The organism is Streptomyces sp. NPDC101132, assembly GCF_044759225.1.
GTDB lineage: Bacteria > Actinomycetota > Actinomycetes > Streptomycetales > Streptomycetaceae > Streptomyces.
Window position 1 is genome coordinate 246123 of the sequence record NZ_JBIVYX010000001.1, and the last position, 57671, is coordinate 303793.

Genomic DNA, 57671 nt, shown 5'->3' on the forward strand with positions numbered 1-57671 from the left:
CACTGCCGGGGCTTCGCCCGCCGACTCTGGGGAGCCACTGACCGCCTCGCTCGAGAAGTTGCTCCAGGAGCAAGCCGGCCTCGCCGAGGACGAGGCTGCGGAAAGCCCACTGGATGATCCTGCCCGGGCCTCGCGCACCGAGGCTGCCGGTCCGGAGCAGGAATCCGAGGAGCCAGTCGGGCCGAAGGCAGAGCCTGAACCCGCTGTCGGCCCCGAAGCTGGTACAGCCAGGCCTCGGGCGGGCTCGGCTCGGGGCCGGGCGCCAGCGTCGAAGCGGGTCGCGGACGAGCTGCGCTCGTTGTACGCCGCGGATCGTGTTCTCTGACTCCTGCACTGACAGTGCCTGCTGAGAGTCTTGTCGGAAATGGTGTGCTCGTGCCGTGTGATGTGTCGCGGGTGCATGTGGGGTGTGGGCGGCTGTTGGTGCCGCTGGTGAGGGATCGGAGCTGAGGGTGAGTGTCGAGGCGGAGGCCGTGGGCGGCCCGGACGATGCGCTGTGGGCTGCCTGGCAGCCGGACGATGTTCCCGCCGCTCGTCGGGTTTCCGGTTCCTCCGGGTATGCGCCAGGTTCCCAGGTGCTGGTCCGGGACGAGCTGTGGCTCGTCCGGAACTGCAAGGACGTCGGCAGGGACGGCTGGATGCTGGAGGTCACCGGCGTCTCCTCCTTCGTCCGTGGCACCGACGCCGTCTTCTACAGCCGCCTCGATGCCATCCACGTGCTGGACCCGCGCGAGACCCAGCTGGTCGCGGACGACTCTCCTAACCACCGTCGGGGTCGGCTGTTCCTCGAAGCGGTGATGCGCAAGACGTTCCTGCCGCAGACCGAGCACGGGCTAGCACTGCCCGACGGCTTCCTCATGGACCAGCAGGTGCACCAGCTGCGTCCCGCCGAGCTGGCGCTGTCGATGAAGAATCCGCAGCCGCGCATCCTGATCGCCGATGTGGTGGGTCTGGGCAAGACCCTGGAGATCGGTGTCCTGCTGGCCGAGCTGATCCGGCGCGGGCGGGGTGAGCGGATTCTGGTGGTGACCCCGCAGCACGTGCTGGAGCAGTTCCAGCGGGAGCTGTGGACCCGCTTCGCGATTCCGCTGGTGCGGTTGGATTCCACTGGTATCCAGCGCATCCAGCAGGACATCCCGGCCGGCCGCAACCCGTTCGCGTACTTCAAGCGGGCGATCATCTCCGTGGACACGCTCAAGAGCGACGTGTATGCGCACCACCTTGAGCGTACGGACTGGGACGCCGTCGTCATCGACGAGTCCCACAACCTCGTCAACCGGGGCACCAAGAACAACGCGCTGGCCCGGCTGCTGGCCCGGAAGACCGACGCGCTCATCCTGGCGTCGGCGACCCCTCACAACGGTGACGCCGGCTCTTTCGCCGAACTGATCAAGATGCTGGACGAGGCGGCGATCACGGACCCGTCGAAGTACGAGGTGAAGGACCTCGAACACCTCTACATCCGGCGGACCAAGACCACCACGGAGGTCCGGGACTCCCTCAAGGGTGCCTGGGCGGACCGCGGCCCGTCGCAGCCCCTCCACGTGCCGGCAGGCGAGAAGGAACTCGCGGTCTTCCGCGAGCTGGCCACCCGCTGGATCCCGGCCGACCCGGATCAGCCCTCCGTCAGCCGGCACCAGCTGGTGCCGTACCAGCTGCTGAAGTCCTTCCTGTCCTCGCACCGGGCATTGCTGGAGACCGTCGGGACCCGCCTGAAGACCCTGGACTCACCGCAGGCGGGCGCCCGGGAGACCGCACGGCAGGCGGAGCTGGCGGCGCTGCTGGAGCTGCGGGAGCTGGCCGGGCAGATCCAGGACGAGGACTCCGCGAAGCTCTCGGCCTTGCTGGAGGAGCTGCGGAGGATGGGGGTCGGGCCCGACTCGGACATCCGCGTCGTGGTGTTCTCCGAGCGCATCCCGACCCTGAAGTGGCTCGCCGAGGCCGTCCCAGCCGCACTGGGCTTCCCGCGCGGCACGACGGGCGACGAGAAAAAGCCGTGGCTCGCCTTCGGCGGCACGGTGCAGGTCATGCACGGTGAGGCCAGCAGCGACGAGGAACAGCAGACCATCGTCGAGAAGTTCGGGCTGCGGGACGACCCGGTGCGCATCCTCTTCACCGGTGACGTCGCCTCCGAGGGCGTCAACCTGCACCAGCAGTGCCACCGTCTGATCCACTTCGACCTGCCCTGGTCGCTGATCCGCATCGAGCAGCGCAACGGCCGCATCGACCGCTACGGCCAGGAGCACCAGCCGCAGTTCCGGGCTCTGATCCTCACCAGCGACCTCCCCTGGCGAACGGATCCGCAGACCGGGCAGCCGCGCACCCTGGACGACCGCCTGGTCGGCGAGAAGCTCCTCAGGCGCGAGGAGGAGGCCCACAAGATCGAGGGATCCGCGGAAGCCGTCACCGGGCTGTACCGGGCGAAGGAGGAGGAGAACCGCCTCACCCAGGACCTGATCGCCGGCCGGACCGTCGAGGAGTCCATCAAGCAGTCCCAGCAGGGTGGCGCCGCGTTCCTCGCCGGTTTGCTCGGCCAGGTCGGCGCCGTCCCCGACCACCCCGAGGTCCCCCGCGCGAACGTGCCCCGCCTGTTCTCCTCCACCGCCGACTACTTCGACGAGGCACTGCACCAGATCTGCCGACCCAACCCCGAGGACCAGCTCTCGCTGCGCCGCGACGACGACGGCACGATCGCCTTCGAGCCGCCGCGTGACCTGCTGTACCGGCTGAAGGCCCTGCCCAAGTCCTACCTGGACGAGCAGAAGATCCTGCCCCGGAAAGCCGAGCCGGGCCGCATGCGCATCACCTTCTCCAAGGACCTGGCCGACCGCCGGCTCAAGGCGGCCCGGGAGTCGTCCAAGTCCCAGTGGCCGAACGTCTCCTACGTCAGCGACGTCCACCCGGTCCTGGACTGGCTGACCGACAAGGTGCTCGTGGAGATCGGCCGCCACCAGGCACCCGTACTCGCCGCCGCCGTGGACACCCCGACCTTCCTTGTCCAGGGCATCTGCTCCAACGCGCTCGGCCGGCCCACCCTGGTCGAGTGGATGGCCGTCCACGGCGATCCCTCGGACCTTCAGGTCACGGCCCTGACCCCGCAGGTCCTGGACGGCTACGGGGTCGGCCCCGCCATGCCGGGCCGCGACGTCCCCGACAGCCGCCGCGCCGCCCTCGCCGCCCACATTCCCGCCGCCGTCGACCGGGCCGAGCAGCACCTCACCGAGCTGGGCGCCGTCTACGCCGAGAAGATCGAGGCCACCCTGGCCCCGTACCGCAAGCGCGTCGTTCACTGGCAGCAGGAGGCCCTCTACTCCACCGACGGCACCGGAAAGCAGGGGGTCAACCTCAGCGCGAGCAAGCGCCTGAGGCTGATCAAGTCCCTGCAGACCACCGGCAAGCCGATGCTGCGCCTGCTCGCCGTCCTCGAACCGCTCACCGCCGCTGAAGGAGGCATCCGCTGATGAGCACCGACTTCGACTCCTTCAGTAACCGCGGGGAGTACTTCTCGGCGCACTACTTCGCCGAACAGCTCGGCGCCGACCTGAAGAAGGGTGTCTTCGCTACCTGGGCCACGCGGGAAGGCGACGAGCACGACCGGCGCAAGACGCCGCGCGAGCTGATCCGCTCCCTGCGCGGTAGCTACCTCTCCGACGACGTCCGCGCCTACTTCGCCGAGGCCGCCGCCCGTGATGCCGACAGCGACGTACGCCTGTACACCGACGGCAACCCCGAGTGGCACAAGCGGCTGACCGAGTGGCATCAGGAGGTTTTGCGCGCCCTCGGTTTCGAGGCAGCACCGACCGAGATCACGGTCCACCGCGCCGGACGCGACCATTCGGTGACCGTCGCTTACCACGGCCACGGCATCGTCGCGCTGGACTGCGGCTGGGCGGCCGACAACGACGCAGCGGTGAATACGACCGGACCCGGACGTCTGCTCCACCCGCTGCGCGTCAGCGCGAGCGAGACCTACGAGACCGGCACCGCCCTGGCGGCATGGCTGTTCCAGAGCGAGCTCGGCGAGGCCGGCGGCCCCCACCCCCGGTTCGTCCTGCTGCTCTGCGGCGGCGTACTCGTCCTCGCCGACCGGCAGTCCTGGAACGAGGGCCGCTACCTGGCCGTCAATCTCGACGCGGCCCTCGAACGCAACGACCGCGCCCAGCAGGGCGAACTCTCCACCATCGCCGCCCTGTTCAGCCTGGACATGCTCCGCCCCGGCGAGAACGACCAGAGCCGGGGCATCGACGGCCTGCTGAAGTCCTCCAGCAGCAACGCCGCCGGCGTCTCCGGAGAGCTCCGGCACGGCCTCCAGCGCTCGGTCGAGATCATCGCCAACGAAGTCCTCGCGCGGATGGCCGAGCCTCGCAACGACGTCGCCCCGGAGGACATCGAAAGCCCCAAGATCCCCTTCGCCAGGGAACTCACCCGGGAATCCCTGCGCTACCTGTACCGGATCCTGTTCCTCCTGTACGCGGAGGCGCGGCCCGAACTCGGCATCCTGCCCGCGGACGACGGCAGCTACGAGGCCGGCTACTCCATGACCAGGTTGCGCGAGCTGGTCGAACGTGACGAGGAGCTGGTCGAGGAGGAAGCCCGCAACGGCTTCCACCTGTTCGAGTCCCTCTCCGTCCTCTTCAACAAGGTCAACTTTGGCCACCGCCCGTACGGCACCGAAGACACCGACGACCAGCCCGGCGACGACGAGGAGACCCGCAAGGCCAAGGCCGCCCGCCGCAGCGAGGACCGCGGCCTGCGCTTCGAACCCCTGCGCAGCGAACTCTTCGAGCCGAAGGCGGTCCGCCTCATCGGCCGGAACGTCGTCGACCCCCGCAGCGACGAGGACAACGACCCCCGCTGGCTCGACCTTCGCCTGCGCAACGCGGCCCTGCACGAGGTGCTGCGTCTGCTCACCATGAAGAAGGGCAAGCGCGGCGAACGCGGCGGCTTCATCTCCTACCGCAACCTCGGCATCAACCAGCTCGGCGCCGTCTACGAGGGCCTGATGTCGTACACCGGCATCATCGCCGACGAAGAGCTGTGCGAGGTCGCCAAGGGCGGAGACCCGGAAAAGGGCTCCTGGCTCATCCCCTCCCACAAGCAGGACCAGTACCCGGACAAGACCCTCGTCCACTACACGGAGGACGACGCGCGCAGGGGCCTGCGCGGGGTCAAGAAGTACGAGAAGGGCTCCTTCGTCTACCGCCTCGCCGGCCGCGACCGGGAGACCTCGGCCTCGTACTACACACCGGAGTCCTTGACCCAGGTCACGGTCGAACTCACCCTCAAGCACCGCCTCGACCAGGAGTGCGACGCCGAGGGCAACACCGTCAAAACCCGCGCGTCCGACCTGCTCAAGTACAAGATCTGCGAGCCGGCCCTCGGCTCCGGCGCCTTCCTCAACGAAGCGATCAACCAGGTCGCCGAGGAGTACCTCCGCCGGAGGCAGGACGAGCTCGGCATCACCATCCCGACCGCCGACACCTTGGCAGAGAAGCAGAAGGTCAAGGCATACATCGCCCTACACAACGCGTACGGCGTCGACCTGAACGCCACCGGTGTCGAGCTGGCCGAGGTCTCCCTCTGGCTCAACACCATGCACCCTGGCATGCGCGCACCCTGGTTCGGCCTCCACCTGCGCCGGGGCAACAGCCTGATCGGCGCCCGCCGGGCCGTCTACGCGGCTGATGATGTCACGGGCAAGGAGTGGCTGAAGTCCAAGGGTGCCCTGGGCCCGACGCGGCTGCCCTTCCTCCGGGACGGCGAACCACAGGCTCTCCCCCAGGACTCGGTGCACCAGTTCCTGCTGCCAACCCCCGGGTGGGCGGCGGTCGCTGGCTCGAAGGAAGCCAAGGAGCTGGCCGAGGAGGGCGTCGAGCAGCTGGCCGCTTGGAAAAAGGGCATTCTCCAGCGCCCCAAGCGCGGCAAGGCCAGCCGCGGAAGGGAGCCGGTCTCCCAGTTCACACGTCTCCGGGACGCTGCTCGCCGGGTGGAGTTCCTCTGGTCCCTCGTCGTCAAGCGCATGGAGCTGTCCGAGCAAGCCATCGCCCGCCGCATCGACGTCTGGGGCGCCGACCCGGCCGACCCCGAGTACGCATTCCTCCAGCGCCCCGATCATGCGGCAACCAAGGAACAGGTCCTCCAAGACCTCTTCAATGCCGCGGACACCCCGTACTGGCGTCTGAAGAAGATCATGGATGCCTGGTGCGCCCTGTGGTTCTGGCCGGTGGACAAGGCCGGGCTGCTGAACGGCACGGCGAGCGAGTACGCAGTGCACGCCACGGTCACCGAGGCGGACGGCCTCGCCCTGGTCCTCGACGGCGCGCCTCTACCCAATAAGCCGCTGGCGCCTATCACCGCGCCGGAGTCGGCTGCCGCTCCCGAGCCCACGCCCATGCCACGGTTCGTCGAGGCGACAGCGCTCTTCGCGCTTGGCCCCGAGCAGACGACTTTCGGGGACCTTGAGCTGTCCGCAGATGACGCAGTCGTAGAGGTGCGGGAGGTCGGAACGAAGTCGGGGAAGAAGCCCACCGCCCCCAAGCCGAAGGCACCGGAACGCCGAGTCGCGGTTCCGCTCAAGGACCTTGAGGACTGGTTGGAGTTCCTCGAAGCGATGGTGGGCACGGCCGACGTGCCCGAGGGCACCCTGATCGACCGCTTCACCAGCCTGGACGAGCTCAAGGGCTACGAGGAGACTCTCCCGGGCTTCATGGGTATGGATGCGAGCAACCCGGAGGACCGCTTCCCGTGGCTCCGGGAAGTCCGCGACATTGCTGAGGACCAGGGATTCCTACACTGGGATCTAGAGTTCGCCCTCATCTTCGCACAGGGCGGCGGATTCGATCTCCAGGTGGGAAACCCGCCATGGGTGCGGCCTCAATGGAACGAATCCGCTGTGTTCTCGGAGTACGAGCCATGGTTTGAGCTGGATACCAAGGCTTCCGTTGAAGATAGGGACCGTCGACGCCAGGAGGTCTTGGCATCATCGGCAGCATATCGGTGGCTACTTGGCGAGCTGACGAGCACAAGCACTCAGGCTGCCATGCTCGCCTCGCCTCAGATGTATCCGCTACTGTCCGGCACTCGCCCCGACTTGTATCGGGCTTTCATGTGTCAGGTCTGGGCACATACATCGGCGACTGGAACGTCGGGGCTCGTGCATCCCGACACGCACTTCACAGGGGAAAAAGAGGGCGCTCTTCGACAGGCCGCGTATCGGCGCCTTCGCATTCACGGCGACTTCTTCAATCCAGGGCATCGTTTCTTTCAGAAGCCCGTTGGCGAGTCCAGCCACTTCGGTGTGCACATCTACGGCCGCTCTGGAGAGATCGGTTTCGATCACCTATCATGGCTGGTCTCGACTGATGCCCTGCGGCTCTCGCCACAGCACGATGGTTCAGGTTACGGACCAGGCATCCGGTATCGCGGTGGTGCATACGATGAGCGTCCGCACCTAAATCGCGTCGTCCGAGTAGATGCGCATCAGCTCTCTATCTGGCAGCGACTGCTGGAAGAGGCAGACAGCCCCGCAGAACAGGCTCGTCTGCTCTTCCCGGTCAGCACCGCGGAAGCCTCGGCCATCGAAGCTCTCGCGGACTATCCGGTCCGACTGGGTTCCGACGCGCGAATTTCAGCCGGATACAACGAGACCACCGCCAGAGCGCAACACTTGATTGCGTTCAACCGCATTGATCCCACTACGGGCCAAGAGTACCTGCCGAATCGCTGGCGCCGGGTTATTCTAAAGGGAACCCAACTAGGCGTCGCAACCCCCGTTTTCAAGCGCCACGACGCCAACAGCAACGACCCGTTTGGTGCGAACCTCGTCACGCTTCCAGAAGATTTTGTTCCCGATACCGCATACATCCGGGCAAATGGAAGAGATCTCGCATATCTGCGCGATCAAGAAATGTGGACCGACCATCAGGCTCTCGCACGCCTTCGTGCGAGTGAGAAGGCGATCATGCGTGCGCGACGGCTGATCGCGCATACAGACGGCATTCCTGAGGAACAGGTGCCTCAGGTCAGGATCGACGGCATTCTGCTGCAGCGGGCTCAGCGGCGGTACGTAACTTTTCACCGATTGGCCTGGCGCCGTCAGGTCGCTCCCGACACCGAACGGGCTCTGTATGCAGCTCTCGTACCGCCGGGAACTGCACACGTCCACGCAGTGCACAGTTTGGCCATGCCCGAACCCCAACTCACCGCTCTAGTTGCCGGGTTCTGGGCATCACTCCCACTCGACTACTTCCTCCGAGTAACCGGCCGAGGCGACCTTCAAGTCAAGGGAGCCAAGGCCATGCCCACTCCCTCCCTTGGTCACCCTCTAGCCCCCGCACTCCTCCTCCGCACCCTCCGTCTCAACTGCCTCACCCGCGCCTACGCCGACATCTGGGCCGAGCTGTACGACCCCACCTGGCCGGCGTATGAGCCGTGGGCCTGCGACTGGCCCGGGCTCCAGCCGCTCCACGACGTAACCCCGGAGTGGCGGCCCGAGACACCGCTCCGCACCGAGCGTGCCCGCCGCTCCGCCCTAATCGAGATCGACGCGCTCGTGGCCGTCTGGCTCGGCATGGACGCCGACGCGCTCATCGCCGCGTACCGGGGCCGCTTCCCCGTGCTCCAGAAATACGAGGCGGTGACCTGGTTCGATGCCGAGGGGTGGAAGATCGCCGGGAACGCACGCACGATCGGGCAGCGGCAGACCAAGGAAAGCTGGGGGCAGTTCGAGGCCTACCAGGCAGACCCAAAGAACAAGCCCGTCCCTGAGGGCTACACCGCTCCCTTCCACAAGGCGAAGCGTGAAGACGAGATGCGGGCGGCACATGCCGTGTTCAAGATGCGGCTGGACGAGGCCGTCGCTCGCGGGGAGTGGGATCCGGTGAAGCAGGAGGTACCGAAGCCGTGAGGCCGACTCTGCAGGCGCGCGGGCTCAAGGAGAGCCTGCTGCAGTACCTGTCCACGACGTACGCGCTCACCGACGAGGGCGCGCGTGAGGCGCTGCACCGGTTCCTGGGTGACGAGACCTCCGGGATGTTCCGGGGGCCGTACCTGCGGGTGCGGACGCCGTTCACCGTGGCCGACGACAAGCAGTGGCGCCGGCATCTGGAGTGGCAGCCGGAGGGGTTCAAGCCCTACGCACACCAGGCCGTGGCCTTCGCCCGTCTCACCTCCGCGCGCGGGCACACCCCGCAGCCGACACTGGTCACCACCGGCACCGGGTCCGGCAAAACCGAGTCGTTCCTGTACCCGGTGCTCGATCACTGCCGGCGGGAGCGGGAGGCGGGCCATACGGGCGTCAAGGCGGTCTTCCTGTACCCGATGAACGCCCTCGCCACCGATCAGGCGCAGCGCATCAACGAGCTACTCACCGAGAACGCCGAGCTAGGGAAGCTGTCGGCCGGGCTGTACATCGGTGAGCGGGCCGCAACGCAGTATGAGAAGGTGCGGACTCGGCGGTCGGACATACAGCTGTCGCCGCCGGACATCCTGATCACCAACTACAAGATGCTGGACCTGCTCCTCCAGCGCGCGGACGACGCCCCGCTGTGGCGGGAGTCGGACATCCGGTACGTCGTCGTGGACGAGTTCCACACTTACGACGGTGCGCAGGGTACGGACGTCGGCATGCTGCTGCGTCGGCTCGCGGCGGCCGTCGGGGCTTCCGAGGAGAGTCGTCCGCTCGGGCGGATCTGTCCGGTGGCGACGTCGGCGACGCTCGCGTCCGGGACAGACGAGGATGGTGTGGCGCGGCTGCTTGAGGTGGCCACGCACGTGTTCGGTACGGAGTTCACCGCCGACGCGATCGTCGGGGAGAACCGGCAGTCGGTGGAGGAGTTCGTCCCGCGCCGCGATGTGACCATGCAGCCGATGCCGACGCCGGACGAGCTGCTGGCGCTGCCGGATCCGACGACCGGGGACGCGGCTCTGCTCGACCTGATCGAGAAGGTGACGGATGTCCGGGACCTGGATCCGTTCGTGCTCGGCGGCAATCTCAAGCGGCATCTGTTCACGCATGCCGTGATGGAGGCGCTCGGTGGTGAGGTGAAGACCTCGGCCGAGGTGCTGGACGTGATGTGGCGGGTCGGCGCGGCCGGCTGGTCGGAGGCGGTGGCCCGGCAGCCGGAGAAGGCGGCGGAGGCGCTGGCGCGGTTCGTGGCCCTGCTGTCGTACGCCCGCGATCCGGAGTCCACGCCCGCCTCGCCCCGGCCGTTCGTGCACGTCGAGGTACACCAGTGGGCGCGGTCGGTGTCGCGACTGCTGCGCGGGGTGCTGCCGTGGCCGAAGGCGGAGTTCCGGTGGGATGCCGCTGGGGCGGCTGATGCCGGTGGGGCCGACAACGGGCGGACAGCTCCGGTGACGACGGCGACCTCGGGGCAGAGCGCGAACCTGTTTCTTCCGGCGGTGTACTGCCGTGACTGCGGGCGTTCGGGGTGGGCGGTGTTCTCGCCGGAGAGCGACGACCACGACGTCCTGTTCGACACGTACAAGATCCGCCGGTCCTCGCTGGGCCAGGACAAGGCCCGGGTACGGAACCTGATCGCGGCCACGGACCAGCAGGCCCGCGAGGGCTCCGGTGCGGCGCCGATGTCGGCCGCTGGCGGCAAGGGCAGCCCGGCCGGCTCGCAGGGTGCGGGCGGGACCCTGATGGTGCTGGACGGCACCCGCAAGCGGCTGCGGCTGCCCGACCCACTGAACGACTACGACCAGCAGACCAAGCAGCCTCGGCTGACGGCGCGTGACTCGGCGTTCGTCCTGGTGAACTTCGGCGAGACGGCCAACACGGCGGCCAAGGAGGACTGGTGCCCGGCCTGCGGTGAGCGCAACGCCATCCGCTACCTCGGTACCGGTGCCGCGGCGATGGCGGCGGCCTCGATCACCCAGCTATTCACCGGTGGGGAGCTCGACAGGGAGCTCCGCGAGGACAAGACGCTGATGTTCAACGACTCGGTGCAGGATGCGGCGCACCGGGCCGGTTTCGTCGCCAACCGCTCGTACACCTTCTCGCTGCGTGCCCTGCTGGCCGACCACCTGCGGCACGACGAGCCGACGGCGCTCAACGACCTGATCGCGAACGTGGTTGAGGCCACGACCGACAAGGACACCCTCTCCGCGGTGGTCCCGCCGGACCTGCACGGGTTCAAGGGCGTGGACCGGCTGCTGTCCGGGCAGGGCCGCGGTGGGGACCTGAAGACGTGGCGGCTGATCGGGCAGCGGCTGGCGTTCGAGGCGCTGATGGAGTTCGGGTTCCGGTCCCGCAACGGCCGCACCCTGGAGCTCACCCGGACCGCCGCCGCGCACGTCCGCATCGACGACCCGGCGGCCGTCGTGGCACTGGTACGGGAGGCGCACGAGGAGTGCGTGCGGGACGGGCTGCCGCTGGTGCCGCAGGACGACGCCCGCTACTTGGCGTTCGTACGGATCCTCCTGGAGCGGCTGCGCACGCGCGGGGCCGTGGCGCACCAGTGGCTGGACAAGTACGTCGACGAGGCCGGCACGAGCCGGTACTACGTGTGGGGCAGGCGGCCCAAGGGCATGCGGGCCTTCCCCAAGGGCATCGCGGCCCCGGTGTTCCTGCTCGGGCAGCCGAAGAACGGCAGCGAGTTCGACTTCGCGTCGGGCCGGCTGTCCTGGTACGAGCGGTGGGCCGGGCGCTGCCTGGAGCTGCCGCGCGAGCTGGCGCCCGAGCTGTGGAGCCGCCTGCTGCCCGAGCTCGCCTCGATGGGCCTGTTGTCGGTGCGTACCCCGAATGACACCTCGGCGCGGGTATACGGGCTCAAGCCGGGTGCGATCGAGGCCCGGCTGCTGGACGACGAACAGGTCCGCATCTCGTATGTGCGCTGCCCTGTGTGCTTCTGGGAGCAGACGGTCCACCCGGACCTGCTGGACCAGTGGCATGGCCAGCCCTGCCCGTCGTACCGGTGCCGCGAGGGTCGGCTGGTGGCCGGCGACCGTCCGGAGGGGCTGGGCATCCACCACCGGGACCGGGACTACACGCACGACTACTACCGGCGGCTCTACCTCGGAGCGGGCACCTATCAGGTGGTGACCGCCGAGCACACGGGGATGCTGACGCGTCCCCAGCGGGAGCAGATCGAGGAGGCGTTCAAGCGCGGTGGCGGGTTCAAGGACCCCAATGTGCTGTCCTGCACCCCGACGCTGGAGATGGGTATCGACATCGGCGATCTGTCCGCCGTGGTGCTGGCGGCACTCCCCCGGCGGCCCGCCTCGTACGCCCAGCAGGTCGGCCGGGCCGGCCGCCGTACCGGCAATGCCTTCCTGTTGACGATCCCGGACCGGCGCCGCCGTGACCTTTACTTCCTGGAGCGTCCGAAGGACCTGATCGCGGGCACCATCGTGCCGCCCGGCTGCTATCTGTCGGCGGTGGAGATCCTCAAGCGGCAGTACCTGGCGCACCTGCTCGACCTCGCCGCTGCGGGCCGGCTCGTACGGGCGGACGGGATTGTGTTGCGTGCGATGCCGCACAAGGCGCCGCGCCTGTTCGGCCCGTCCGGCTACCTCACCGACTTGGTGGAGCTGGCCCTCAACCAGGGCGAGGAGCTGGTCGAGGGGTTCCTGCGGCTGTTCCCGACCGGCGTCAGCGAGCAGGCCCAGGACGACCTCAGGAAGTACGCCACCCACGGTCTGCGGAGCAAGGTGGAGCAGGCCGAGCGTGAGTGGCGGCGTGGTGAGGAGGCCCTGCGGGCCCGGCTGGCGGAGATCAGCGAAGCGCATGACGAGCTGAAGGACTCCGACCCTGACCAGGCTCGCCAGAAGGCGGAGCTGGACGCCGAGCGGCGTGGCGTGGGCAAGCGGCTCCTGCACCGGGGTGAGACCACGGCCCAGAGCGCGCTGTGCGACCTGGGCCTGCTCCCGAACTACGCCCTGATCGACTCCACGACCACGCTGTCGGCGACGCTGTACGGAGAAGACGGCGTCGATCCCAAGACCGGCAAGGTCGTCTACACCTCGGAGACCCTGGCCTACGAGCGACCCCGGCGGTTCGCGCTCCAGGAGCTGGCTCCGGGCAACACCTTCTACGTCAACGGCTACCGCCACGAGATCACGGGCCTGGAGCTGTCCACCGGCGGCCTGCAGGAGTGGCGTACCTGGCGGGTGTGCCCGGGCTGCGGCTATGTGCGCACCGAGAAGGCCGCCGACGATCGTTCCTCCTGCCCGCGCTGCAAGACCGGGCAGATCGCCGACGACGGCTCCTGCCTCTTCCAGGTCGTCGAACCTGCCACGGTCACCTCGCGGGACAAGCGGGAGGACGCGCGGATCCGGGACGACAAGGACGACCGCGACCACCGCGCGTACGCCGTCGTCGACGCTGTCGACATCCCGCTCGAGGCGATCGAGCCGGGCTCCTGGCGGCACACCCGCGAGACCTTCGGCGTGGACTACTGCCGCAGCGCGATGATCCGGCGGATCAACGTCGGCCCGGTCCGCTACGACAGCCCGGCCCGGGACGACTTCGCCGGCCAGCAGGTGCGCCTGAACCCGTTCCACGTGTGCACCGCGTGCGGGGCCGCCAGCGCGGACGGCCGTCCCGTCTTCGACCACGACACGGATGCCCTGGAATCGGCCGCGGTCCGAGCCGGACAGCTCAAGCACCACCGTCCGTGGTGTCCGCTGCGCCGCGGCAAGAAGGACGGCATCACCCAGGAACAGGTGCTGCTCGCCCACCAGTTGCAGACCGAGGCGCTGCGGGTGCTGATCCCGGCCGCGACCGCGGACGTGGACGCCAAGGTGCACTCCTTCCGTGCCGCCCTTCGGCTCGGGGTGGACCTGCACTTCGGCGGGGACCCGCAGCACCTCGACACCGCGGTGGCGTCCATGCCGGACAACGACAGCGGGGAGCGGCGCTGGTTCCTGGTGCTGTTCGACGCGCTGCCCGGCGGCACCGGCTACCTGGACCGGCTCACCGACCCGGCCGCCTTCCGCGACGTCCTCGCCCGGGCGTACGAAAGCCTCAAGGCATGCGCGTGTTCCGAGGAGCACCGCCGGGCCTGCCACCGCTGCCTGCACCGCTACACCCCCGAGCAGTTCCAGGACGAGGTCTCACGCCAGGCGGCCCTAAGCATGATCGAGTCGCTGCTGTTCACTCGGGAGGGCGAAGACGGCTGGGAGACGGCCGAGGTGGACCACACCGGGCTGGTCGGTCTGGACGCCCAGGTGGAGTCCGACCTGGAGGCGCGCTTCCTGGCCGCGCTGAGGGACTGGGTGAAGACCACCGATGACGCCGCCCTCGACGAGGACGGCCACGCCAGCGGACACCTGCGGTTCACCGACGGCTCGGATGTCACCCACTGGCGGCTCACGGCCCAGCGGCAGCTCGAAGGGACCCGCACGGACTTCACCTTCACCCGTGTCGGCGGCCCGCAGCAGAGCGTGCACGTCTACCTGGAGGGCTTCCGCTTCCACGCCAGCCGCGAGCACAACCGCATCGCCGACGACGCGGCCCGGCGCACCCTCCTGCGCGCCGACGGAAAGATCGTCTTCCAGATCACCTGGGCCGACATCGACCTGTTCGAACAGCGCCCGGTCCGCACCAAGCCGGTCTGGCCGCCCTACCGGGGCACCGCCCAGGAGGGCGCCAGGGCCGCGTACGAGCAGTACGGCGGCACCCGGGCCCACTTCGGCGAGGCGGTCTTCGCCAACCCAATGGACACCCTGATCGCCTACCTGCGCGCCCCGGACGCCGAACGCTGGGCCCGGCGAGCCCGTGCCCTGGTCACCGGCCTCACAGCGGTGCCCGCGACGACCCCTGTCGCGGCGACCGCCAAACGCAGCGAATTGATCGCGGCGCTGAGCGGCCAACTCGCAGGGTTCGGGGGTGGGCCGCGGCACGACAAGCCGGTGGCACCGGATTCCCCCGGCGTCGCCGGCCCGGTCCACGTGTTCCGCACCGAGGACGAGCACGGCCTCCCCCTCGTGTTCGCAGTCGACGCGGCCGATCCAGAGAACCTGCGGTGGACCGCCCTGGCCGTCCTGGACGACAGCGATGCCGTCCTGGACACCGAGGAACACAAGCTGCGGTGGAGGTCCTGGCTGTACTGGACCAACCTCACCCAGTTCCTGTCCCTGGCCGGCGGCGACGGCGTCCAGCTCGCCGCCAGCCGGGCCGCGGACTTCGCAGTCGAGGTCCTCTCCGTCTGCGGCGGGCTCGGGGAACTCGACTCGCTCTCGGACGCGCGTACCCCGCGGCAGCAGCCGGTCGTGCCTCCCGCCGTCCCGGAGGCAGGCGGCGAGACGCCCGTCGAGGCCGCTCTCCGACACATTATCCGGGACGCGATCTGGGACGAGGACATCCTTGAGCTGCTGCGCGAGGAGCCGGACGAGAACCCCGCACTCCTCAACCTCGCCGAACTCCTCGCGGACCAGGGCAAGCAGGCACCCGTGTTCGGATTCGAACTCGGGACCACCAGCCGCTGGCCCGCCGAGTTCGCCTGGCAGACCCCTGACATCAAGATCGCCGTCGTCACCGCCCATCGGGGAGAGGACGACGCCGAGGCTCAGCGGCGCGACGCCGCGTACGCCGAGGCGGGCTGGACGGTCCGCACCGCCGCCGAATGGCTCGACCACCTCGACACCCTGCTCGAACAGCTCCCCGACACGGAAGGCACCACCCGATGACCGCCCGGCTCAGCTTGTACCGGAAGGCCGAACAGGAGCTGTACAAGCTCGACCGCTCGGTCAAGGCCCAGTTCTACGACTTCAGCCACATCTTCCGGAACAACCCGAACCAGCCCGGCCTGAAGCTGAAGAAGCTCAAGGGCGACTCCCGGATCTGGTCCGCCCGGGTCAACGACTCCTACCGAGCACTGCTCACCCCGACCGGCGTCGACCCGGACGGCACCGAGAGTTGGCTGGTCATCGCCGTCCGGCACCGCAAGGACGTCTACGAGGAACTCCAGGTCGCGGTCAACCGCGTCACCGGTGAGATCGAATTCGTCGACCTCGCCGTCGTTGGCGATACCGCCCTGCGCCGCGCCGGCATCACCCTCACCCCCGCCGAGCCCGACGCCGCCGAGACGCCCACGCCGCCGCCCGCGCCGACCGCTGTCGAGCCCCCCGCTCCTGCGCCCACGGTGCCGCCGCTGCTCGCCGCGTACAGCGCGCAGCAACTGCGTGAACTCGGCGTCGCCGACCAGCTGATCGAGCTGGCCCTCGCGGTCACCGACAGCACCGAGCTCGACCAGCTGGTCGAGGGCGCGCCGCTGCTGTCCAAGGACGTGCTGTACGGCCTCGCCGCCGGCATGTCGATCGACGAGGTGCGCCAGGAGATCACCCAGCCCGTCGAGCTCGGCCACGAGCCAGACCTGGGCGACTTCGCGACAGCCCTGTCCCGTACCAAGGTCACCGCCGTGGACGACGCCGTACAGGCCGTCATCGACGAGGGTGACTTCCGGGCCTGGAAGGTGTTCCTCCACCCCACCCAGGAGCGCGTCGTCCGCCGCCACTACAACGGCCCCGCCCGGGTCTCCGGCGGACCGGGCACCGGCAAGACCATCGTCGCCCTGCACCGGGTAAAGCACCTGGCCGAGCAACTCCCGCCCGGCCACGACAAGCCGATCCTGCTGACCACGTTCACCAAGAACCTCACCACCGACCTGCGGCTGCGCCTGTCTTCCCTGATCGAGCCCGAGCTGCTGGCCCGCGTCGAGATCGCCCACATCGACCAGCTGGCCGCGCGGGTCCTCGGCGAGAACACGGCGCCCGGCCGCGGCAAGCAGCGCGTGTACGACAACGTGGCGCTGGGCGAGATGCGCCAGCTCCTCGCCGAGCTGGACGACCGCCGCTGGGAGCCCGAGTTCCTCCTCGAAGAGTGGGAGCAGGTCATCCTCGGCCAGTCCGTGCCTACCCGGTCGGCCTACTTCCAGGCCCGCCGGGCCGGCCGCGGCCGTTCCCTTACCCGTCCCGAGCGCAATCACATCTGGAAGCTGATCGAGCAGTTCACCGCCCGCCTCGACAAGCTGGGCGTGGAGACCTGGGGGCAGGCGTCCGAACGAGCCGCCCGCTATGAGATCGAGCGGGCCGCCAAGATCCGCGCCCGCCGCGAGTACAAGGAGGAGGTCGGTGGCAAGGACCTCATCCACCGCGACAACAGCTCCGGCATGCGCTACCTCGGCTACCGCTATCGGCACATCGTGGTCGACGAGGCCCAGGACCTCAGCCCTGCCCACTGGAAAATGCTCCGGGCCATGGCCGACCCGGAGCTCCCCAACGACATGTTCATCGCCGGCGACACCCACCAGAGGATCTACGACCACCAGGTCGCGCTCGGCGCCCTCGGCATCAACATCCGCGGCCGCTCCTCGCGGCTGACCCTGAGCTACCGCACCACCAAGGAGATCCTCGCCGAGGCCCTCCGCGTCGTCGAACCCAGGAAGGCTGGCCAGGACGTCAGCTACGACGACCTCGACGACGGCACCGACAACCTCGCCGGCTACCGCTCCGTCCTCCACGGCCCCGCCCCGGCCTTCACCCCGTACACCTCGTGGGAGGAGGAACTGGCCGGGCTCGCCACCACCCTGGCTGCCTGGCGCACCGAGCTATCCACCGACGAGAACGGCTCCCCCCGCGACCCCAGCGGCCACATCGCCGTCTGCGTCGCCGACCGCGACATGGTCAGCCAGACGATGTACCACCTGATCACCAAAGCCGGCATCACCTGCGCCGAGCTCACCAAGGACGGTCCGAAGGGCGACGGCGAGGTACACGTCGGGACCATGCACCGCTTCAAGGGTCTCGAGTACCAGCGCCTGGCGATCGTCGGCGCCAGCGACGGGATCATCCCCCGCACCCACGTCATCGACCGCTACCGCACCGAGGACCCGCCCCGCTACGAGCGCGAGCAGCGCAAGGCCCGCTCACTGCTGTTCGTGGCCACCACCCGTGCCCGAGACGCCCTGACCATCAGCTGGCACGGAAAGCCGAGCCCCTTCCTGCCGGCCTGAACCGACAGGGTCGTCTGCCTGCCCGGACGCTGGGCAGGCAGACGACGGTCAGGAGGTTCCGACAACGAGGATGTGCGCGGAGGCATCCGTGAACACGCCCTGGTCGTCCGCCAGGCGGGCGGTCGCCACCGCGTCCGCGACCAGCGCTTGCGCGACCTCCTGTCCCGCGCACCGGCCTGCCGCCACGACGTACGCCCATCCGGGACCCTCGATCCCGTGCAGTCGCACATCCTTCAAGCCGGCCTCGGCCGCCTCCTCGGCGAGCTCGGCCGCCGTATGGAAGTGCACCACCGTGAACCCTCGGCTGCCGTCGTACGACCCGGTCCGCACCACTTCGGTGACCTCCCCTGCGAGAAGGTCCGGGGTAAGCCCGGCACTCACGGTGTAGTCCTGCATCAGGGAGTACCGGGAAATCCCGGCTGCCGCCACCAGTCCACCCGGCACCACGACGCGGCGGGCTTCGGAGAGCGCTCTGAGCCTGTCGGCGCGATCCGCCAAGTGGTACAGCGGCCCCAGGAGCAGCACCGCGTCGAAGCCGTGTGCGGGCAGCGTCACATCTCGGGCGTCACCGATCTCGGCCGTACACCCTGGAACGTACGCGCGGGCCTGTTCGACATGCTTGGGCACCGGGTCCAGGAGCACCACCTCGTACCCGTCCTCGACAAGCCACCGAGCATGGGTCCCCGGCCCTCCACCCACGTCCAGAACCCGGGCCGGCGGCGGTGGAAGGTACTGGCGTAACAGCTCTTGAGTCCGCTCGAGCTCCAGGCGGCCTGTCGCGGTGGTGTGCAGCCGGGCGGCTTCGTCGTATTCCCCGTAGAAGTCCGCGATCCGTGCGTCGATCGTCGTCATACACAGCGACGGTAGGACCCGGCCGGTCGTCCTGTCACCCGGAATTCCGCACTAGCACATCGTGGAGGCGATTCGCCTTCTCCGGCCGGTCAAGCGACGCGAAGTCGACCCGGCCGGTTGCCATCGCCAGGCCTCTTTCCGGAGCTGCGTAGGCTAACGTCGGTGTGTCGCCAAGGAGGTCCAGTGCTGTCTTCCGCATCTGCTACCACCGCTTCTGATTTACGAATTGAGCCGATCGACGTCGTCCTCGACGAAGTCGAACGGACGCTTGGAACCCAGCTGGACCCGGCGACCCTGGTGCGCAAGCGCCGGTCGCTCGGCGCGAGGACGGATCGTGACTCGTGGGTGCGTGTTGAGCGGCGTCGCTTCGAGAAGATCGGGAGCCAGGGCTGGAACGGTACGGAGTGCGCCGCGCTGCTGGAAGGCGTCGCGATGCCCGAGTGGCGGCGGGGTGCGGCGTGGCGGCAGAGGGACGAGCCGGTGATGTGGCGCGCTGACGAGACCGATCTGCTGCCCGGTGCTCCAGTGGGCAGCAGCGTGCTGGTCGTCGACCCGCTCCTCCCGGAGGCGTGGTGGGAAGCGCTGAACCGCTCCCTGGATGCTCTCTCAGTGCAGAGCACAAGCCGGGTGGCGACTCCCGACACGGTGACGATCACGCAGGGCGGGGTGGCGGAGGCAGTACGGCGTTTCCTCCCGGATGGCGTCGACACCGAGGTACGGCAGTGGCAGCCGGCGCATGCCGATCTGAACTGGGCGAACATGACCGGGCCGGAGTTTTCCCTGTTCGACTGGGAGGACTGGGGCTTGGCCCCGCAGGGGCTGGATGCCGCGTCGTTGTGGGGTAACTCGCTTGCCGTCCCGGATCTGGCCGAGCGCGTACGCCACGAGAGGCGGCGCGACCTGGAGAGCCGGGACGGCAAGCTGATGACCCTGTTCGTCTGCGCGAAGATCCTGGCCCCCGACGCGCATCCCGAGGACCCGCGCCTCGAACCTGCCAGCCGGATGGCGGAGCAGGTCGCGGCGGACCTTCAGTCCGGCTGACGGCCGGCCCGCTCCCGAAGGATCTGCCTGTACGTCCGCAGTCTGTCGGCATCGGGCTCGTACCGGAGAGCGTGGATCAGCTCCTGGAGATGGGCGGGGTTGTCCGTGCCTACGGCGATCCTCCCTACCTCCGGCAGCGAGAAGGCCGTGCGGAAAGCGGCCTGGAGGCCGGAGAGGGCGTCGTCCGCGTCTGAGATGAAGACGCGAGGATCCAGCCGCCCCCACACGGGGTCGGCCGTGTCGCCCCCGAAGGGAGACATCCCCCAGACCTGGTCCGGCGCCATGCCCCACTGGGCTGAGAGTGCGTCGCCGGCTTCGAGGACATCGATGCTGGCGAGGAGACCGGCGCGGACCATGAGCACTGCGGGCCTGGGCAGCGCGGCGTCGACGAGGCCTGGCAGGGGGCGGGGATCCCAGGTGGAGATGCCCCAGGCACCGCACAGCCCCTCCTCCACGGCTGTTGCCAAGGTGGCGCATGCCCGGCCGAGGGTGTCCTTTGCCTCGGCCGCGGGGGAGGTGAGCGAGCGTTCCGGGTTGTGCAGGAACACCAGGTCCGGCACTCGGCCCAGGTCGTGGTTGGTCTGTTCCAGGGCCACTCGCAGACGGGCCGGGTCGAGGGAATGCTCGGCATGACCGATGCCGGTGAAGTATCCGACCTTCGTGGATACGGTGAAGCGGGGCAGGACGTCGCCGGCGACGTCGGCCAGCGTGGCGTGGGCGGTGAAGCCTCGGTAGTTGAAGCTGGTGTCGATCGCGGTGATGCCCAGGTCCAGCGCGCTGGTCAGAGTCCGGCGTTCGTAACGAGACCGATGTAGCCCGAGGACAATTCGGGGGTCAGGCTCGCGCACAGTTCCTCCTCCACCAGGATCTTCGCCAGCGCCTCCACCTCGGCGCCCACCACACGGGTGGCCTCGTCCAGCCGTACGGGGCGTCCGCTCAGCAGCATGCGGAGGCCGGGCAGTGCCTTGGCCGCGAAGGTGAGCTTCTTGCCTGCCGCCTCCACGACGACCGTCTCCCCGTCCTCCGCGATCGTGGGCGAAAAGTCGGTGACGCACACTGCGGCCTCCAGCGGGCCGAAGATGTCCAGGAACGGGACGTGGCGGCCGGGAGGGGCTTCCTGCTCGCGGCGCCGGAGGAACTCCGCCGGGTCGCGGGCGTCGATGAGGCGGGAGGCTGCGGTGGCCAGCTGGCGCTGCTGGTCCTGCTGCTCGTCGGGGCTGGCCCAGCGGTTGAGGTCGTGGCGGAAGATCTCCTCCTGGCGGGACCAGTCGGCCAGCCAGGTCAACCAGCTCACGGCAGTGCGCTTGGCGAAGCCGAAGGTCACGTGGGTGCTGTGCCCGCCACCGTGACCGACGCGGGTAGCGGCGTGCCAGTAGCCGCGCGGGATGTGCATGACGTCGCCGGCCTTCATGGCGCCGGTCCACACAATCTCCTCGCTGGGCGTGTTGTTCCGCTCGGCGTCCCGGTACATCGGCACCGGCCGGGAGGCACCTCGTACCTCCCACTGCTTCTCGCCGGCGAGCTGGACGATCACGACGTCGTGGTCGTCCCAGTGCAGGTCGAAGCCGGAGGCGTCGTTCGTGGTCAGGTAGACGTTGGCCTGGACGTGCTCGCGCGACCACCACTGCAACGCCCGGCACGCCACCTCCATGGTGGGGTCGAAGACGTTCGACTGGTCGAGGACCAGCGTCGCTCCGTCCCGCAGGTGATTGCCGACGCGGCGCATGTCCGCCATCGGTATGGCCTGCCCGCGGGGTGTGACCTGCCGGTTCAGGTAGGCGTCGGGGTGCATCTCCTCGCCGCCCTTGAAGAACCGGAACTGCGGGTTGGACACGCTCCGCCGCATGACCATGTCGAGCAGCCGCTGCGGCGTGAGGAGCCTGGTGACGACCTCGGGGTCGCTGATGCTGCCCCGGGCGAACTCCGTACCGAGCGGGGCCGGGCCATCCCACCCCAGTGCCTCTTCGATTGCGTGAACCAGACGGTGTTCCATGAGCCGCTCCCTTTTCCTTGCCTCGGATGGGACGTGAAAGGCGGAGGGGCCGCGCACCGCGGCCCCTCCGCCATGGAGCCGGCGGCGCTTACGCCGCGTGGTTCAGCCCGTCACCGGTGGGCCAGGGGCCGTCGCCCGACGAGCCCTGTCCAGGGTCGGAGGCGTTGCTGTCGTGCCGGTCGTGGACGCTCGCGAGAGCTTCCACGGCCACCAGGAGGCCCTCCTCGACGGAGGGCTTGGCGTCCTTCACTTGGTGCTCCTTCCTCTACCGATCTCCCGCCGGGTCCGGCGGGAAGCTTTGGCGTGCGGAGGTGCTGGATAGTGCGAGGGGCCGCCCCCGTGGCCGTGGGGTTTCACCACGGGGGCGGGACTCAGGGGCCTGCGCTCAGGGGGCGCCGCAGGCGCTGTCCCGGCGCGCGGTGCCGTCCACCGCTGGGCTCGGAGGGCGTCTCCATGCCGGGATGTGGACCGGGTTGCGCCGGGCGGGTCGGCTCGTCGCCCAGGAGGATCGCCTGCCAGACCCGCTCCTGGAGCTCCTGGATGCAAGGCCCACAGGCATACATGGGGGCCTGGGCGCCGGCGACGCTGACGGGGCCGATCCACAGGACGCGGGTCCGCTGCTGGCCGCAGTAGAGCCAGCAGCGGCCGTCCACCCACCGGTTGCCGTCGTCGGTGGCGGCCGGGGCGGGCAACCCGCCGCGTGCGAAGTCGGCGATGCCGGGGATCACTCGAGGCGGCATGGCCAGTTCCAGAAGCACTGCGCGGCCTTCACAGTTCAGTCGGCCTGAACGGCCACGGGGGTGGGGTCGGCCTTCTCGGCGTCCGAGAAGAGGAGGGTGGGCTCGGCGAGGATGTCGCGGCCGGCTTCACTCTTGTAGATCTCGTCCACGCTGCCGAACCGCGCCTCGGTGTAGTCGAGTTCGAGAAGGGCAGCGGCCTGGCGGACGGACGCCTCGTCAGGGCCCTCGATCTCGAGGAAGGTGGGGAGGTCGGGCCAGGTGTCGAAGTCGAAGGCGACTTCTCCCAGGCGCCACTCCTCGCGGTAGTTCTCCTGGTAGCGGACCTCGCGCAGGCCGAGCCGGCGCAGGATGTCGGCCATGGCGTGCAGGTCGGCGATCTCGGTCTCGATCTCGGTTGTGCCGTCGATCGTGGTGGAGTCGGTGACCTGCTTGAGCGTGAGCGTGGAGCGGGTGCCCTCGTCCCTCAGGCGGAGCCAGGCCCCGCCGTCCAGGTTGTCGTTCTCAAAGATCTTTCGGGTGAGGAGGGTCCGGGGGAACGCCTGGACGGCGCCCAGCCTGGTCAGCTTGTCCTGGAGGCCAGCGACGTCGACGGCCAGGAACTTCGCCTCGTACTCGTGCTTCATCAGTCCTTCTTCCCTAGCGGTACCTGGTGGGCGTACGGGCCGCCAGGAGCAGGCCCATGCGGTGGGTGTGGTCCTGGAGCTGCCCGACGTGCGCCCGCTCGGTGAACTCGGTCGTCCGCAGCGTGAGCAGGACGTCCCAGTCGCCGATGAAGTAGCGGCGGAGCTTCTCGGGGGACGTGTAGTGCTCGACCAGGAAGTGGCGCTGCTCGACGGGCATCATGAACTCCGCGCCGAACAAGCCCCCGGGACGCACGAGGCGCTGCATGCGGTCGACGAACTCGGCGAGCGGGCGGTGGTGGTTGGCACTGTAATGCCACGAGCAGCTCGTCCAGACGGCGTCGCAGGGCGAGTCCAGCGGGTCGCCGGTGAGGAAGTCCTCCTCCACCACCTGCACGCGGTCGTACAGCTCCTCCAGCTTGAGCCGGTCGATCAGCCCCAGAGCGTGGGCGTGCTCGTCACCCGGAAGGTGGACCTCGCCACCGTGCAGGGCGAGCGGGTCCCGCTCTATGGCGATGACGCGGTAGCCGGCGGCGGCGAGCGGCAGGATGAACTTGCCGTCGCTGGCTCCGACGACGGCGACCGTGGCGTCAGGTGCGGTGTGCGCCCTCAGCGCGGCGAGGAACTGGGGGAAGAAGGTGAGGGTGTGCTCCCACAGGCTCTGCGTCTGCACGGCCATGTGCTCCTTGGACCTTGGTGGTGAGGATCGCCTGGAGGACCTCGTCGGGGTCGCGGCCGGTGGTGTCCACGCGGTGCATCGCGAACCCGGCGTAGGCGTCAGTGATGCTGCTTGAGTCGCTCTCGACCAGGGCGTCCCAGCGAGTGTCGGGCTTGTCCCGGCCAGCGAGTCGGGTCTGACGCTCGTCCTCTTCACATACCAGGTAGTACGTGACCGGCTGCGGCAGATCGGGGGGCAGCGTGATGCCGAGCCGGGCGCCGAGCGCACGGTGGTTGGCCAGGCAGCGGGCGAAGTAGCTCTCCACGACGACCGGGGTGCCCGCGGACAGGTACCGCCGAATGTCGTCGGCTGCGGTGAACAGGGCGGAGAGGTAGAAGCACATCCGGGCCTCCACGTTCTCCCGTCTGTCCACCTCCCTCCGCAGCGGCTGGTAGAAGGCCGGCACGGTCGGGACCAGGACGGCTTCCCGGGCTGCGGCCAGCATGGGGGCGATGGTTGACTTGCCGGTGCCGCGCAGCCCTTCGATGCTCTCGAACCGCGGGTGGTCAGACACGGGCGTACACCACGTCGGGCACCGCGAGGGTGAGCTCGTCGGTGGCGGTGGGGCGGTGGACGATGTGGTCGGCGAGCTTGTCGTACCAGAAGGCGTGGGAGTCCTTGCCGACGGCCTTGCAGGACATGGTCAGCGCGCCGCGCGGATCGGCTTCGATCCGTTCGATCTCCACCGGCCCGCCCACGGGGGCACAGATCTCGGGGGCGCCGTCCTCGGACAGGTCCTCGTCGACAATCACCTCGATGTCCAGCCGGGTCTCCTGGAGCTGCTCGCGCAGCCGGGCGTACGCGGCGGAGTCGGTGATCAGCAGTTCCGGGTGGTTGGCGGCATGGCCGACCGGCCGCAGGCAGTGGAGCTTGAGCTGGCGCGCGCCGAGGTCCTGGATGGTGCGGGCCAGGGGCAGCACCTCGTCGATATTGCTGGAGGTGACCGTCATGGTCGCCCCGGTGCGGACGCCGAGCTCCCGGGCGAGGTCGAGAGCGCGCAGCGCGCTCTCGTAGCTGCCGGCCTTGCGGATGTGGTCGTTGGTGGAGCCGACGCCCTCCAGCGAGATCCGCAGCAGGTCCACGTACGGGGCGATCTCGGTGAGCCGGCGCTCGATCCGGTAGCCGTTCGTGCAGATCTCGACCTGCAGGCCCAGCTCCTGCTTGGCGTGCCGGACCACGCGGGCGAGCTCCTTGTAGACGAAGGGCTCGCCGCCGAGCAGGGTGACGGCCTCGGTGTCGTATTCCTCGCGCATGAGGGTGAGGAGGTTCGCGGCCTGCTCGGCGGTGAAGGCGTCGGCGTGCTGGAGCCGCGTGCCGTGGAAGCAGTGCAGGCACTCGAAGTTGCATCGGTACAGCAGCTGCAGGTACAGCATCCGGATCCTGCGGATCCCGGTGACTTCCCCGATCACGTGTGGGCCCCCTTCGGCCAGTCGCCTCGTTGGAGCCCTGATCGTGGCCGAGGGGGCTGGGACCGCATCACCGCGTATACGGACGCTCCCGAGGACGTCCTGGGACGTTTTCACCGACCTGCGAAGCCCTCCAGGAGCTCCATCACGTGCTCCGTGTCCGACAGGTCCGGCAGCACCACGGACGCGCCGGCGGCGGCCAGGTCGTCGGCGCTGTGGATGCCCGACGCGACGGCGATGATCTCCGAGCCGGTGGCGAGGGCCGCCTCGACGTCACGGGGGGTGTCTCCGATCAGTACGACGGGGACGTCCTCCCGCACGCCCCGCAGGCGCCGGGCCCGGTCGCGTGCCACCGCCACGAGCTCGGGCCGCTGCTCGGCATCGGCGCCGTAGGCTCCAACCGGGAGATCCAGCAGCGGATCCAGGTCGAAGGCGGACAGCTTCACGCGGGCGTTGGCTGCGATGTTGCCGGTCAGGACCGACGAGACCCAGTCACGGCGCTCCGCCGCGGCCATGAGTACCTCGTGTACCCCTGGCAACGCGATGCCCCGACGTCGTAGATCCTCCTCACGCCCCGCACCGGCACGGGTGAGAGCAGCCTCGACAACGGACCACTCAGGCTCCGCCACACCGTGCTGCCTGAACATCCCGCGCATGATCAGGCGATCAGTCCTGCCCTCCGTCTGCGCCGGTCCCGTCGGCGGTCCGCCTACGAGGGCCGAGAACGCGGCGGCATAGATCTCCTTGCTGATGCCCGCGTTCTCGATGAGCGTGTGGTCGATGTCCCATAGGACGATGAGCTGCATGGCGTCAGCGTAAGGATCTCGGACCTTCCCCAGGCCGCAGGAACGTCCCAAAACGTCCTTGCCAGATCACTCACGCCTCCGCTTGCATGACGCCCGTGAACGAGCGACTGCACTCCGTACTCGCCCAGCGCGGCGTCTCCCCCGAGTCACTCGCCGAAATCTGCGAAGTCGACCCCAAGACCGTCGGCCGCTGGCTCGGCGGACGAGTCCCTCACGCACGTCACCGCTTCCGAGCCGCCCAACACCTCCGGATCGAGGAGTCCTTCCTCTGGCCCGCCCCACAGCCATCCGCGAGCAAGCCCGCCTCCGCGTTAGGCAGCGAGCTGATCGGCACGTACGAGAACCGCGCCAGCGTCCCCCGGGACATGTGGCTGGCTCTCCTCCAGGAGGCACGCGAGCAGATCGGAGTGCTGGTGTTCTCCGGCACGTTCTTCGCCCAGTCCAACCCCCAGGTCGCCGAGATGCTCGCCGAGCGGGCCGCCAACGGCGTCCGCGTACGCCTGTGCTTCGGGGACCCGGGCGGCCAGGCGGTCGCCATCCGAGGACGTGAGGAAGGCATCGGCGACACCCTCGCCGCCAAGATCCGAGCTTCCCTCACCTACTACCGCCCACTGCTGCCCGAGGGCGGCTGCGAAGTGCGGCTCCACGACACCACGCTGTACACGTCCTTGTTCCGCTACGACGACCACCTGCTGGTTAACCCGCATGTGTGGGGCCGGCCAGCGAGCGCCAATCCCCTCCTGCACCTCAAGAGGGTTGATGGCGCAGGGTGGTTCGACAACTACGCTCAAAGCTTCGAAGCCGTCTGGGCCACCGCACGGCCCTGGACTCCCGACCAGGAGGGGACCGCCGCACATGGGCAGGACTGAGTACTACAACGACCCCGCCGCACCGAAGGCGAACACCCTCATCCCCGCGAGCAACCTGCTCGTTGTCGACGACAGCGGAGCCATCCTGCTCCAGCGCCGCCGCGACACCGGACAGTGGGCCCTGCCCGGCGGAGCCCAGGACATTGGCGAGACCGCGGCCCAGTGCGCCGTACGCGAGTGCCTGGAGGAAACCGGCATCATCGCCGAGATCACCGGCTTCCTCGGCGTCTACACCAACCCCAAGCACATCGTCGCCTACACCGACGGCGAGATCCGCCAGCAGTACGAGAACACCTACATCGGCCGCCCCATCGGCGGCGCGCCCACGATCAACGACGAAGCCGACGGCGTCCGCTTCATCCAGCCTGCCGACCTCGACCAGTACGACATCCACCCCAGCATGCGCCAGCAGATCGGCGACTACCTCGCCGGCACATACCCCTACCTCGGCTGACCCACTAGCGCCGCCTCCACCCGCCCCACCGCCGCGAAAATCTCCGGCGACGCCCGACGGATGAACCGCCCCACGAGGCTGTCCGCCCCGTAGCGGCCCACGATCTCCGCCACCCGCTCCTCGGCGGTGGTCTGCTCGCCGTCGGGTGTCGTCGTCATGTCGCAGTACACGAGCGCGTCCACGAGCAGCGGCTCCTCCAGCAACGGGAACTCGCGCTCCAGCACGTCCCTCAGCCCGCGCTCCTCGGCCTCCAGCAGCGCAAATGAATGGTTCGCCACCAACCGCACCAACCGCTCATCAGCGCCATGCTCGTCCCGGAGAAACCGCGCCCCATCGAGCGGATGGAACCCCGTTCCCGCCAGTCGGGGCGCGTATCCGACGTCGTGAAGTACCGCGGCTGCAGCCAACAGGTCAGCGGCCTCACCCAGGCATTGACGGAGCTCGGCCGCACGAACCGCCACGCCCTGCGAGTGCGCCCATCGCCTGGGAAGCACAACTCTGAGCTCCGTATCAGCCACATGCCTCGCCCAAGCCGCTATTGATTCATCCATGGTCTGCTCCATGCCCAGCACGACAGCAAGGCAGTCCCACACGAACATCCCGGAACCTTCGCAACCGGCCATCAGGTGAGGGTCGAGCGGTAGATGGGCGGCGGGACCAATTGTGGGAATCACAGGCGTGATAACACCTCGGCGATTCGCGCGAGCGGCTATCGCCATTGACCCTGTGGCTCTTCCAAGTCCAGTCCGTAGCGAACCTCCCACGGCGGCCAGGCACAAGCGAGGCAGCCGTACAGCGCGGAACAGCAAGCAGAACTCGAGAGGGGAAAGGAACAAGTGATCACCAAGCGGAACGCACGGGCCATCCTGTTGGACGTCGACGAGCTCGTACTGATCAAGCGGACAAAGCCCGGCCGAGACCCGTACTGGGTGACGGTCGGCGGCGGTATCGAGGCCGACGACGCGAGCATCGAGGACGCCCTGCACCGCGAGGTGTTCGAGGAGCTCGGCGGCAAGCTGAGCCGGGCGCAACTCGTGCACCTGGTCACCGACTCCCTGGAGAACGGCCTCGGTGTCCAGCACATCTTCGCCGCCCGCCAGGACCAGATGGACATCGAGGCGCGCACCGGCACCGAGTTCGACGAGCCCGAGCGTGGTGGTTACGAGGTCGCACGCGTGCCGTTCACCGCGGAGGCGATCCGGCAGCTCAACCTGATGCCGCCTGAGCTGGCCCACTTCGCCGCCAGCAACATCGAGGCCATCAAGTCCGTTCTCGATACCCAGATCCCCGCGTCCTGAGCGCCAAGATGTCCATCAGCCTCAATGGCCCGGACAACGTCGGCAAGACCACCCACTTACGCCTGCTCGCCGCCCGCTTCCCCAATCCCCATCTCGTCACGCTGGGCTGGCAGTACGGCGTCCTCAACGGATCCCGAGGTTCGCCGGGTTCGCCCCTCGATCGGTTTCCGGCCGCTGATCGCCGCAACGCAACCAAACCGGGGTCCGTGCATCACAGGTAGGGGGTGGTGCGTCGTAGTGCGCGACACGTCCATCCAGGGCATGGGGACGGTGCGCAATGGTCCATCAAATCGTTTGCGTGATGTGCACCAGTTGATCAGTAGACAAGCTGTATCTGAGATCGCCTCGTGGCCGGAGCGACCTCGACATGCTCCTGTGCGGCAGGAGCAGCTGATGAAGGTCGTTCGCTCCCACGGGGTGGAGCATCCCATCACCGTGGTCTCCCGGAGCGACTACCTGACAGAGCACCCCCGCCACACCAACGTTGTTCCGCGACGTGTTCAGTATGTGGCCATCGCAGACTTCCATTGGCTGGAGGCCGCCCGAGCGTTGGAGATGCCCTTCGTCTCGGTGGTGGTTCAACCAATGCCTCGAGATTCTGTGCATGCGTACGTACTCCGTCGGCACTGCCACGATGACTACCTCGGTCCCCTTGACGAAGCACGCCTGCTGCGAGCTGCGCTTCACGCACCGGGACAGACTCGGAGCCAGAACATGTTCGCCGAGGAACTGGGCTACAGCCGAGCGACTGTATCGCAGCGCCTGTCCTTGCTGGAGCTCACTCCCGGAGAACAAGCGGCGCTTGAGGCCGGCGAACTCGGCCTTGGCCACGCACGACGAATCGTTACGGATCGTCGCCGATCACGTGATCCGAAAATGACGTGAGATTAACCATGAGGCGTCGTCACCCGCAGCCTGTCGGGCCGGCGCCTCGCCCAGGGCGTCGATAGCCCTGGATTGCGTCCGGCTACGGTCGCCTGCTCGTGCTCGTGAGTTCGGAGATGCCCCGCATCACCCTTGCCACATCCTCGAGCGAGTCGAGCACAAGGTCGGCACCGGACTCGCCCAGCTCGGCGGCGGTGGTCTTGCCCGATGCGACACCGATGACGGCCGCGCCGCCCTCACGACCGGTACGGACGTCCTCAAGAGAGTCGCCGATGATGACGGTGTTCCCACGGTGGAATGCCGTGCTGTGCTTCACCTCGGCACGCCTCTGGGCAATGGCGACGAGCGCCGGCCGGTGGTGGTCGTCGGAGGCGAATCCGCCGATCTCCATGTCCAGCATGTCGTCCAGCTCGAAGGCCGCCAGCTTGAGCTGGGCGCTCGGCTTGAGGTTGCCGGTCACGGCAGTCGGAACGAGGCCGGGATGGTCATGCACAGCACGCAAGGCAGCGGTGGCGCCAGGCATGAGGACTCCCTGCTCCCGCAGATCTTGGCTGTGTGCAGCGAGCCGCGTCGGCAACAGTTCCACCATGCGCGGCAGTAGCTCGGCGACGTCGGCGTCCGGCACACCGTTGTCGATGAGGAGCGACCGGATCGCCAGTGGCATCGTGACGCCGGTACCGCGTGCCGGCAGGTGTTCTGCGGGGCGGCCGACCACGTCGGCGAACGTCTCCCGATAGACCTGCCGGTCGATGTCGCCGACGTACAGGAGAGTGCGGTCGATGTCCCACAATACGAGGGCCTGCTGGGCCTGGGTCACGTTCGGCTCCTTGTACCGGTCAAGAGGGCGGCGCGGTCGATCAACTCTCGAGCGTACGGGTCTCGCCTGACGGGAGCGACCTCGCCCACCAGCGCATCGATGTGCTCGTTGAGCCGGGCGGACTGAAGCTGTTCGGCGAGGTCGAGCGCCTGGCGCGCCGCGGAGCGCCCTGCCCCAGCTCGAGAATAGGCAGGGGGTAGGCGGGCCAGCCGCAGATCACCGTGGCTGAGGCCCGAGCGGAAGGGTGTGCACGATCCTCCACTGATACGCGCGCCGCTCACGGCGCAGTTCTACGAGATGCACATCGGAGATCGTGACGGAAACCGGTGGCATCCGTCGAAGGGGACCCAAAGCTTCACGCACCGGGCCCGAGGACCGCCTCCGGTTGCTGTACGCAATGCCGATGTGCGGCCTAAGAAGCCCCGTGGGCTTCCGGGGTGCCAGCCCGATCTGGAGGCCAGCCTGCGAGAGGGCAGCATGGAGTTCCAGGACGGGATTCCAGGGGCCTACGCTGTAGCGGAGTGCGCCTCGTGACGCTGTGAGCGGGACTGCCAGGAGACTGAATGCCGCGGGCAGGGTTTCGGTGGCCGTAGAGACAAGCTGATCCAGCTGGCCAGACTTCACCTCACCAACGAGCCCCACCCGTGCCAGGGTCAGATGCAGTCCGTCTTCAGCGATCTCGTCAAACCCGAGGTGGCTGAGTTGCCGCTGACAGTCCCGCGCCTGGGAGACCAAGGGCGCCTCCGGCGGAACGGTGATCATCCAGTAGTACGCCCGAGTGGAATCGCTCCACCCCGGCCGGTCCCAGTGATTGATCATCTCGTCAACCGCATCGAAGGCGGTCCAGTCGTGCTCGGCGATGGCATCGAGATCAGTGACGCTGGGCGGGGGTGTGGGAGGAAACGCGCCAGGGTCGCTCAACAGATGCACGTCCTGCCCCTCCCAGTTGCCCGACTGGCCGTGCGATCTTCGCAGTTCTGGCCAGATGTCTTGCCTGAGGAGCATCCTGCCAGGAGCGTAGCGCCTCCCCGTACTCACCCACTGCCTGCAGATCACGCCAGTCCTGGGTTCGAGCATAGAGCTCACCCGCCCGCTGCACGACGGATCGAATCGGCGGTCCACCACCACCCTCAAGGACCTGGCGGCCGAGCACCATGGCGTGTTCGACTTCGGGGCGCGGGCCAGCCAGGAGAGCGGTCGCAACGTCAAGACGTACGAGGGCGCGACTCCATGCCGATTCGGACTGCTCGACGAGTTCGTCGATCTGATCCGCGTGCTCGAGCACCCGCTGAGCGTTGCCGAGGGAGACGTGAACCGTAGCGACGTTGGCTAACGTACGCGCCGTTCCATACGCCTCGAAGGAGATGCAGGAGGTCAGAGTCGGCGGCGTGCTGTGCTTGCTGCTGAGATCTTCGGCGGTCGCGATGGATCGCTCGGCCTCCGCCCGCTGGTTGAGCTTGCCCAGCGCCCGGGCGCGGCCGTTCGCGTGAAGGCGGATGGCCTGGGGATGGTCTGGGGCGACGGCCAGTCCGACGTCAGCCCATTGGACAGCAGCCTCATAACGTCCGGCGTAGTAGGCGTTCAAGGACCTGGTGCCGTACGTCCACATGATCAGCTCAGCGTCTCGGATCTCCTCGGCAAGGGACTGCGCCTCAGAGCAGTACGCCTCCGCCAGCGATTCTCGTCCAGCGTTGACGGCCATGTAGCCCAGCAACCCCGACGCCTGTGCCGCCAGGCGAAAGAGTGACCGCCTAAGCTCCGGCGGCTGCCGGCCGTCCAGAAGGCCCTGAATGAAGGAACGGAGCTCGACGGCCTCCGTCACGAGCTGGTACGGGCCTTCGCCTTCATATCGCTCAACGATCTCAGCGATTCCCTGTTCCAGGAGCAGAAGGGCGGTCGAGTCCACGTTGGATGCTGTTGTCGCATTCAGACGCTTAGCGATCTCAACCGGACTCTCCCAAGCAGGTGCCGAGAGTGCAGGCTGGCCGAGACTGGTCGTCTGAGGTTCGCACATACGAGCCTGCACTGGCCGAGGAGCGACATCCGGAGGCACCTGCAGGCGCGAGAGAACTGAAATGATCTTGTCGATGTTCGCCAGTCGCCGGCCTCCCGACTCCAACGTCGAAAGAAACGATTGGCTGAGGCCGGTGAGTTCAGCCATGTCCTCCTGGCGCAAACTCGCGATCTCCCGGATTCGGCGGAAGGCACGACCGAAGTCCCATTCAGACATCGCCTCAGCGACCTCGGCGTCCCGCCATACCTGGTGCGGCAGATGAGGACCTGCCGACACGTCATCGGCCACAGTCCGGACGCAGGCGGCACACATCGGTTCGGTGTTGTAACGACTGAGAGCACAGTCGCAGCGGCTGCAGCGTCGTTCGTTCCGTGCCATGAGTGCCTCCCCGCTCGAGTCCGGGAGCCTGGTCAGAGAGCACCGCGGAGCGCAATGACATCAGTGATATCACCGGCTCGATTCATGAACATCGTCTTCGCGTCACACACTTGGGCTGCCAAATGCCCCATGGGCGGAGTCTCGACGCAGATGAGGAGGTTCAGCCCACAATGCGGCCCTCCTTGGCGTCGGCAGCCGGCGCTCAGCAGGCCCACCACGATCCGGCGTGACCAGTTCACCTTGCCCGGATTCCACAACCAACCACGACAGCTACCTACGAAGGGCCTTGCAGGTGTTTCCACGAGCCGAGCCAGTTGATGGCCCGCTGACTGCCGTCCGGCCCCATGGCGGTTGGCACCGTGCATGACGAGGAACAGCAGAACGAGTTCGTGGCCGAGGTGCTCGAACTGCGGTACGGACTAAGTGTTGACGGGATCGAGCGGGTGCCGCCCACGGGCCTCGGGGCCGTGATCAACCGGCGAGTGCTGACCTCTGGCGGCGAGCGGGTGTACATCAAGGAGTACCCCGGCGGGGGCACGCTGCACGAGGTCCGCGCGGCTTTGGACATGGCGCAGTTCTGCTCCGCCGCTCAGCTTCCCGTGCCGCGGGTCTGGCCGGATGGGAGCGGAGACGTACTGAGCGAGTTCGGCGGCAGCGCGTGGGCAGTGGCCTCGGAGGCACCGGGTCGCATCAGTCCATACGTGATGTCCGGGCCCCAGGCAGAGCACATCGGGATGGCCTTGGGCCGCATGCACAGGGTTCTCGCCGCCTACCCACTCCCCCAGGCCAGCCAGCCCAGGCGCTGGTCCACTCACCCTGTCGAGGGAGCCTTGGCGGAGTGTGATGCTTTGCTCCGACGGCTGCCGGCGCAGCTCCTGAATGGTCCGACAAGCCTGCGCACCGATCTCGCCCAGAGGGCAGATGATCTTCGTGGCGAGGCGGAGCGTCTTCGGTCGGGTGTGCCTCAGGATTTGGTGGAACACGCCATCCATGGAGGATTCACCCTCAGACACGTCCTGCTTGTGACCGATGTGGTTACGGGGGTCATCGGCTTCCGCTGCCAGAGCGGGATGCCTGCATGGGAACTGGGGAGGATCGCGCTCGATCCGCGGACTGTGGCAGGCAACGACGAATGGCTCGGCGGCGCGATCGCTCTGGTATCCGCCTACAGATCAGAGAACCCCACCCTCCCAGTCAGGGACATCACAGCAAGCGTTCGAATCGCGTTGCTTCACATGCTGTTCAGCTTCGGCGGCGAAACGACCACGACGTACTGCACATCCCGCGAGGCAGACGGCCTGAAGCACCGTTGGGCTGATCAACAAGCAGCCATCCGCAGGGTCCTGACGAACCTCGACGATCTCGAAGAGGCACTCCGGTCCACGCCTGGCCACTCGCCTGGAACCCGCCGATGAGCACCGCACCCGACAACACATCGCGACGCCTGGTCCTGACCCTCGACTCTCCGAGGCTGAGATTGCCCACGCGCCCGAGCGGTACCCCAGGATGTCCGCCTGCCGAGGTGGACGTGTCTCCGCCACCCACGGGCGAGGTCTTACTCCGGTCGGTTGGCCGCGGGCTCCCAGTAGTTCGCCAGCATCGCCGCCGGCCAGGCCGGAGCGGTGACCGGACCGCGGGGGCCCATCTCCTCGAAGTAGGGGGCCAGGTCGTAGATCGGAGTCCCCGCCACGGCGTCGAGGTCGGTGACGTGCAGGTCCCGGCCTTCCACCTTGAGCAGGCAGGGGAAGGACGTCGCCATGCGGTTGGGACGTCGGTGGTTTCGGTGCACGAAGGTACCGGTGGGCTCCCACGTCGGGTCGTTGCGAGGGCTGCGGGCTCCGAGGTGCAGGTCGGCGTCGGAACCCAGGTGGAACCGCCAGGTCACGATCAGGTGGGAGAACTCGTCGAGTCCGCGCAGGGTGTCCAGCGGGAAGTCTGGGCGCATGCGGATGATCGATTCGACTCCGCCCTGGTAGTCGTCAGCCGGCCTCTGGTGGCCACCGACGACGTGGGCGATGGCCTCGATCGTGATCGGGTCGTGCACGCATTCCTCCCCTGGGACTACCGGATCGGCTGGGCTATTGGCTCGGCTCGGGCCGGTGGTGTGACGGCGCGGTCAGCGTACCCGGCTGATCACGATGCGGGCGCGGTCGTCCAGGCGGGCCAGCGCGGTGCCGCCGCGGCCGCGGTACGGCGACAGGGCACGGCGCATCTGGACGACGGTGTCCAGGGCGCGTCCGGACTGGACTCCCTGCATGGCGTCGAGGGCCTGGGTCCAGGTTGCGCACGCCACGTCGAGTGCGCCCCGCTGTATCTGGACCGTACCCAGGAGGCCGAGGGTGACGGCGTGCGTGCGGGCGAAGGCCGTGCTCTTGCGAGTACGCACGCTACGCAGGAACTCCCGCTCGGCGCCTTGGAGATCGCCGAGGGCTTGCAAGGTGCGGGCTGTCTCGTGCGCGAGGGACGCTTCAGAGAAGAAGAAGACCCTTGCGGGCTCGTCGTCACCGGCTTGGGCGCTGCGCAGGTCGTCCTCGGCTCGCAGCAGGGCTGCGATGGCCTCCTGCTTGTGGCCGGCGGCTGCCAGGGTGCGGGCGTGGACGACGCCGAGGAGGGAGCGTTCGCGGGAGCTGGCGTTTGTGTAGCGGCGCTGGGAGACGGAGGTCTCGGCCAGCTGAAGGGCCTGGTTGGGGTGGCCGAGGTCGAGGGTCTGGTGGGCCTGCGCGCGGAGGATGTGTCCTGCCAGCGGGGCGTCGTCGGCCTCGGCGGACAGCTGCAGTGCCAGGCTGAGCCACTTTTGGGCCAGCACGTGCTCGGAGGCGTCGAACGCCGTCCAACCTGCCAGGTAGGCCAGTTCGCCGGCGGCCGTGAACATCTCCTGCCGGATGCGCTCGTCAGGGAACCGGCTGCCGAGGTAGGCGGCCACGTCGGTGCGGAGGTAGGCCACCAGTGCGGACCGTCCGTCTCCTCCCCCACGCCGCTGTTCCCGCTGCGACAGCAGCTGGGTCATCTCCCGTACGGCGGCCACGTCGTCCTGCCCGACCGTCCGGCCAGCCGGAGGTCGCCGCGTACGGGCAGCCGCCAGGGAGTCCTCCCACCACCCGGTGGACGGCAGGCTCATTCCGGCAAGCGAGAAGGCGGCGCGTTTGAGGGCCAGGCGGCGCTCCAGGTCCAAGTCGGTCCCCCCGAGATCCACGAGCTGTGCGATGGTGTCGCCGCGTTGAGGCCGCATCGAACCCGCCTGTTCGTCGGGGTCGTTGAGCCCGATGTCGGCAGGCGTGACGATGCGGTTCAGCCCCTTGCCGAGCAGTCCTCGCGACAGCGTCTCGCACAAGATACGGGTCGCCGTCGGCCCCGGATGCGCGCCTCGAATCCACTGGTTGACATGGGAGCGCGTGATGGACTGCAGCTCCGTGGCTCCGACCTCGGAGGCGACGCGCACCACGTGCGCGGCTGCCGCGACCTGCGACCAGCCGATTTCCTGGAGTACGCCTTCCAGTCGCGTGTTCCGTTCGCGCGGCACGCAGCGCTCCTGTCCACGAAACGATCTTTACCCGCGTTACCCGTCCCCGACCACGCTTCTGGATACCCACACGGGGTGAAACGCGGTTCGCTGAGCGTAACGGTAGCCCCAAGGGCCACTAGCACGACCGTAGTTCGGCCATCGAACGCACCGGCACACAGACTCCCCGGCGGGTCAGCACGTCCACGGAATGGAACGAGGTGAGGTGACCATGTCCCATCGGATCACGCGAAGCGACCTGCTTCGGGCTCTGGACTCCCCCGCCGCCGTCTCGGCGTGCGTGGTCCTGCCCAGCCGCCTGGAATCCGTCAGGCACACCCGCCGGTTCGTCTCGGACCAACTGGGCAGGTGGGGCTGCGAGTCCCTGACCGACTCCACGGTGAGGATCTGCAGCGAGCTGGCCGCCAACGCAGTCACCCATGCCGAGCCGGACGCGGCGGGACGGGGCGAGATCCTGGTTTCCCTGACGTTCGTTGCCGGCGAGGCGCTGATCGCCCAGGTCGCGGACTCCGATCCGAGCCCGCCCGTCCCGAAGATCACCCGGCCCCAGGGCCTCGCGGAGAGCGGGCGCGGACTGTCCATCGTCACCAAGCTCTCCGACTACTGGAGCGCCTCTCCCAGGTCTGATGGTCAAGGCAAGACCGTCAGCGCCTACCTGCGCGATCGCCAGCAGGCCCTTGCTCCCGGAGCGGCGTCGGCAGCCGACCGCGCCTTGCCGCCGCTGGCCGGGCAAGGCCGGGTGCATTCCGAGGATGCTGCTGGACTCGTGACCGCGGCGGAGCCCGGTGGTACCGCGCTGCCGCAGCTGGACTTCTCCAAACCGACGGTGGCACGGGTGTGTGACTACGTCACCGGCGGAACGGACAACTACCCGGCAGACCGTGCTCTGGGACGTCAGCTGCTCGCGGTGGCGCCGTGGCTGGACCAGGCGGCTGCCGCTGCCCGTGCCCACGGACAGCACGTCGTCCGGCATCTCGCTTCGCAGGGGATCGTGCAGTTCCTCGACCTCGGCTGCGGGCTGCCCCGCCGCCGCGGCCGCAACGTTCACGATGCGGCGCAGGACGTCCAGCGCGAGGCCAGTGTCGTCTACGTGGACCGCGACCCGATGGTGCAGGCCCACGTCCGGACCCTGTTCGAAGAAACGCCCCGGGAAATGGGCCTGCACGCCGACATCACCCTCACCGAGGACATGCTCGCCCAGCCGGCCATCGCACGCCTCGACCGGCGCAGGCCGATGGCGGTCCTGCTGCACGAGGTCCTGCCGTGGATCGATGACGACCAGGCCAGGCACCTGCTGGACACGCTCCGGTCCTGGCTGCCCGACGACAGCGTCCTATCCGTCGTCCACGCCGCAGCCGACAGCTACCCCGAGTCGGTCCCCGACCTCGTCACGCTGTACCAGGAGGCCGACATCCTCTACCGGCCGCGAACCCTGGAACAGCTGCTGACCCTTGCCGCCGACTGGGACGTGGACGGCCCGGGCATCACGGCCGTCCCCCTCGAAGGACTCCGTGCCGTCGACGGCCGCGAGCCGCTGTACGGCTCGTACGCGTTCACCACCTGCGCGTCCGAGTCGGCTGGCAGGCGGCTCGGCCCGAACGCTCCGGCACACACGCCGGTAGCCGCCGACGGCGCGTACCGGGAGGCAACCCAGTGACCGCTCCCTACAGCGTGCGGGCCCTAGCCCGCACCGACTACCCCCAAGCGGGCAGCCTGCTGTCCCGTCGCTGGGCCCGGGAGGCCGAGTGCGGACGGCCGGTCGACCAGCAGCGCGACATCGCCCTGATCCGGCCACTGCGGACCGGTGACCACAGCGACGAGCTCCACGGCCTGTTCGAGGACGGGAACCTCGTCGCGATGTGGGAGCTGGACCCCAGCGGTCCGGGCCCCGGCTGGAACACGTCCAAGCGCGCCGAGAGCAGCGTCAGCCTGCTGCTGCTCTACACCGACCCCGTTCACCGGCACGCAGGCCGCCTGGTCTCGCTCTGGCTCGCCGATCAGCTCGCACGCCGCCCGCGCCCGCCGCAATGGCTGCGCTGCAACGTGACCAACGGCCGGCTCGCGGACCACATCGCCCTTGCGTGGGGCTGGAAGAAGGTCCGCTACGACCACGGCCGTCACCTTCTCCAGCTCCCTTGCGACGTGAAACCGGCGCTCAGCATGCTGATCACGGATCCCGTCTCTGAGCGGGCGTCCAGCTGGCCCTCCCTGGCCGCGCCCGCAGGGAGCGAACGCCCGTGACGTACATCAACTTCGGCGACGACCCCTACTGGACCGGGCTCGAGGACAACGAGCCGGAACCCGTGCACGACCGCCTGGCCGCCCGCACCGTGCGCGGTGCGCCGCCCGGAGAGGTCCGGGACGCATCCCCCCGGGAGATCCAGGTCGGCGACTGGTTGGTCCTCGACGGCACGGCCTACGAGATCACCAACCTGTTCTCGCCCGGCTTCGACAGGTCCTCCAAGCGAGTCATCCTTCGCGGCCACCCCGACCAGATGGTCAAAACGCGCCAGCAGATCGTGCGCCCGTACGAGGTGTCGCACCGCGCCCCGCGCCGCCCCTGGTAACCGACGGTCTGCCCCGCACGGCATCGACAACTGACATCCCATTTCCCTGTCCGAGGAGTTTCCGTGGGTCCGTCCCTTCCGATCCCCACGCCGCAGTCCTGCTTACCCTCTCCGCCGTCACCGCCAAGGAGGGGCATTCCAGGTGCCCTGATCGGTGTCCCTCGCACCCCGTCCGAGGCGGAGCCGGTGACCTGGCGTCTGCTGCGTGCCCTCGCGGTCTCCCGGCTCGAAGACATCACCAGCGAAGACAGCGGCCTCTGGGACACCCTCAATCGTGTCCTCGACGATGCGGTGGACTTGGGCGAGGTCCGCCCGCTGACTGCCGGCCTGGCTGTGGACCTCCGCTCGCTGACGGACCGGGCCTCCCGCCACGTCGAAACCGGGCTTACCGAGGAGACGCGAGCGCGGGCGTGCGGTCTCCTGGGCGAGGTCCGCGACCGGCTGCGCCGTGACACCCTGGACATCGGCCTTCTGCGCCGACTGGCCTGGATGACGGAGGAGGTCGCCGGCGAGGTCCTGGCCCCGGCTCCGTCCGCCGCTACTTCGGCGGCGGCCGGAGGGTGTGCGTGCGCGTGCTCCCCTGTCGCCTCGGGGTGGCCCGGGCAGTGGCCCACAAGGCCCGCCCCTGCCGCGTACTCGGCGGCCTCGGCATGACCGTCGGTGTGTCCGCTGCCACGAGGCCGGAGAGCATGCGGATCCTGGACCGGGCCTGCGTCATCGTGCACCAGCACGTCACCACCGTGTACCCGCCGGGTGCCCCGCTGCCGCGCACCAAACACCTGGCCCTGGCTTTGAGGCTGCCGGTGAAGCACGTGCACCAAGGGCTCCTGCGCCTGGACTCCCTGGGCGAGATCGTGCTGCATACCGGGAACGTGCCGGTCCGGCTCGGCACGCGCGAACCGCACCCCCGCGACCGCGGCCTGCACGGTGCCGTCCGCGACCGGATCCGTGCTGGCCACTACCGGCCAGGGACGGCACTGCCGACCGGTCTGCTGGGCGAGGAGTTCGGCCTCCTCCCCCACCACGTCCAGCGAGCGTTGCGGTTCCTCACGTTGGAGAAGACCCTGCGCTTCGAAGAGGACGGGGCCTACGGCCCGGGCCACTACGTTCCTGCCGAGCCCGTGGAGGCGGTTGCGTGAACGTCACGCTACTACCTGCCGCGCAGCACCAAGGCGAGCGTGGCCGCCGCGATGCGGCGCCCGCCCTGGCCGATGCCTGCGCCGGCCTCCCGGGGAAAAGACCACCGACCACGGTGGGAGTACTGCGGTGACGGCCGTGCAGCGCCGCAGGCTCGTGCTGCTGCAGCGGCTGGCCGCCGTACCGGTGGCAGGGCCGATCGCAGGCTGGCTGGCCGAGGCGTATCTCCGGTGCACGGTCCGGCAGATGGTCTCTCGGGCCCGGCTCTATGAAGACCGCACCGGTGCCAGGCTCTCGCCGCGCCACTCGGCACCACCCAGAGACAGGGGCTGATCCCTCCCGCCGCAATCGCGGCCCACGACTTCCCTCTCCGGCGCTTCCGAAGGGGGAGGCCAGGAAGCGCGCCGTCAGGCACGTGCCCCTGGCCAGTACCACACCGAACAAACCAAATCAGCAGAAGGAGTTGCAATGGCCACCAATCCCAACCCGGGCATGACCCAGGCCCAGTCCAAGGCCACAGCCAAGGACGCGTTCCACCTGGACGTGGAGCTGGTCGAGGTCGGCGACGCGGGCGCCCTGAAGACGCTGACCGACGACGGCTGCGGATCGACCTGCGGCGCCTGCACCACCGGCGTCCACTGACCCACTCGCTCCGCCCTGACCGGTGCCGTCCCGCCCAGCGGCGGGGCGGCAACGGTCCGTCCGTTCCTTTCACCCTTCATGGAGGTTCAGGTGGCAAGCCCCGCGTTTCGGTCCGGCCTCACGGCGCTCGTGCGCGCGGTGGCGTCTCCCACTCCTCCGCTGGTGCCCTGGCCCGACCTGGCCGACCGGTCACCCGGGGACTTCACCGGGCAGCTTCCCTGGCTGCGTGCGATCCGCGACACGCATACCGGCAAGGCGTTGTGGCACGCCAGCCCGGCACTGGGCAGTGAGATCGATGGCCTTCTGGCCGCCGAACGTCCCCGGTCTCGCGATGTGCGGCGAGCTGCACTCTCGGTGGCCCGGTACGTGCTGCGAGCACACGGCCGCCCCACGCCCTTCGGATACTTCGCTGGCGTCACCACCGCCGGTTTCGGCGCCGCGGCCCATGCAGCCTGGGGACGCGAGCACCTGCCTGTGGCCCGAGCGTCCGCGGAATGGATGGCGGAGATCATCGCTCGGCTGGAGGCCGACGCCGAGCTGCTGGAGCGGATTCCAGTAGTCGCCAACACCACCCTCACCGAACGCGGCGATCGTCTCGTCGTCCCGTACCGGACGGATACCGGAGCCGACCGCCGACGCGCGGTCGAGGCCTCCGTCCGGATGACCGGCACCGTGGCTGCCGTCCTCACCGCCGCGCAGGCACCGATCCCGGTCGCAGACGTCGTCGCGAAGGTCCTGGCCGAGTTCCCCTCAGCAGGGAAACCCACCGTGAACGGGTTTGTGCGGGAGCTGTTGAGGGTCGGCGTCCTGGTCAGCGCCTTGCATGCTCCGAGCACGGAGACCGATGCGCTCGGCTACCTGCTGGCCCAGCTCGACACTATCGGCGCTGACGACGTCGTCGGGGTATCGAAGACCCTCGCCGCTCTGGGGGCCATCCACGATGAACTCCACCACTCCGACAGGCACGAGGCCGCCCGTGCCCAGATGCGCGCCTTGACCCCCCGTCTACGGCGGGACCCGGTCGCCGTTGACGTGCGCCTGGCCGGGTCCGTCGTACTGCCGGACGACGTCGCCCGGGAGGCCGAGCGGGCCGCACTTTTGCTCGCCCGCGTCAGCCCGGCGCCGTTCGGGACGGCAGCCTGGAAGGCGTTCCACATGCGGTTCTACGAGCGGTTCGGGATCGGCTCCATGGTTCCGGTGCTCGACGTGGTCGCCGACAGCGGCATCGGCTACCCCGACGGGTACCCGGGCGTCGGCCCCGCGGACCTCAAACCGCGGTTGATGGACCGCGACCATGTCCTGCTGCGGCTGGCGCAGCAAGCTGCCCTCGACGGCCGCCGCGAGGTCGTCCTCGACGAGGCCACGATCGAAGTCCTGACCGTGGGCAGCGAACCGGTACGGCTCCCGCCCCACCTTGAGCTCGGGTTCAGGCTCCGGGCATCCGACATCAGGGCGCTGGAGCGGGGAGACTTCCGCCTGGAAGTGGTGAGCGTGTCCCGGGGCGCCGGGGTCGGCACGGGCCGGTTCCTCCCGGTGCTCGACTCCGGGCAGCGGCAGGCTTTGATCGACGACCTCAGTGACCTTCCGGCTTCCGACCAGGACACGATCGTTGCGCAGTTGTCGTTCCCCCCGCTGCTGCCGGAGAGCGCGCACGTCACCCGGACACCTCGTGTGCTGCCGACCGTGATCAGCCTCGCCGAGCACCGGCCTCCTGGTGAGGACGTTCTGACCGTCGACGACCTGGCCGTGGGTTGCGACGGGCGCCGGATGTACCTCGCAGCCCCTGGTCGCGGGCAGCGTGTGGAGGCGGTGGGGATGCATGCCCTGAATCTGGACACGCATACCCCGCCCCTGGCCAGGTTCCTCACCGAGCTGGGCCGCGCCCAGTGCGCGCAGGTCACCACGTTCGACTGGGGTGCCGCCGCCCATCTGCCCTACCTTCCGCGCCTGCGCTCCGGCCGGATCCTCGTGGCGCCGGCCCGCTGGCGGCTGAACGCCCGAGAGCTGCCTGCGGCCGACCGGCCGTGGGAGGAATGGGACGCGGCGTTCGGCACCTGGCGCGACGCCCGCAAGCTTCCCCTGACGGTGCACGTCGGGGAGGGCGACCGGCTCCTGCCCCTCGACCTCACCGTCCCCGCGCACAGGGCGCTGCTGCGCGAGGAACTGGACCGGGCCGGTGCGATCACGATCGCCGAGGCGCCGGCTGTAGCCGAGCTGGGGTGGTGCGGCGGCCGGGCCCACGAGATCGTCGTGCCTCTCAAGGCCAGCCGTCCACCGGCCTGGCCACGCCTGCCCCAGCCCACGGCAGCTCGCACGGTCCGGAGGGACTTGGTCCACACCCCCGCCGTCTCACCTGTCCTTCTGGCCAGCGTGTACGGGGACATCCGCCGCCAGGACGTCCTACTCGGGGAGCACCTGCCGGACCTCCTGGAGCGCCTCGGCGGGCCGCCCTGGTGGTTCGTACGGTTCCGCGACCCCGACCAGCACCTACGGCTCCGGTTCGCCCTGCCCACCCCGGAGGCTTTCACCGCCACGGCGAGCACGGTGAGCGCATGGGCCGACGAACTCCGGCGCGCCGGGCTGGTGGCGGATCTGCTCTACGCCACCTCCTATCCGGAGATGGGCAGGTGGGGCGAGGGGCCGGCGTGGGCTGCAGCCGAGGAGGTCTTCCGAGCGGACTCCCGAGCCGTTCTCACGCAGCTCACCTGCGCGGGCCAGCCGTTCCGGCGGGCGCTGGTCGCCGCGCACAGCGTGGCCATCGCCGCCGCCTACCTCGGCAGTACGGCGAAGGCGATGACGTGGCTGATCGACCACATCCCGCCCGCGCCCCCGGCACGGGTGACCCGCCCGGAGTTCACCGAGGCCGTCGCGCTCGCCAATCCTGACGACGGCTGGGCAGCCCTGCGGTCTGTCGCCGGCGGCGAGACGATCCTGAATGCCTGGAGCGACCGCAGCCAGGCCCTGGCCGTGTATCGGAACCACTTTCCCGGCCCGGTTACCCGAGGCATTGACGTCGACGACGTGCTGACCTCGCTGCTCCACGTCCACTTCGTCCGCGCCGTCGCTGTCGACTTCGCAGAGGAAGCCGTCTGTCTCTACCTCACGCGGGCCGCAGCCCTCGCCTGGACCGCCAGGAGGTCCCGCTGATGCCCCGCCCCGCCTCCGGCCTTACCCAGGAGATCGCCGACCGGCTCGCCGACCCGGCGGCCGTACTCGGCGCGCAGGCTGCCTCCCACTGGCGTCGTCAGTCCCTCGGCCACGGCGCTCCCGGCATCGCGTTGCTGCACATCGAGCTCGCCGCCGCCGACCTCGCGCCATGGGACCGCGCGCAATCCTGGCTCACCGCCGTGGCCGGACAGCCGCTGACCAGCGGGGCCGACAGCCACGCCTTCTACGGAGCCCCGGCCTTCGCCCACACCCTCGCGTGCGCGGCCGAACGCCTTCCCGGCGCATACAGGACCGCACTCGATGCCCTGGACCGACAAGTGACCAGCGACGCACGCCGCCGCCTGGCCGCGGCCGAACAGCGCATCGAAGCCGGAAAGCTCCCAGCGCTCGCGGAGTTCGACGCGATCCGCGGTCTCACCGGATACGGCGCCTACCTCCTACGCCGACGCCCCGACAGCGACACCGTCCGCGCCATCGTCGACTACCTGGTTCAGCTCACCCAGCCGCTCACCCACCGGGGCGAGACTGTGCCCGGCTGGTGGACAGCGTCCGGACCTTCCGGCCGCCCCGACCACCGCTATCCGGACGGGCACGCCAACACCGGGCTCGCCCACGGCATCGGAGGCGTCCTTGCCCTCCTTGCGCTCGCCTCAATCCGCGGGACGATGGCCTCAGGTCACCGGGATGCCATCGCCACCATCCTTCACTGGCTGGACCGCTGGGAAGTCGACAGCGGCAGGGGACCGGCCTGGCCGTACTGGGTCACCCTGCCCGCCCTACGCACCGACCACTTGCCCGTGGGGCCACAGCGACCCTCCTGGTGCTACGGCACCGCCGGCCTCGCCCGCGCGCAGCAGCTCGCCGCCATCGCCCTCGGGGACCGGAGACGACAGCTCGCCGCCGAGCACAGCCTTCTGGCAGCGCTGACCGACCCCCAGCAGCTCCGCGAGACCACCGACAACGGTCTGTGCCACGGCTTCGCCGGCCTCGCACACATCGCCGCCCGGGCAGCCTCGGACGCCCTGGCCCTTACCGCCGGTCAACTCCGGGCAGTGCTCCCCGCGCTGCTGTCCGCTGTGCACCCCCCTGGCAGCGACCCGGCAGCCGCCGCAGCCGGGCTCCTCCAGACGCCGGAACCCGACCCTGGGCTCCTCGACGGCGCCGCGGGAATCGCCCTGGCCCTCCTGGCTCCAGCCACCGGCACCCCGCCCCAAACCTCCTGGGACACCTGCCTGCTCATCGCCTGAACGGCCCCCGCGCGAAACCAACACACACGACACACCCCGTCGTCCACCTACTTGAAGGACCTCACCGATGCAGGGCACCTGGCACCAGATCAACGTCACCTTCCGGGACCGCGCCACCGCGCAGCACGTGATTCCCCAGACGCTCGGCCCCGCCCTGCTCACAGCCGAGGACCGGGGGGAAATTTCCGCCTGGTGGTTCCTGAACAAGCAGCCGTGGAAGCTGCGCGTACGCACCGCCGCCGACGAGACCCCCACCCTGTGGGGTGCCCTCACCGGGCTCGTCCAAGACGACCAGGTCCGGCAGTGGATTCCCGCCATCTACGAGCCTGAGACCCTGGCCTTCGGCGGGGCCGAGGGCATGGAGGCGGCCCACGAGCTGTTCCACGCCGACAGCCGCCACCTGCTGACCTACCCCGTCCAGGCGGGGCACCTCGGTCGTCGCGAGACCGCAGTCCTCCTCGTCAGCGCGATGATGCGCGCTGCCGGTCTCGACTGGTACGAACAGGGAGACGTCTGGGACAAGGTCGCAGCCGAACGCCCGGCCCCGCCGATCCTCGCTTCCGAGCTGGACGCGGCCATGCACTCCCTGTTGACCGTCGACGCCCGCAGCCTGTGCCGGGAGGACGGCCCGCTCCACGGCCATGCCGACTGGGTCCGCGCCTTCGCGCGGGCCGGGACCGCACTCGCCGTCCTCAACCACGAAGGCCGCCTGCGCCGAGGACTGAGAGCTGTCCTCGCCCACCACACCATCTTCCACTTCAACCGGGCCAGCCTCCCACTGGAGGACCAAAGCGCCCTGTCCAACCTCGCCCGAAAGGCCATCATGGGAACGAGCGACACCCCCGCAACCACCCCCGACGGCACCCCGTCCGCCGATAGCGTCGGATCGGTGAACACCGACACGCGCACCACCCCCGACCCGACCGCGGAACAGCTCCGCAACGCCCTCGTCGACCAGATCCGCCAAGAGGGCCGCGCCACCAACCCGGCCGCAGAGGCCGCACTGCGCACCGTGCCCCGGCACCTGTTCGTGCCCGACGCCTCGCTCCAGGAGGCCTATGCCAACCAGCCGGTCCACGTGAAGTACGACACCGACGGCACGTCCATCTCCTGCGCCTCCCAGCCCGCCGTGGTCGCCCTCATGCTCGACCAGCTCGAAGCCCAGCCCGGCGAGCGCATCCTCGAACTCGGCGCCGGCACCGGCTACAACGCAGCCCTCATCGCCCACCTCGTCGGCGACACCGGTCACGTCACCACCATCGACGTGGACGACGACCTCGTCGAGGGCGCCCGCGCGCACCTGGCCGCCGCCGGGTACACGAACGTCGAAGCCCTGACCCGCGACGGAGCCGTCGGCTACGCCGACGGGTCGCCGTACGACCGGATCATCGCGACCGTCGGCGCCCACGGCATCCCGCACGCCTGGCTCGACCAGCTCGCGCCGGACGGGCGGCTCGTCGTTCCCCAGCGGATCAAGGGCAGCGTCTCCCGCTCCATCGTCTACGAACGCCGAGACGGCCGGTGGGTCTCCTTCGGCAGCGAGATGAACACCTTCATGCCTCTGCGCCGCGGCATCGCGGACGACGACCGGCGGATCATCTCCCTCGTCGCGGACGGGACCGTACGCCTGCAGGCGCCGGCCGGAACGCCCATCGACGCCGAGGCGCTGGCCGGTGTGCTCGAAGAACCGCGGGTCGAGGAGTGGACTGGGATGACGGTCCGCGCCATGGAATCGCCCGAGTGGATGGAGCTCTTCGTCAGCTGCTCCTTCGACTCCGGCCTGATCAGGATGCTGTTCCCGGCCTCTGCGAAGGGCACCACCCTCGCCGAGGACCCCTACCCCTCCTCCAGCGCGGTCATCGACAAGGGCGCCCTGACCTACCTCGCACGGCGCCTCTCGGACCAGACCACCCCCGAGGGCGGCAAGCTGTGGGAGTTCGGCGTCATCGGCCACGGCCCCGGCAGCGACGAGCTCGCCGCCCGGGTCGCTGAGGCCATCCGTACCTGGGACCGCACCTACCGCGGCCGGGAAGCCAGCTTCGAGCTCCAGTCCCTCCAGGCGCCGGTTCCCGAGGAACGTCCCGGCCAGTTCGCCGTCGACACGCCCCTGAACCGGATCGTCATCGACTTCAACTGACCGTGCGTCCCTGACCGTGTGGTGCCCGCCGCCCCCATCTCCGGCAGCGGGCACCACACGTCGGGCCGACCCCTCGGAGAATTCCATGGACCCGCACGGCCAGTTAGCCCGGCGCTTCCCCCTCGTCTCACGCTTCCGGCCCGCCTGCCTTCCTCTTCCCGACCGCGTCCAGGCCCTCGCAGCCCTCTCCGAGACCGCCGCCGCCCACGCGGACCAGGGGCTCGCCTCGGCCGTCTACAACCAGGCCGCCCTGATCGCCAGCGACGTCGGACTGCCCGACCTCGCCCACCAGCTATGCCACCAGCACGCCGACGCCTACCTGCACGCCACCCCACTCCCCGCCACGGCCGCGGTCCGGGCCCTCGAGCCTGTCGTCAACCTGGCCCGCCTGAAGATCCGCGCCGGACACCCCGACGAAGGACGCAACCGTCTTCTGCGCCTCTTCGACGCCGTCACGAACGGCACCGCCGACCGATTCGACGATGTACACATCCCACCCGCCCTGGTCCAGTCCGAAGACGACCGGCAGGAAGTACGCGCATGGCTGTGGCGAGTCCTCCTCGCCGATGGCTCACGCACCCTCACCAGCAGCGGCCGGTGGGCCGAAGCCCTCGCACACACCCGCAAACACCAAGGCATCGGCAAGCGGATGTTCGACGGCCGGCAGATCGCCGTCGTCGCCGCCCTCACCAGCGGCGACACCGAGCACGCCGCCGAACTCATCGCCGACACCGCCGCCGGCGAGCCGTGGGAGCACGCCGTCACCGCCTGCCTCCACGCCCTATGCCTCCGCGCCTGCGGCGACTTGAACCACAGCCAGGAGAACGAACTCGAAGTCGCCCTCCGCGCCGTCCCCGCCGAGCAGGGTATGACGGTCTTCGACACCCGCCTGCGCCTCACAGCCCTGGACACCATCGCCTCCTCGGCGAGCCCGGCCGCGTACCGCATCACGAACGAGTTGCACCGGGACATCGTCGGTACACGTGACGGCTTCGCCGCCCGCGAGGTGCTGCACGACTCGCTGTTCACCGGGCTCGCCGCCCCGAGACAGCTCCAGGACTGCCACGACCTCGTCGCAGCCTGTGCTCTGGGCTCCGGCGCCGTACCCGCGCGCCTGCGTAGTGCATTGGACACGGCACTGCATCGGAGCGACCGAGTGATCAGAGACAGCCTGTCGGCCGCCTGAATCGCCCAGGTGCCCAAACCGGTCCGGCAGAACGCACGCGGTCGGCAATCCTCCGCCCGGGTGACACGCCCCTGTTCGAGCGAGTTTCAACGCCACAGACCCAGACGCGCCAAGCCCACTCAGCCAGACGAGAACATTCGTTCCCGTTTTGCCTCCGATCCGGCCGTGACGGACCCAGATCGGAGCCGTTCTTAGAGCACCAGTGCCAGTCGTGCGCCCATCCGGAGGACCCCGTGAATCTCCTGCCGAAGCACCTCGACACCCTCCCATTAATCGAACATCACGCGCCTGCCCCGTGTCGGCCCTCTATGGGTGGGGATCGTGTTGACGCCTTACCGTCCTGCTGCCGCGGCTCACGACCGGATTTCGGGAGGGCTGCGTGAGCAAGGACTCGGCAAGTGGATCCGACGCCGCGGGTGTGTCGGAGTCTGAGCGGCTGCTCTTCGGCGGCGAGCTGGCGTACGACGTCGGCTGGGACCGCCACGAGGGCGTCTGGCTCAAGCTCGGCCTGTGGACCATGGCCAGGTCCTTACCGCGCATGATCGGCACCGGGCTCCGGCTCGCCCACCTCGCGGACGCCCGCGCCCTGCGCGTCATGCTCGGCGCCGAGGTCGGGCGCGGCATCACCCAGGCGGTCGGACTGGTCGCCGTCAACAGCGTCCTGGGCCACCTCCTCGCGGGCGGCGTGACCAACGAGCGCCTGGCCCGGGCCGTGCCGGCGCTCGCCCTGGTCGCGCTTGCCGCGCTGCTGGGCTCGCTGCTGCGGTCCGCCTCCACAGCCGCGACCGGGGAGCTGGAGCCGAAGGTCCAGCGGGTCGCCACCGAGCAGTACCTCGCCCTCGTGTACCGGGTGGAACTCGCGGCCATCGAGGACGACGAGTTCCACCGGCTCCTGGATGCCGCCCGCTATGGCGCCGACTCCGCCCGCCGCATGATCCGCTACTGCACCAACACCCTGAACTCGGGCATCTCCCTCATCGCCGCGGGCGGGGTCCTGACCGTTCTCCACCCGGCGTTGCTGCCCCTGCTGGTCCTGATGACGGTGCCGAGCGCCTGGCGGTCGCTGACCATCTCCAAGCAGCGCTACATCTCCTTCCACACCTTCGTCCAGCACGCCCGTGCCGGGCACCTCCTCGGCCAGCTCCTGACGCAGCGGGAGGCTGCCGCGGAAGTCCGCGTCCACGAGGTCGGGGGCTTCCTCCTGGAGCACTTCCGGGAGATGGCCGAGACCAGCGAACGCGAGCAGACCCGCCTGGCCCGCAACGCCGCCCGGATTGGGCTGATCGCCGACGCTGCGTCCGGCGCCGCGACCCTCCTCACCTACGGGGCGCTGGGGCTGTTCCTGTGGAGCGGGAGGATGGACCTGGCGGTCGCCGGGACTGCGGTCCTGGCCATCCGGACCGGATCGGCCAGTCTGGACAGCCTCGTCGTGCAGATGGCAGACCTCCACCAGGAGTCCCTGTTCGTCGCCGACTTCGAACGTCTGTGTGCCGAAGCCCGGGCCCGGGCCATTGCGGACACGGGCGAGGACCTGCCCGAGCGGGTGCGGGAAGTCCGCTTCGAGAAGGTCTCCTTCACCTACCCCGCCGGCGACGGCCAGACGCCGGAACCCACGCTGCGGGAGGTCTCGCTGTCCTTCCCCATGGGCAAGGTCATCGCCCTCGTCGGGGCGAACGGATCGGGCAAGTCCACCCTGATCAAGCTCCTCGCGGGCCTCTACCTGCCCGACGCGGGCGGCGGCACGATCTGGTGGGACGGGGTGGACGCGGCCAAGGCCGACCGCCGGCAGATCTTCGCCCGCATCGCCCTCATGTCCCAGTCGTTCTTCCGGTGGCCGTTCACCGCCCGCGTCAACATCGGCATCGGCCGTCCCACCAGCCCCATCGACGACACCGCCGTGAACGAGGCCGCCGCCTTCTCCGGCGCCGACCGGTTCGTCTCCCGCCTGCCGCGCGGCATCGGCACCCTCCTGGGCCGCGGCTTCAAGGGCGGGCAGGACGCCTCGGGTGGGGAGTGGCAGATGATCGGGATCAGCCGCGCCTGGTACAAGAACGCCGGGATCCTGGTGGTCGACGAGCCCACCAGCGCCCTGGACGCGCTCGCTGAGCAGAAGGTCTTCGACCAGATCCGCGCGCTGGCCGAGACAGGGCAGACGGTCGTGCTGATCACGCACCGCCTGCACTCCGTACGCCACGCCGACGTCATCCACGTCATGAAGGACGGCCAGGTCGCCGAGTCGGGCACCTTCGCCGAGCTGATGGGCAGCGGCGGCACCGGCGATTTCCGGGACGCCTACCAGGTGCAGGCCGCCGCGTTCAACGACGCCGTCCCCGGCCCGCGCCCGGCCGACGCGCTGGACACCGTTGGACAGGAGCCCGCATGACGACCGCGCCTCCGGCCGCGAGCCACGCGCAGACCGATACCCTGGCAGGCTGCCTTGCTCGGGGGGCCCGGGCGTCGCGGTGGCAGGCGCTCGGGATGCCGGGAGGCACCACGATGTCCACGGAGGCGCCGGTGCCGCTCCTCCTCGTCGACGGCCACCACCTGCTGTACCGGGCGCACTTCGGGTTCCCAAAGCGGTTCGAGGCGCTCGACGGCACGGACGTCACGGGCGCCTTCGGGTTCAGCGCCCTGCTGCGCAAACACCACCGCGAGCTGTGCCCCGGCCACGAGGTGATCGTGGTCTTCGACGCCGAGGACGGCGCAGCCGCACGGGCAAGGGCCGACGCCGGGTACAAGGCGACCCGAGCGAGCGCCGACCACAGTCCCATCCAGGCGCTGGCCCCACTGAAGCGAATGCTGGACCTGGCCCGGGTGCGGTGGGTGGAGGTTCCCGGCGCCGAAGGCGACGACGTCCTGGCCTCCCTCGCATGGCGTGCCGTCGCAGACGGGCGACCCGTGGTGGCGCTCTCCGGGGACCGCGACCTCTACGGCCTCCTGACCGGGCCGGGCGTTCGGATCCTCAGCCCGCAGGCGCCGCCGGGACGGCAGTTCGTCACCGCGAGCACCGTCATGGAGCGCTACGGCGTCACGCCGGGCCAGTGGGCGGACTTCCGCGCCCTGACCGGCGACCCGGCGGACAACCTGCCCGGCGTGCCCGGGATCGGACCGGTGACCGCGGCCCGGCTCCTGGCCGGAGGCCGCCGACTCGAGGATCTCCCCCTCACCGCTGCGGGCCGGCTGGCGAAGCCCTTGGCCCGCACCCGCGCCTGCTGGGACGACGTGATGCGCTGGCGGTCCCTGCACCTCCTGAACACCGGTATCACCTGCCGCGCCCCGCTCACCGGCAGGGCCACCGGCGAACTCCCGACCCCGGCCGACCTGATGAAGGCGGCCGGTCTGTGGTGACGGTACCTCTCGACACGAGCGTCCCCTCACCGCCGGGAGGTTCCCGATGACCGCCGCTCCCGCCGGGTCCGCGCCGACCGCCTCGCTGTGGAGGCACTTCCGCCGGTACCTGACCGGGCAGACCGCAAGCGTCGCCGGCAGCTCGATCTCCTCGATGGCGCTGCCCGTGCTGGCCGTCCTCGTCCTGGGCGCGACCACCGGGCAAGTCGCCCTGCTGGCGTTCATCGGACAGCTCCCGCCCGCACTGCTCGCCCTGCACGCAGGCGCCCTGGCTGACCGGTACCCGAAGCGCCCCCTCATGATCATCGGCGACCTGGCCAGCGCCACCGCGCTGGCGACCCTGCCGGCGGCCGCCGCCCTGAACGCCTTGACCCTGACGCACCTGATGATCGTCGCCGCCGTCCAGGGCGCCGCCGGCGTCCTCCACGACGCCGCGGCGATCAGCCTGCTGCCGAGCCTGGTCGACAGATCCCTGATCCAGCGCAGCAACTCCCGGGTGGGGGCCCTGTTCGCCGTCGCGGCCACCGGCGGAAGCAACCTGGGCGCGGCCCTGACCACGCTGCTCGGCCCGGCCCGCGCCCTCCTAGGCGACGTCCTGTCCTACGTCTTCAGCATCTGGTGCACCGCCCGGATCCAGGTCCGCGAACCCCACCGCGCCCCGGAGGCCTCGCCGAGGCTGCGGCGCGAGATCGGCGAGGGCCTGCGGTACGTGGCCAGCAACCACCGGCTTGCGGTGCTCACCGCGGTCAACTCGACGACCTCCTTTGCCTTGGCGCTCCTGAACACGTTGTGGGCGCTCTACCTGCTGCGGGACCTGGCGATGACCCCGACCGTCTTCGGAACAGTCCTCGGTGTTGGCGCCCTGGGCGCTGCGGCCGGGGCGCTGGCCGCCCCCGCCCTCAGCAGGCGCTACGGACCCGGCCCGATGATGCTCGGTGCCCTCGCCCTGACCCCCTGCACCCAGGTTCCCCTGCTCCTCGCCGCCCCCGGCCTTCCCTGGCAGGTCGCGATCACCGCGGCTCTGTTCGTCCAGCTCGCCTGCGCGGGTGCAGCGGGCACGACCCAGCGTTCGATCAGGCAGATCATCACCGAGTCGGCCATGCAGGCCCGGATGCAGGCCGTGTCCACCTGCCTGACCTCCGCCGCCCGCCCCGCGGGCGCCCTCCTCGCCGGGATCTTGGGCACCTCGACGGGCGTACGTCCCGCGCTGGCCGTCGGTGCCGCCCTCCTCGCGGTCCCGCTCCTCGTCCTGGCCTGCTCGCCCATGCGGGCCCTGCGTCGAATGCCCGATGCCCCCGCCCGGCTCGCCGAGGACGAATCCGCTCCCGCCGGTTGGGAACAGCCGCCCGCCAACTCCGATCAACCAGCACCACGCCCATGAACGCCGCCGACTCCCCCACCCCGCCGTCCCATCGACCTGTGAGGCCCTCTTGCCACCCGCCCGCTCACACATCCGCGATCTCGTCACCGCCTACCTGGAACGGAACCCGGCTGAAGTGCCCTTGCTGGCCCCCCTGTTGCAGCTGGTGGACGAAGACGCTGAGCCCACGAGCCGCTCGACCTTGCCGGGGCACATCACGTGCAGCGCGGTCGTCGTCGACCACGGCCGCCGGGTCCTGCTCGTCCACCACAACACGTTCGGGCTGTTGCTGGCACCCGGCGGGCACGTCGAGGCAGATGATCGCTCGCTGCTGGAGACGGCGCTGCGCGAGGTCCACGAGGAGGTCGGCATCCCGCCCGGCGCCCTGTGCGCCACCGCCACCTACGGTCCCCTGCCCATCGACATCGACGTCTTCGACATCGACGTCAACCCCGCCAAGGGCGAGGTCGCGCACCAGCATTGGGACTTCCGCTTTGTCTTCCAGCTAGTGGACAGGGAAGTCGAGGTCTCGGTGCAGCCGGAGGAGGTCTCGGCCCCGCAGTGGGTCGCCTTCGACAAGGTCACGGCCCCGCAGCTGCGGGAGAAGCTCACCTCGTCCGGGCTCGACGGCCGCATCGAGCCGGTCAACGCCTCGGCACTGATCCACGACGGGCACGGCCGCTACCTGCTGCACCTGCGCGATGACACCCCTGGCATCTGGGAGCCCGGGGCCTGGGCACTGCTCGGCGGAGGCCGCGAGCCCGGCGACACCTCGCTCGAAGACACCGTCCGTCGCGAACTGCGGGAGGAAGCCGGGCTCGAGCCGGCCGGGCTGGAGCCGTTCGCCGTCGAGCTCGCCACCGGCACGGACGGGCTGACCGTACCAGTGCAGGTGTTCACCGCCCGATGGAACGGCGACCCCGCCCGACTGCCGCTCACCGAGGGCGTGATGCTGGCCTGGTTCCACCCCGACACCATGGAGCGCCTGAGGCTGAGCCCCTCCACCCTGGACCTCGTACGCCAGCACGCCCAGCACGCCGCCCGCAGCACGACGGCACCCCAGGACGGAGCCCTCGGGCCGAACAGGCCGAAGGCGGGCAGCACCAGCGTTCCGCACATCGTCGGCGTCCACCTCTACCTGGAACGCGACGGGCAGGTGCTGCTCGGCCTGCGCCACCCCGACTCCGCGTACGCCGGCGGCACCCACCACTTCCTCGCCGGGCACTGCGAGCAGGAGTCCGCGGTCGCCTGCCTGGTCCGCGAGGCGCAGGAAGAGGCCGGATTGCTAATCGACCCGGCCGACGTCGAGCTCGCCCACGTGGTGCACATGGTCGACAAGCCCGGAGACCAGCCCAGAATCGGGTTCGTCTTCCGCGCCCGGCAGTGGACCGGAACGCCTGAGGTCCGGGAGCCGGACCGGTGCGTCTCCTGGGGCTGGTGGCCCGCCGACGCCCTCCCCAAGCCGATCGTCCCCTACACCCGCGCGGCGATCGAAGGCATCCGCGCTGGACGTCCCTACACCGAGCTCGGGTGGACCTGACCGCCCCGCGCATCCCGTCCGTAATCCCCGTCCCCTGCCCAAGGAGTCGTACGTGCCCGATCCCCTCGTACCTCCCGCCCATGCCGGAGTTGGCCTTGAGGAGAAGGCGGCAGCCGCGCGGGCGGAGATGGTCGCCGGACTGGAAGCAGCTGGCCATCTCCAGGCGGGCCCGGTCCGGGACGCGTTCCTCGCGGTGCGGCGGGAGGTGCTGATGCCGCAGGCGTACGTGAGGCGCAGCGGGCCGGACGAGACCCCTCCGCGCTGGGACCTGCTCGACTGGGCGGTGCCCGCGGACCGTGAGGAGCTGCTCGGGCTGCTGTACGGAGGGGAGAGCGTGCTGGTTCAGCACGGCGGCGAGCCGGTCCTGGGCCGGGTGCCGGGCCCGAGGTCGGGCGGGTCGATGACGGCGATGTCCAGCACGGCCGGGATGACCGTCGCGCTCCTGCAGCGTCTCGGCCTGCGGCCGGGCCATCGGGTCCTGGACGTCGGGACCGGTGCGGGAGTTACCGCGGCCGTCGCGTGCCTGATCGCAGGTGATGCCGGGGTGGTCACCGTGGACCGGGATGAGCACGTCACCGCCGCCGCCCGCGAGCGGCTGGCGTTGCTCGGCCACCGGCCGACGGCCGTGACGGGGAACGGGCACAACGGCTGGCCTGCCGGCGCCGACTACGACCGGATCTTCGTGTCGTACGCGGTCACCCGGGTACCGGAAGCCTGGCCGCAGCAACTGGCCGGCGACGGGCTCGCGCTTGCGACCTTGTCGACGTCCTCGCCGTCCTGGCCTGGATTGGCCGTCCTCACCAGGACCGGCAGCGGCCGCGTCCAGGCCCGTCTGGAAGCGGTGCGGCTCGGGCACCGTGCCGGCCACGGCTGGAGCCAGCTCTACCTGAAGCCCGGTCTGCGGAGACGGATCGAGGCCGTGGACGGGGGCAGCACCCGCACCACGCATACGGGCCCGCCGCCGGATGATGCCCGCGGTCTGTGGCTGGCCCTGGACCACCTGCACCCCGGGCTCGTACGGAACTGGGCCGCCGACCACCTGGTCATCGGGGCGCCGGACTGCGGGTCGTGGGTCACTGCCCGGCCGGGCGGCTCCGGGCCGTGGACGGTCACGGGCTGCGGGCCACGCGACATCTGGGCAGAGATCCAGGACACCGCCACCCGATGGCAGGCAGCCGGGTCACCGTCCTCCTACCAGCTGCACCGTGACCCGGACGGAACCCAGTGGGTCGGCGCTGGCAGCGGCCGGAACGAGTTGTCCTGGCCACTGCCCGACGCCCTCCAGCCGGCAGCGACCGTCCCGCCGCAAGCCCCCGAACCCACCCCTGCGCCGAAGGAGTCCACTCCATGACCTCATCCACCCCAGCTTCCACCATGGCCCGGTCGGGCGGCTGCCTGTGCGGGAAGGTCCAGTTCACGGTCACCGGGGAGCCCGACTACCCCCACACCTGTAGTTGCCGGGACTGCCAGGGCTTGTCGGGGGCACCGATGATGTCGTGGGTGTCCTTCACGCTCGACGGTCTGGCCTGGTCCGGCGCCGAGCCGTCGTGGCACTACACGTGGCCGGACTCCAAGCGCGGCTTCTGCCCGTCTTGCGGCAGCCAGATCTGCGCCCTCGACGACGGCGCCACCAGCATCGCGATCACCCTCTCCTCGCTCGGCAACCCCCCCGACCTGGTCCCCGTCAACCAGTCCTTCCGCGAGACCGCCGTCCCCTGGCTGCCCCAGGTCCCCGACACCCGCAGCTGACCACCACGCCCACACCACGAGATCGGAGACCCGTGTCCCTGTTCGACTCGGTGGACCAGTACTACGCCCGCTACCGCCCCCGGCTGCCCGACCGGGTGGTCCAGCTCCTGGCCCGGGAACTGGCCGGCGTGGCGGCGCCCACGCTGCTGGACCTCGGTGCCGGCACCGGACAGGTCGCCCTGTCCATGCTGCCTGGCCTGCCTCGCACATCCCACCTGGACCTCGTGGACCAGGACGAGGGGATGCTCCGCACCGCGCTCGACGAGCTTGGCCCCCAGCTGGGCGAGCGCACCGCCACCGTGCACGCCGTCCCGGCCGAGAAGTTCGCCCCCACCCAACCCGGCTACCAAGCGGATCTAGTCACCTGTTGCCGGGCGTTCCACTGGATGGACCGCCCCGCAGTTCTGGCCATGGCCGACCGGGTGGCCGACCCGCACGCCGCCGTCGCGGTCATGGGCGACGGCAGCCTCTGGACCTACCAGGCCGAATGGACAGTCGCGCTCCAGGGCCTGATCCAGTCCCACCTCGGAGAAGACCGCCGCGCCGGCACCACCGGCACCTACCGCGAGCCCGGCCGCCGCTACGAAGACGACCTCGCCGAATCCGCGTTCAGCAACATCGCCGAGCACCGCATCCCCTTCCGCCGCACGTGGACACCCTGCACCGTCCAGGGATACCTGCGGTCCACCAGCTTCGCCCGGCCCAACCTCTTCGCCGACCACGCGGGATTCGAGGACCAGGCCCAGGCGCTCCTGCTCCAGCACGCGCGGGACGGGGTCCTGCACGAGGACGGCGTGTTCACCGTGCTGCTCGCCCGCCGCCCCGGGGCAGGACGGTGAGCGGCGGGGCCCGGCACACGGTGCCGGTCGACGTACACCTCATCCTGCGGCGCGAGGGTGACAGCGGCGCGGAGGTGCTGCTGTGCCGCCGGGCCGGACCGGTGTATGCGTCGGGCCTGTGGCATCTGCCGTCCGGGCACCTCGACCCCGACGAGGACATGGTCGAGGCCGTCATCCGGGAAGCCCTTGAGGAAACAGGCGTGCGCATTCAGGTGGAGGACGTGACCGCGGCGGTCACCGTCCACCACCGCCCACCGGTGGGATCCCGGTCCCGCATCGGCGTCTTCTTCGACGCCCGCCGCTGGTCGGGCCGCCCTCGGATTATGGAGCCGGACCGGTGTGACGGCATGGACTGGTACCCGCTGGGCACTCTGCCCGACCCG

General features: G+C 69.5%; 46 protein-coding genes (2 of these 46 cut by a window edge). 30 read left to right on the top strand and 16 right to left on the bottom strand.

The window, feature by feature from the left end; genetic code table 11:
- From ACIQUR_RS01210 to ACIQUR_RS01230, 5 genes are all read left to right on the top strand, one after another.
- Window positions 1-325, top strand: partial view of a protein kinase gene (locus tag ACIQUR_RS01210; protein WP_403328112.1) — the final stretch only. The gene continues 857 nt to the left of window position 1, outside the view; only the last 325 of its 1182 coding nucleotides appear in the window; its start codon lies beyond the left edge, outside the window; it ends in the stop codon at window positions 323-325.
- 250 nt (window positions 326-575) lie between these two features.
- Window positions 576-3461, top strand: a complete 2886-nt coding sequence (locus ACIQUR_RS01215) for an SNF2-related protein (RefSeq protein WP_403328115.1) — start codon at window positions 576-578, stop codon at window positions 3459-3461.
- The gene (locus ACIQUR_RS01220) at window positions 3461-8905 is read left to right on the top strand and encodes a hypothetical protein (RefSeq protein ID WP_403328118.1); all 5445 of its coding nucleotides are present in this window, start codon (window positions 3461-3463) and stop codon (window positions 8903-8905) included. The genes ACIQUR_RS01215 and ACIQUR_RS01220 overlap by 1 nt, the downstream gene beginning before the upstream one ends.
- Window positions 8902-15633, top strand: a complete 6732-nt coding sequence (locus ACIQUR_RS01225; RefSeq protein ID WP_403328120.1) for a DEAD/DEAH box helicase — start codon at window positions 8902-8904, stop codon at window positions 15631-15633. The genes ACIQUR_RS01220 and ACIQUR_RS01225 overlap by 4 nt, the downstream gene beginning before the upstream one ends.
- Window positions 15630-17957, top strand: coding sequence for a UvrD-helicase domain-containing protein (locus ACIQUR_RS01230; protein ID WP_403328123.1), 2328 nt, complete (start codon window positions 15630-15632; stop codon window positions 17955-17957). The genes ACIQUR_RS01225 and ACIQUR_RS01230 overlap by 4 nt, the downstream gene beginning before the upstream one ends.
- A gap of 48 nt (window positions 17958-18005) precedes the next feature.
- Here ACIQUR_RS01230 and ACIQUR_RS01235 read toward each other — a convergent pair whose 3' ends face one another.
- Window positions 18006-18809 carry a class I SAM-dependent methyltransferase gene (locus tag ACIQUR_RS01235; protein ID WP_403328126.1) on the bottom strand — a complete coding sequence of 268 codons (804 nt, stop codon included), beginning with the start codon at window positions 18807-18809 and terminating at the stop codon, window positions 18006-18008.
- 183 nt (window positions 18810-18992) lie between these two features.
- On the opposite strand from ACIQUR_RS01235, the gene ACIQUR_RS01240 reads away from it, so the two are divergent.
- Window positions 18993-19850, top strand: coding sequence for a hypothetical protein (locus tag ACIQUR_RS01240; protein ID WP_403328129.1), 858 nt, complete (start codon window positions 18993-18995; stop codon window positions 19848-19850).
- On the opposite strand, the gene ACIQUR_RS01245 is transcribed toward ACIQUR_RS01240, so the two are convergent.
- The 9 genes from ACIQUR_RS01245 to ACIQUR_RS01285 all read right to left on the bottom strand — a co-directional run bounded on the left by ACIQUR_RS01245 (window position 19838) and on the right by ACIQUR_RS01285 (window position 26133).
- Window positions 19838-20698: an aldo/keto reductase gene (locus ACIQUR_RS01245; RefSeq protein WP_403328132.1), complete on the bottom strand. Its 861-nt coding sequence runs from the start codon at window positions 20696-20698 to the stop codon at window positions 19838-19840. The two genes, ACIQUR_RS01240 and ACIQUR_RS01245, sit on opposite strands and share 13 nt — an antisense overlap.
- Window positions 20632-21843: a JmjC domain-containing protein gene (locus ACIQUR_RS01250; protein ID WP_403328134.1), complete on the bottom strand. Its 1212-nt coding sequence runs from the start codon at window positions 21841-21843 to the stop codon at window positions 20632-20634. Before ACIQUR_RS01250 ends, ACIQUR_RS01245 begins: the two co-directional genes overlap by 67 nt.
- Window positions 21844-21931: 88 nt before the next feature.
- Complete coding sequence (locus ACIQUR_RS01255; RefSeq protein WP_403328137.1) at window positions 21932-22093, bottom strand: hypothetical protein; 162 nt, start codon at window positions 22091-22093, stop codon at window positions 21932-21934.
- Between the two features lie 121 nt (window positions 22094-22214).
- Entirely contained in the window at window positions 22215-22583 is a 369-nt protein-coding gene (locus tag ACIQUR_RS01260; RefSeq protein ID WP_403328140.1) for a hypothetical protein, read from the bottom strand.
- Between the two features lie 35 nt (window positions 22584-22618).
- Window positions 22619-23206 carry a class IV adenylate cyclase gene (locus ACIQUR_RS01265; protein ID WP_403656591.1) on the bottom strand — a complete coding sequence of 196 codons (588 nt, stop codon included), beginning with the start codon at window positions 23204-23206 and terminating at the stop codon, window positions 22619-22621.
- A gap of 13 nt (window positions 23207-23219) precedes the next feature.
- Window positions 23220-23876: a class I SAM-dependent methyltransferase gene (locus tag ACIQUR_RS01270; protein ID WP_403656594.1), complete on the bottom strand. Its 657-nt coding sequence runs from the start codon at window positions 23874-23876 to the stop codon at window positions 23220-23222.
- Window positions 23794-24435 (bottom strand): hypothetical protein, encoded by a 642-nt coding sequence (locus tag ACIQUR_RS01275; protein ID WP_403656598.1) that lies wholly within the window; start codon window positions 24433-24435, stop codon window positions 23794-23796. The genes ACIQUR_RS01270 and ACIQUR_RS01275 overlap by 83 nt, the downstream gene beginning before the upstream one ends.
- A complete protein-coding gene (locus ACIQUR_RS01280; RefSeq protein WP_403656601.1) occupies window positions 24428-25330 on the bottom strand; it encodes a radical SAM protein in 903 nt (300 codons plus the stop codon). The genes ACIQUR_RS01275 and ACIQUR_RS01280 overlap by 8 nt, the downstream gene beginning before the upstream one ends.
- A gap of 110 nt (window positions 25331-25440) precedes the next feature.
- Entirely contained in the window at window positions 25441-26133 is a 693-nt protein-coding gene (locus tag ACIQUR_RS01285; protein ID WP_403328153.1) for a haloacid dehalogenase-like hydrolase, read from the bottom strand.
- Window positions 26134-26228: 95 nt separating this feature from the next.
- Between ACIQUR_RS01285 and ACIQUR_RS01290 the strand changes: the two genes are divergently transcribed.
- Both ACIQUR_RS01290 and ACIQUR_RS01295 read left to right on the top strand, forming a co-directional pair.
- Window positions 26229-27002: an XRE family transcriptional regulator gene (locus ACIQUR_RS01290; RefSeq protein WP_403328156.1), complete on the top strand. Its 774-nt coding sequence runs from the start codon at window positions 26229-26231 to the stop codon at window positions 27000-27002.
- Window positions 26989-27456 carry an NUDIX hydrolase gene (locus tag ACIQUR_RS01295; RefSeq protein WP_403328158.1) on the top strand — a complete coding sequence of 156 codons (468 nt, stop codon included), beginning with the start codon at window positions 26989-26991 and terminating at the stop codon, window positions 27454-27456. The genes ACIQUR_RS01290 and ACIQUR_RS01295 overlap by 14 nt, the downstream gene beginning before the upstream one ends.
- Here ACIQUR_RS01295 and ACIQUR_RS01300 read toward each other — a convergent pair.
- Window positions 27444-28007 carry an HD domain-containing protein gene (locus tag ACIQUR_RS01300; RefSeq protein WP_403328460.1) on the bottom strand — a complete coding sequence of 188 codons (564 nt, stop codon included), beginning with the start codon at window positions 28005-28007 and terminating at the stop codon, window positions 27444-27446. The two genes, ACIQUR_RS01295 and ACIQUR_RS01300, sit on opposite strands and share 13 nt — an antisense overlap.
- A gap of 285 nt (window positions 28008-28292) precedes the next feature.
- Between ACIQUR_RS01300 and ACIQUR_RS01305 the strand changes: the two genes are divergently transcribed.
- The 3 genes from ACIQUR_RS01305 to ACIQUR_RS01315 are packed head-to-tail and all read left to right on the top strand — an operon-like array spanning window position 28293 to window position 29639.
- Window positions 28293-28754 carry an NUDIX domain-containing protein gene (locus ACIQUR_RS01305; protein WP_403656606.1) on the top strand — a complete coding sequence of 154 codons (462 nt, stop codon included), beginning with the start codon at window positions 28293-28295 and terminating at the stop codon, window positions 28752-28754.
- A gap of 8 nt (window positions 28755-28762) precedes the next feature.
- Entirely contained in the window at window positions 28763-28975 is a 213-nt protein-coding gene (locus tag ACIQUR_RS01310; RefSeq protein WP_403328163.1) for a hypothetical protein, read from the top strand.
- 16 nt (window positions 28976-28991) lie between these two features.
- Entirely contained in the window at window positions 28992-29639 is a 648-nt protein-coding gene (locus ACIQUR_RS01315) for a ParB/RepB/Spo0J family partition protein (protein WP_403328166.1), read from the top strand.
- Between the two features lie 82 nt (window positions 29640-29721).
- Here the strand turns inward: ACIQUR_RS01315 and ACIQUR_RS01320 are convergent, their stop codons facing one another.
- The 3 genes from ACIQUR_RS01320 to ACIQUR_RS01330 all read right to left on the bottom strand — a co-directional run bounded on the left by ACIQUR_RS01320 (window position 29722) and on the right by ACIQUR_RS01330 (window position 32758).
- On the bottom strand, window positions 29722-30456 hold the full coding sequence (locus ACIQUR_RS01320; protein WP_403328168.1) for an HAD family hydrolase: 735 nt from the start codon (window positions 30454-30456) through the stop codon (window positions 29722-29724).
- A gap of 216 nt (window positions 30457-30672) precedes the next feature.
- The gene (locus ACIQUR_RS01325; RefSeq protein WP_403328463.1) at window positions 30673-31275 is read right to left on the bottom strand and encodes a 2'-5' RNA ligase family protein; all 603 of its coding nucleotides are present in this window, start codon (window positions 31273-31275) and stop codon (window positions 30673-30675) included.
- Between the two features lie 52 nt (window positions 31276-31327).
- Window positions 31328-32758 (bottom strand): helix-turn-helix domain-containing protein, encoded by a 1431-nt coding sequence (locus ACIQUR_RS01330; protein ID WP_403328171.1) that lies wholly within the window; start codon window positions 32756-32758, stop codon window positions 31328-31330.
- A gap of 434 nt (window positions 32759-33192) precedes the next feature.
- On the opposite strand from ACIQUR_RS01330, the gene ACIQUR_RS01335 reads away from it, so the two are divergent.
- Complete coding sequence (locus ACIQUR_RS01335) at window positions 33193-34263, top strand: phosphotransferase enzyme family protein (protein ID WP_403656610.1); 1071 nt, start codon at window positions 33193-33195, stop codon at window positions 34261-34263.
- Window positions 34264-34403: 140 nt separating this feature from the next.
- Here the strand turns inward: ACIQUR_RS01335 and ACIQUR_RS01340 are convergent, their stop codons facing one another.
- Both ACIQUR_RS01340 and ACIQUR_RS01345 read right to left on the bottom strand, forming a co-directional pair.
- Window positions 34404-34892, bottom strand: coding sequence for a TrmO family methyltransferase (locus ACIQUR_RS01340; RefSeq protein ID WP_403328177.1), 489 nt, complete (start codon window positions 34890-34892; stop codon window positions 34404-34406).
- A 72-nt stretch (window positions 34893-34964) separates the two neighbouring features.
- Entirely contained in the window at window positions 34965-36179 is a 1215-nt protein-coding gene (locus ACIQUR_RS01345) for a Tat pathway signal protein (protein WP_403656613.1), read from the bottom strand.
- 400 nt (window positions 36180-36579) lie between these two features.
- Here ACIQUR_RS01345 and ACIQUR_RS01350 point away from each other — a divergent pair, with 400 nt between their 5' ends.
- The 18 genes from ACIQUR_RS01350 to ACIQUR_RS01435 all read left to right on the top strand — a co-directional run.
- Window positions 36580-38025: an SAM-dependent methyltransferase gene (locus ACIQUR_RS01350; protein WP_403328182.1), complete on the top strand. Its 1446-nt coding sequence runs from the start codon at window positions 36580-36582 to the stop codon at window positions 38023-38025.
- Entirely contained in the window at window positions 38022-38609 is a 588-nt protein-coding gene (locus ACIQUR_RS01355) for a hypothetical protein (protein WP_403328185.1), read from the top strand. Before ACIQUR_RS01350 ends, ACIQUR_RS01355 begins: the two co-directional genes overlap by 4 nt.
- Entirely contained in the window at window positions 38606-38935 is a 330-nt protein-coding gene (locus tag ACIQUR_RS01360) for a hypothetical protein (protein ID WP_403328188.1), read from the top strand. Before ACIQUR_RS01355 ends, ACIQUR_RS01360 begins: the two co-directional genes overlap by 4 nt.
- A gap of 186 nt (window positions 38936-39121) precedes the next feature.
- Window positions 39122-39589 (top strand): hypothetical protein, encoded by a 468-nt coding sequence (locus ACIQUR_RS01365; RefSeq protein ID WP_403328191.1) that lies wholly within the window; start codon window positions 39122-39124, stop codon window positions 39587-39589.
- 8 nt (window positions 39590-39597) lie between these two features.
- Window positions 39598-40074 (top strand): hypothetical protein, encoded by a 477-nt coding sequence (locus tag ACIQUR_RS01370; protein ID WP_403328194.1) that lies wholly within the window; start codon window positions 39598-39600, stop codon window positions 40072-40074.
- Between the two features lie 490 nt (window positions 40075-40564).
- Window positions 40565-40714 carry an FxLD family lanthipeptide gene (locus tag ACIQUR_RS01375; RefSeq protein ID WP_351649372.1) on the top strand — a complete coding sequence of 50 codons (150 nt, stop codon included), beginning with the start codon at window positions 40565-40567 and terminating at the stop codon, window positions 40712-40714.
- Window positions 40715-40792: 78 nt separating this feature from the next.
- Window positions 40793-43861 carry a lantibiotic dehydratase gene (locus ACIQUR_RS01380; protein ID WP_403328197.1) on the top strand — a complete coding sequence of 1023 codons (3069 nt, stop codon included), beginning with the start codon at window positions 40793-40795 and terminating at the stop codon, window positions 43859-43861.
- A complete protein-coding gene (locus ACIQUR_RS01385; RefSeq protein WP_403328200.1) occupies window positions 43861-45129 on the top strand; it encodes a lanthionine synthetase C family protein in 1269 nt (422 codons plus the stop codon). The genes ACIQUR_RS01380 and ACIQUR_RS01385 overlap by 1 nt, the downstream gene beginning before the upstream one ends.
- Window positions 45130-45196: 67 nt before the next feature.
- Entirely contained in the window at window positions 45197-47266 is a 2070-nt protein-coding gene (gene fxlM / locus ACIQUR_RS01390) for a methyltransferase, FxLD system (protein WP_403328203.1), read from the top strand.
- A gap of 85 nt (window positions 47267-47351) precedes the next feature.
- A complete protein-coding gene (locus ACIQUR_RS01395) occupies window positions 47352-48452 on the top strand; it encodes a hypothetical protein (protein WP_403328206.1) in 1101 nt (366 codons plus the stop codon).
- Between the two features lie 517 nt (window positions 48453-48969).
- Window positions 48970-50835 carry an ABC transporter ATP-binding protein gene (locus ACIQUR_RS01400; protein ID WP_403328466.1) on the top strand — a complete coding sequence of 622 codons (1866 nt, stop codon included), beginning with the start codon at window positions 48970-48972 and terminating at the stop codon, window positions 50833-50835.
- Window positions 50836-50948: 113 nt separating this feature from the next.
- Window positions 50949-51800, top strand: coding sequence for a 5'-3' exonuclease H3TH domain-containing protein (locus ACIQUR_RS01405; protein WP_403328209.1), 852 nt, complete (start codon window positions 50949-50951; stop codon window positions 51798-51800).
- 46 nt (window positions 51801-51846) lie between these two features.
- Window positions 51847-53181, top strand: a complete 1335-nt coding sequence (locus ACIQUR_RS01410; protein WP_403328211.1) for an MFS transporter — start codon at window positions 51847-51849, stop codon at window positions 53179-53181.
- Between the two features lie 145 nt (window positions 53182-53326).
- Complete coding sequence (locus ACIQUR_RS01415) at window positions 53327-54700, top strand: NUDIX domain-containing protein (protein WP_403328214.1); 1374 nt, start codon at window positions 53327-53329, stop codon at window positions 54698-54700.
- 52 nt (window positions 54701-54752) lie between these two features.
- Window positions 54753-56051, top strand: coding sequence for a 50S ribosomal protein L11 methyltransferase (locus ACIQUR_RS01420; RefSeq protein ID WP_403656622.1), 1299 nt, complete (start codon window positions 54753-54755; stop codon window positions 56049-56051).
- Between the two features lie 23 nt (window positions 56052-56074).
- On the top strand, window positions 56075-56449 hold the full coding sequence (locus ACIQUR_RS01425) for a GFA family protein (RefSeq protein ID WP_403328469.1): 375 nt from the start codon (window positions 56075-56077) through the stop codon (window positions 56447-56449).
- Window positions 56450-56481: 32 nt separating this feature from the next.
- Window positions 56482-57288, top strand: coding sequence for a methyltransferase (locus ACIQUR_RS01430; protein ID WP_403328220.1), 807 nt, complete (start codon window positions 56482-56484; stop codon window positions 57286-57288).
- Window positions 57285-57671 carry the start of an NUDIX domain-containing protein gene (locus ACIQUR_RS01435; RefSeq protein WP_403656625.1) on the top strand. The gene runs 993 nt beyond the window's last position, so 387 of the gene's 1380 nt are visible here — the first part of the coding sequence; it begins with the start codon at window positions 57285-57287; its stop codon lies off the right edge, out of view. Before ACIQUR_RS01430 ends, ACIQUR_RS01435 begins: the two co-directional genes overlap by 4 nt.

Coding starts and splice junctions, on each gene's coding strand:
- ACIQUR_RS01220 (WP_403328118.1), top strand. CDS start 3,461: ATGAGCACCGACTTCGACTCCTTCAGTAACCGCGGGGAGTACTTCTCG.
- ACIQUR_RS01230 (WP_403328123.1), top strand. CDS start 15,630: ATGACCGCCCGGCTCAGCTTGTACCGGAAGGCCGAACAGGAGCTGTAC.
- ACIQUR_RS01235 (WP_403328126.1), bottom strand. CDS start 18,809: ATGACGACGATCGACGCACGGATCGCGGACTTCTACGGGGAATACGAC.
- ACIQUR_RS01250 (WP_403328134.1), bottom strand. CDS start 21,843: ATGGAACACCGTCTGGTTCACGCAATCGAAGAGGCACTGGGGTGGGAT.
- ACIQUR_RS01260 (WP_403328140.1), bottom strand. CDS start 22,583: ATGCCGCCTCGAGTGATCCCCGGCATCGCCGACTTCGCACGCGGCGGG.
- ACIQUR_RS01265 (WP_403656591.1), bottom strand. CDS start 23,206: ATGAAGCACGAGTACGAGGCGAAGTTCCTGGCCGTCGACGTCGCTGGC.
- ACIQUR_RS01285 (WP_403328153.1), bottom strand. CDS start 26,133: ATGCAGCTCATCGTCCTATGGGACATCGACCACACGCTCATCGAGAAC.
- ACIQUR_RS01295 (WP_403328158.1), top strand. CDS start 26,989: ATGGGCAGGACTGAGTACTACAACGACCCCGCCGCACCGAAGGCGAAC.
- ACIQUR_RS01300 (WP_403328460.1), bottom strand. CDS start 28,007: ATGGATGAATCAATAGCGGCTTGGGCGAGGCATGTGGCTGATACGGAG.
- ACIQUR_RS01310 (WP_403328163.1), top strand. CDS start 28,763: ATGTCCATCAGCCTCAATGGCCCGGACAACGTCGGCAAGACCACCCAC.
- ACIQUR_RS01325 (WP_403328463.1), bottom strand. CDS start 31,275: ATGATCAATCACTGGGACCGGCCGGGGTGGAGCGATTCCACTCGGGCG.
- ACIQUR_RS01335 (WP_403656610.1), top strand. CDS start 33,193: ATGGCGGTTGGCACCGTGCATGACGAGGAACAGCAGAACGAGTTCGTG.
- ACIQUR_RS01350 (WP_403328182.1), top strand. CDS start 36,580: ATGTCCCATCGGATCACGCGAAGCGACCTGCTTCGGGCTCTGGACTCC.
- ACIQUR_RS01375 (WP_351649372.1), top strand. CDS start 40,565: ATGACCCAGGCCCAGTCCAAGGCCACAGCCAAGGACGCGTTCCACCTG.
- ACIQUR_RS01380 (WP_403328197.1), top strand. CDS start 40,793: ATGGAGGTTCAGGTGGCAAGCCCCGCGTTTCGGTCCGGCCTCACGGCG.
- ACIQUR_RS01385 (WP_403328200.1), top strand. CDS start 43,861: ATGCCCCGCCCCGCCTCCGGCCTTACCCAGGAGATCGCCGACCGGCTC.
- fxlM (WP_403328203.1), top strand. CDS start 45,197: ATGCAGGGCACCTGGCACCAGATCAACGTCACCTTCCGGGACCGCGCC.
- ACIQUR_RS01395 (WP_403328206.1), top strand. CDS start 47,352: ATGGACCCGCACGGCCAGTTAGCCCGGCGCTTCCCCCTCGTCTCACGC.
- ACIQUR_RS01400 (WP_403328466.1), top strand. CDS start 48,970: ATGGCCAGGTCCTTACCGCGCATGATCGGCACCGGGCTCCGGCTCGCC.
- ACIQUR_RS01405 (WP_403328209.1), top strand. CDS start 50,949: ATGTCCACGGAGGCGCCGGTGCCGCTCCTCCTCGTCGACGGCCACCAC.
- ACIQUR_RS01410 (WP_403328211.1), top strand. CDS start 51,847: ATGACCGCCGCTCCCGCCGGGTCCGCGCCGACCGCCTCGCTGTGGAGG.
- ACIQUR_RS01425 (WP_403328469.1), top strand. CDS start 56,075: ATGGCCCGGTCGGGCGGCTGCCTGTGCGGGAAGGTCCAGTTCACGGTC.